Raw genomic sequence first — 54504 nt, 5'->3', positions numbered from 1 at the left:
GCAGCCCGCGCCCCCCGGTCGCCGACCCGCGCAGCGCGAACCGGACGACGACGGCGAGCACGGCGAGGGCGAGCACCGCGATCAGGACGACAATCACGATCGTGGACATGTGTGCCTTCCCGGTGAGTTGGTCCTTGCCCGCCGGGTTGCCTGGAATTCGGTGGCCAAACGGTGCGTGCGTCGGGTAGGCAGACGCCATGAGTTGGATCATGAACCGCGAACCGTACGACTCCCCCGACGCGGCGCTGCTCCGCCGCGAGTACTACGACGAGGTGGCGAGCCGCTGGTACGGCCGCCCCGCCACCGCCGAGGAGATCGAGCAGGGCCTGACGGACGACGGCGCCGACCGGCTGCGGCCTCCGCTGGGCGACTTCGTGGTCGGCCGCCGCGACGGGGTGGCCGGTGCGTGCGGCGGGGTCCTGCTCTGCGAGACCGCCCCGGTCATCGAGGGCTCGGCCCCGGCCACCGCCGAGCTGACCCGTGTCTACGTACGCCCCGCCCTGCGCGGCACCGGAGGCGGCGCGGCCCTGCTGACCGCCCTGGAGACGGCCGCGCGCCGGCTCGGCGCCCGCCGCGTGGCCCTGGACACCCGTCATGACCTGGTCGAGGCGCGTGCCCTGTACGCGCGCAACGGCTATCGCGAGATCGAGGCGTACGAGCAACGCCCGTACGGGGAACGGTGGTTCGCCAAGGAGCTGTGAGGGCCGCAGAGGTAGGAGAGGCCGGGAGAAGCCGGGCAGCGGGGAAGCCGCCCGCTCATCTCGCGTGGTCGCGGTGCGGCCCCGGTCCCCGTGGCAGCTCCCCGTCCGAGCCGGACAGCTCGGCCGTCAGCTCCTCCACCAGCCTGACCAGGTCGGTCGGGCGGTCCGGGCCCCACCAGTCGCCCAACAGCTCCGCCAGGGACTCCTCACGGGCCCGGCCGAGCAGCAGGGCGGTCTCACGCCCGCTCCCGGTGGCGACCAGCTCCCTCCCCTCGCGGCGGGCCAGACCCCGCTCCTCCAGCTGCCGCCCGCCCTCGGTGATCACGGTGAGCGGTACGGGGGTGTGCTCGGCCAGCGCGGCGGGTTCGGCGGAGCCGTGGCGCTGGATGCGCAGCAGCAGCCAGCTCGCGGCGGGCAGCAGATCCAGTCCCGCCCTGGCGGTGATCTTCTCGTAGACCGTGCGGCGGCCCTCACGGGTGCCGAGCACCGACAGCGCCCGCGCGCACTCGTCGTACGACGAGCGCTCGACGGGGTTGGACGCCACGGTCTGGCTGGCGTCGGGCGCGGTGACCGCTCCGCGCAGCTTGTCCTCGTGCAGGAACCAGGCGATGGCGAAGGCGAGCAGTGTCACCGGGACCGCGTAGAGGAAGACATCGGTGATCGACTGCGCGTACGCGTGCAGCACCGGGGGACGCAACCTCGGCGGCAGTTGGGCGATCGTGCGCGGGTCGGCGGCCAGTCGGGAGGGGCCCGTGCCCGCCGGGAGCTCGCGGCCCGCCAGCGCGTCGGTGAGTTTGCCGTTCAGCCGGTTGGTGAAGACCGTGCCGAAGATCGCCACACCGAACGAGGCGCCGATCGAGCGGAAGAAGGTCGCCCCGGAGGTGGCCACGCCCAGGTCGGCGTAGGCGACCGCGTTCTGGACGACCAGGACGAGCACCTGCATCACCAGACCGAGCCCCGCGCCGAAGACGAAGAAGTACAGGCTCATCTCCCAGGTGGAGCTGGTCTCCGTGAGCCGGTGCAGCAGGAGCAGGCCGACGGTGACGATGGCCGTGCCCGCCAGGGGGAAGACCTTCCAGCGGCCCGTACGGGACACGATCTGGCCGGAGACGGTCGAGGTCAGCAGCAGCCCGAGCACCATTGGCAGCATGTGCACGCCGGACATGGTGGGGGTGACGCCCTGGACGACCTGGAGGAACGTCGGCAGATAGGTCATCGCGCCGAACATCGCGAAGCCGATGACGAAGCTGATCACGGCGACGAGCGTGAAGGTGCGGATACGGAACAGCTTCAGCGGAAGAACCGGCTCCGCCGCCTTCCGCTCCACGGCGACGAACGCGCCGAGCAGCACCGCGCCCAGTACCGCGAGCCCGATGATCTGTGCCGAGCCCCAGGCCCAGGTGGTGCCGCCGAGCGAGGCGACGAGGACCAGGCAGGTGGCGACGGAGGCGATCAGGAAGGTGCCGAGGTAGTCGATGGTGTGACGGGTACCGTGCACGGGGATGTGCAGGACCGCCGCGATCACCAGGAGCGCGACGACGCCGACCGGCAGATTGACGTAGAACACCCAGCGCCAGCTGAGGTGTTCTGTGAAGAGGCCGCCGAGCAGCGGACCGAGGACACTGGTCGCGCCGAACACGGCACCGAACAGGCCCTGGTAGCGGCCTCGTTCACGGGGCGGGACGAGGTCGCCGACGATCGCCATCGACAGCACCATCAGCCCGCCGCCACCGAGGCCCTGGAGCGCCCGGAAGGCGATCAACTGCCCCATGTCCTGCGCCACTCCGCACAGCGCCGAGCCGACGAGGAAGATCACGATGGCGGCCTGGAACAGCTTCTTCCTGCCGTACTGGTCACCGAGTTTGCCCCATAGCGGGGTCGCGGCGGTGGAGGCGAGCATGTACGCGGTGACCACCCACGACAGGTGCTCCATCCCGCCGAGCTCGCTGACGATGGTGGGCAGGGCGGTGGAGACGATGGTCTGGTCGAGCGCGGCCAGCAGCATACCGAGGAGCAGCGCGCCGATGGCGACGAGCACGGTCCGCCGTTCGTGCCCGGCGCCGGGGCCGCCCCCCGGGGAGAGTGCGGTGGAGGCCGTTTCCTGAGCCATGGGCCGCCCCTCTCTGTCGCCGTCGGCGGGCCGCCTCTCTCCATCCTGATAGCAATGTCCGAATATGGCCTGCCGGGCAGCCCGGGGCCCCCTCTTCCACCCCGCCCGGGACCTGCATAATCGCAGGCAGCTCAAGGGGAGGGGACCCAACGATGACGGGACACGCATGTCCTGAATGCGATGCCTACGGCGAGCCCACGGGCAGCCCTAACTGCGCCTGCGCGGCACCGGTACCGCCGGAGGACTTCGACCCCCTGCGCATCAGGCCGTACGTAACCCTGAAAAACCTGAACCAGCCCCCGGCCGAACCCCCAGGGGCGCGGGGAACCGCGCACCCAGCCCACGACGACCGCCACCCGACGAACCACGCCCCGGCCGCACCCTTCAACACCGATCACCCCAACCCCTCAGGGGCGCGGGGAACTGCGCGCCGAGCCACAGACGACCCACACCCGACCACCGGCAACGGCACCCGCACCCGCACCCTCTGGCTCGCCCTCGCCGCCGCAGCGATAGCCACCACCGCCTTCGCCACGAACGCCCTCCTCGGCGGCGACGGCGACGGCGACGAAGCAGGCGCGGCCACCACCGTCAGCACCGCCCCGTACACAGAAGCCACCCCCACCACCACCTCCGCACCGAGCAGCACCCGCACCCCCCGCACCCCCGCGGGCACCACCTCCCCCCGCAAGCCCTCCCCCTCCCGCACCCCCGCCCGTACGACCAAGCAGCAGCCCACCCCCACCCAGTCCCGCCGCCCCGCGGCGCCCCCCGCGAAGACCCCGTCCCCGACCACCGGCACCGGCACCGTCGACACCACCAAAGCCCCGGTCCCTCCCCCCGCCACCGCCCCCGTACTGCGCCGTGGCGACAGCGGCCCCGAGGTCGCGGAGCTCCAGGACCGGCTGGCCCAGTTGACGATCTACAACGGACGGATCGACGGCCACTTCAACTCCAAGACGGAGAACGCGGTGCGGACGTACCAGTCGTACATGGGCCTCCAGAGCGACCCCCCGGGCGTCTACGGCCCGGAGACCCGCAGGGCCCTGGAGGCACAGACCTCCTAGGCGGCCACCAGGCACCCGCCCCGGGCGCCTCCGCACGCCACCACGCCACCCGGTTGGACCATTCGGCCCTTTGTTTTGTATCGTGATGGAACAAAGTGGTTCCGCCCGTATTCCCTGACCGGCGGGCGGAGCCACTTGTCTCCGCTCCCGCCTCCAGGAGTCCGCCGATGACGGCCACCCCCGCCACCCTGACCGCCCGCGCCCTCCTGCTCGACATGGACGGCACGATCGTCAACTCCGACGCCGTCGTCGAGCGCTGCTGGCGCCGCTGGGCCGTGGAGCACGGGCTGGACCCCGAGGAGGCGCTGAAGGTCGTCCACGGCCGCCAGGGCTACGCCACGATGGCGGTCCTCCTCCCCGACCGCCCGATGGAGCAGAACTACGCGGACAACCGCGTGATGCTCGCCGAGGAGACGGCCGACACCGACGGCGTCGTCCCGGTCCCGGGCGCCCCCGCCTTCATGGCCTCCCTCGCCGGACTCCCGCACGCCCTGGTGACCTCGGCGAACGAGCCGCTGGCCCAGGCCAGGATGGGTGCGGCCGGGCTGCCGGTGCCGGCCGTACGCGTCACGGCCGAGTGCGTCGGCGCGAGCAAGCCGGACCCGGAGGGCTTCCTCAAGGGCGCCGCCGAGCTGGGCTTCGACCCGGCGGACTGCATCGTCTTCGAGGACTCCGAGGCGGGCATCCAGGCGGGTCTGGCGGCGGGGATGCGGGTCGTGGGCGTGGGCCCCCGGGCGGCGGCCCACCACCCGACGGCACACGTCCCGGACCTGACGCATGTGACGGTGACGCGGACCCCGGCGGGCGAGCTCATCCTGACGATCACGCCGTAGCGGGGCCGGGGGGCGCAGGGGCGCCCCTCAGCCGGTGACGGCCTCGAACAGGCTGAACCCCGCCAGCGCGGCCATCAGGCCCGCCGCCACCTTGGTGATCAGCCGCAGCGGCACGTACCTCATCAGCGTCCGCCCGCCCACGATCCCGAGCCCCGCGACCGCCCACAGCGCCAGCACCGCGCCCAGCCCCACCGACAGCGGGCTGTCGTACCGCGCTGCCAGGTTCGCCGTCATGATCTGCGTCAGGTCCCCGAACTCGGCGACCAGGATCAGCATGAACCCCGCCCCCGACACCTTCCAGAACGACTGGTCCGCCGGGGCCTTCACCCCGTCCTCCTCCTCGTCCTTCTTGAAGAGCAGCATCGCCGCGCCCGCCAGGAAGAGGACGCCCACGATCGCCTGGAGCAGCCGGTGCGGCAGCAGGGTCAGTACGCTGCCCGCCGCGATGGCGAGCGCCACATGCAGCAGGAACGCCGCCGCGACGCCGGTGAACACGTACGACGCCTTGTAGCGGGTGCCGAGCATCAGCCCCGCGAGCGCGGTCTTGTCGGGGAGCTCGGCGAGGAAGACCACACCGAAGGTGATGGCCAGGACGGTGAAGCTGAACACGGAGATGTTCCTCAATCGGTCGGGCGCGGCGCGGCCGTACCGAGAGCGTTTCGCGAAAGGAATCCGGGGTCGCTTCGGCACGGCAGCGCCATGAAGCGGTCACGGACATGGACACTGCGGCCGAAGGTCTCGCTGGCGGGCCCTCGCGGGCCTGCCTCCGGGCGCCGGCTGGTCACTCCCTGGGGAGGTTCCAGCAGTATGTCGACGGTCCGGCGAAGAGCTACTCCCCTTCTGCTCCGTACAGAATACGTGACCCCGCCCCCGCCCGGCAGGGACCAAAGTCCCACCCGGACGCACCGCGCCCCCCGCGCCGCGCCGGGGCCGCCACGCGCCGCCCGCCGCACCCCGTCCACGGCATCACCCCTCCCGGTGCACCCTTCCCCGCGCCACCAGCTCCAGCACCACCGACACCGCCACCGCCTGCACCGCCATCAGCGCTACCAGCACGAACAGCTGGACCGCGCCCGCCCGCACCGGCGACGCCCCGCCGAGCAACATGCCGACGAACGCGCCCGGCAGCGTGACCAGCCCCACGGTCCGCGTCTGGTCGAGCCCGGGCAGCAGCGCGTCCGAGGCGGCGGTCCCGGCCACCTCCAGCCGGGCGTCCCGGTCGGGCAGCCCGAGCGCCATCCCCGCCTCCACCTCCCCGCGCCGGACGGTCAGCTCGTCCAGCGCGCGCCGCCCGCCCAGGACCGTGGCGGTGAGGGCGCCGCCGATGAGGATGCCGGTGACGGGGATCAGCGCGATGCCCTTGACCGGCACGAGCCCGGTGAGCAGCAGCGCGCCGACCACGGGCGCCACCCCGGCGGCGATCGGCAGCGCGGCCCACCGCCAGGTGGCGTTGGGTGTCAGCCGCCGCCCGGCCGTACGCGCCGCCACCGCGTACATCAGCAGCAGGAAGCAGAGCAGCGGCGGCACCGAGCCGACCACCCAGTGGATCGCGCTCGCCACCACCGCGAGCTGGACGGCCGCCCGCACCCCGGCGACCAGGATCTCCCTCGACCGGCCGAGCCCCGCCAGCCGTGCGACACCGGCCGCGACCAGGAGCAGTACGGCGAGGACGACCCCGAGCGCGGGATTCACGGGCAGCAGCACGCGCCCACCGTACGCCGGGGGCCGGGCCGGAAACGGCCTCCCCACCGGGTGGCGCAACACCGGCATACGGGGCGTCAGTTCCCTTGCGGGACAAGGGCGATCAAGGAGGACGGGAAGTGCCGCAGCCCTTGATGTGACGTGCTCATGTCGCCACTCTGTTACCTGGCGCCCACCTGGCCGAAACCCGGTGCCGCCACGATGACCGGGCCGCGCACCCCCGCGCCCGGCCAAGGTCCCCCCACATCAAGGGAGTTCGCATGTCAGGTGTCTACGCGCGTCACGCAGCCAGGATCTCCGCACTCACCGCCTCCGCCGCCCTTCTCGCCACCGCGGGCCTGCTCGCCGCCCCGGGCGCGCAGGCCGCACCCCCCGCCCCGGTCAGCGCCGCGACCGCGCGCGACTATCTCGCCGCCATGCCCGCCACCGCGGAGGGCTCCTCGGACGGCTACAGCCGCTCCAAGTTCCCGCACTGGATCACCCAGTCCGGCACCTGCAACACCCGCGAGGTCGTCCTCAAGCGCGACGGCAGCAACGTCACCACGGACTCCAGCTGCGCGGCGGTCGGCGGAAGTTGGTACTCCGAGTACGACGGCGCCACCTGGACGGCCGCCGCCGACCTCGACATCGACCACGTCGTCCCGCTCGCCGAGGCCTGGCGCTCGGGCGCCAGCTCCTGGACGACCTCGCGGCGCCAGGGCTTCGCCAACGACCTGACGCGGCCGCAGCTGATCGCCGTCACCGACAACGTCAACCAGGCCAAGGGCGACAAGGACCCGGCCGAGTGGCTGCCCTCGCGCACGGCGTACCGCTGCACGTACGCCCGGATGTGGGTGGACGTGAAGCACTACTACAACCTGACCGTGGACTCCGCCGAGAAGTCCGCGCTCCAGTCCGTGCTCAACGGCTGCTGAGAGCCCGCCGAGCCACCGGGGCCCCTCCGCCGCTCCGGGTCTTCTCCACCACTCTCCCCCGCCGCCCTCCCCGGCGCCCGCGACGGCGCCGGGGAGGGCGGCGGCATGTACGGGCCGCCCCGCACTCCCACCGGCCCACTCCCCCACCGGACACTCCTCCCCGGGTCCACTCCTCCCCGGGTCCACTCCTCACCGGCCACTTCTCGCCGACCGCGCCCCTCCCCGCGCCGTGCGCCCGCCCGCCCCCGCACCCCGGCGTGTTTGTCACCGCACATGTAGGTCCCCCGTAAAGATGAATTCCGGCCAACATCAACCGGAATTGAGTCATCTACTTAAACTTGAACTTGCAAGCACTACTCAGGTCTACCTAACCTGGGCTCCACGGCCCCGTCCCCCACACCGAAGGAGCCCGTCCCCCATGGCTTCCCCCGCTCTCAACGCCGCGCTGCCCATCGAGCGCGCCAAGCCCTACGTCCTGGGCCTCTTCCGCATCGTCACCGGCTTCCTCTTCGCCTGCCACGGCGCCGCCTCGCTCTTCGGCTGGTTCGGCGGCGCGGCCGGGGCCGGCGGCACCGTCGCGACCGGCGCCTGGCCCAACTGGTACGCGGCCGTCATCCAGCTCGTCGGCGGTGTGCTGATCATGGCCGGGCTCTTCACCCGCTCGGCCGCCTTCCTCTCCTCGGGCTCCATGGCGTACGCCTACTTCGACGTACACCAGTCCAACGCGCTGCTCCCGCTCCAGAACGGCGGCGAGGCGTCCGCGATGTACGCCTGGGCCTTCCTGCTGCTCGTCTTCACCGGCCCCGGCGCGCTCGCCCTCGACGGACTGCTCGGGGGCCGGGCCGCCGCCACCGCGCCGGGCACCAGGGCCGCCGCGGCCCCCGCGGGCACTGCCCGCTGACGCACCGCCACCCACGCGGCCGGCCCCCGGTCCGCCGGTGCCTTCGCACCCCCGAACGGAATCCCCGCCCGCCCCAGGCGTACGCTGTACGGCTGTACAGCGACCCGGCCGCGGACCAGTGGCAGCGGGACGCATTCCGTTCGGGGGTCGTGGTGCTGGAGAGTGTGGGGTTGCTGACCGGCAGCCCATGGATTTATGCCGTGGTGACTGTCTCCGTCCTCCTCGACGTGTTCCTCCCCGTCCTGCCCAGCGGGGTCCTGGTGATCACCGCCGCCACCTCGGCGGCAGCCGGCTCGACCACCGCGGCAGGCGCCCCGCACGCCATACGCGACGTCCCCGACCTGCTGCTCCTCGCCGCCTGCGCCGCCGCTGCCTCGGTGCTCGGCGACCTCGTCGCGTACCGCCTCGCCTGGCGCGGCGGGGCGCGGCTGGACCGCGCCATCGCCCGCTCCCGCCGGCTGACCCGCGCACAGGAACGTCTCGGCGCCGCGCTGAGCCGGGGCGGCGGCGCGCTGGTCGTCATCGCCCGGTTCGCCCCGGCGGGCCGGTCCGTCGTCTCGCTCGGCGCGGGCGCGGCACACCGCACCCCCCGGGAGTTCCTGCCGTGGTCCGCGCTCGCCGGGGTGGCCTGGGCCGGATACAGCGTCGGCCTCGGCTACTTCGGCGGGCGCTGGCTCGGCGCGACCTGGCTGGGCACGGGCATCTCCGTCCTCGCCCTGTTCGCCGCGGGCTCCCTCGCCGCCTACGTGATGCGCCGCCCGGCGCCCGCGGCCGCGCCTACGCCGGCGTCCTGACCGGCACTCCCCGGATCTCCAGGCCCTCCAGCAGCTCGGCCGTCGCCCGCGCTATCTCGTCCACCGCCCGGTCGAAGACCTCCTGGTTGTGCGCGGCCGGGGCCCGGAAGCCGGAGACCTTGCGCACATACTGGAGAGCCGCCGCGCGGATCTCGTCGTCGGTGGCCTCCTCGGGGAGGGCCGGCGGCCTGAGTGTCTTGATGCTTCTGCACATGCCTCAAGTGTGACGGGTACCACTGACAACGGCCTCGGTAGAGTCTGAGACATGGCGGAAGCTGACGAGGCGAGGGCAGAGCGGGCCGGGGCGCCGGGGACACCGGCGGTACCACCGGCACCCGCGGGGCCCTCGGAGCCCGTACGGATCGACATCTGGATCTGGTCGGTCCGGCTCACCAAGACGCGTTCCCAGGCCGCGACCGCCTGCCGGGCCGGTCACGTGCAGCTCAACGGCGAGCGCGTCAAGCCCGCGCACACCGTGAAGCCCGGTGACGAGGTGCGGCTGCGGCTGGACGGGCGGGAGCGGATCGTCGTGGTCGCCAAGACCATCCGCAAGCGGGTGGGCGCGGCCGTCGCGGCCGAGACCTACGTCGACAACAGCCCGCCGCCGCCCGCCCGCGCGGACATGCTGGCCGTGGGCGTCCGCGACCGGGGCATGGGCCGCCCGACCAAGCGGGACCGCCGGGAGATGGAGCGGCTGAAGGGGCTGTAGGAGCTATAGGGGCAATAAGGGGTCCCGGAGATCTGCGGGATCTGCGGGATCTGCGGGGCGTCGGCTCGTACATAACGCGCAGGCGAACTCCCGCCGCCCCGGAGTAGCTTGGAGGGCGCCGGGGGCCAGGGGAGCCCCCGATCCGTCCCAGAGGGAACACGCCATGATCCTGTTGCTTCTCGTCCTGGCGCTGGTCCTGTACGGCTTCGGCTTCAGTCCCGGCGGCGTGGTGGTCTGCGTCGCCGTGGTGGCCGTACTCTTCAGCGCCCGGCGCCGTGGCCGCTCCACGGCACCCACCGGCGGCTCGTCCGGAGCCGGCGGAGCCGGCCGGGGCACCGACACGGACTATCGGGCCTATCGCGCCCGCCGGGACCGGATGGCCCGGTGGGAGCGGCGGTACCGCAGAGAACGGCAGATCCGTCTGTTCTCCGTGCGCCGCCCGGACTGACCGAGCGCCACGAAGCACCGCCGCACAGCGCGGCGAACACCTGAGCACTTGGGCACCTGCGCACCTCAGCACATGAGCAGCCGAGCACGATCCACGCGCGCGAGGGCCCCGGACCGATGACGGTCCGGGGCCCTCGCGCGTACGGCACCGGTCAGTGGGCGGGCGCCGCCTTGCCGTCGACGCCCTGGGGACTCTGGACGCCCTGGACGCTTTCGGCGCCCGCGGCCGGTGTGCCCGTGCTCCTGGACTCGGCCGCCGGGGCGGGCCCGGGTGCCAGGAGACGTTCGGCGAGGTGGCCGAAGACCAGTCCGAAGCCGGTCCACAAGGTGGCCTGGATGGCGAGCGCGGCCAGACGGAACTTCCACAGCAGCATCGCCGGGAAGTCCTTCGGCACCTCGTTCACGGCCGGCAGGAACGCGTACGCCAGCCCCACGGCGACCAGGAAGGCGGCCGAGGCGGCGACGGTGGCGTTCCAGTTGCCCAGGCGTGGCGCGAGCCGCCTGCCGAGGAGCACGGCGGCGACGGCGAGCAGCACGCTGAGCGCGATCATCAGGAAGTACAGGGCGGTGCGTCTGCCGATGGTGTCGGGGTCGCCGACGGACGGCGGGTTCGCCGGGTACTTCAGGAACGGGACGACGTAGACGGTCAGGAGGGCGCCGAGCGAGACGAAGGCGGCCGTGGCGCGCGGCCCGAACCGGCCGATACGGCCCAGCGCGACGCAGAACGCGAGCGCGGCGATGCCGCCCACGGCCACACCGAACACGAGCACACCGGTGGCGAGGCCGCCGGTGGCCTGGAGGGTGCGGCTGAACACCTCTTCGCCGTGCTCGTGGGCGTGCGCCTCCTCGAAGTCGATCGCCGCGTCCACCCGGGGCTCACCCAGGAGGTACGCCACGACGAGCGCAAGGGCGCCCGCCGCGAGTCCGGCGATCATGCCCCGCACCAGCAGGGCCCTGACGGACAGGGAGTTCACTTGAGGGTTCCCCTGGTCTCAGTGGCAGGGGAAGCCGAGCAGGTGGCGTCCGTCGTGCAGCCACTCGTGGACGTTCTCGCCGGAGAAGACGCTCGTGGCGCCCTGCTCGGAGCCGACGAAGTAGAGCAGCACCAGCATCAGGATGCCGAAGAAGAGGGCCCAGGGAGCGATCGCCTTGAGCGAGATGGGGGTGATGACAGGCGTTGCTTCGGCGCTGGGCGCAGGGGCGGCGGAAAGAGCCACGGCAGAACCTCCTGGGGAACACGCGTCCCGGTCATTGGTGCCTTTGTCGACGGTGGTGGGTCTGACTTCCCCGTCCTCGCCCCTTTGTTGGGGGCTCGCCGGGTTCACAGTGGCGCGACCGTGCCGGAATCTCACCGGGCTTCCTTCACACCGTCTTTATGTCGACGAGACCGTACCGCGTGACGGACCGCGCCGCTACGGCGCGCGGGGGCACGGCCCCCGCGCCACGTGCCTGAACGGCCGTGCTCTGCTTGTCCCATGACCGTACGCGTGATGTTGATCTCACCCCCGGCCGACCGCTACGCGCGCGAGGCGCGGGTCGGCGACGACGCGGCCTGTCCGGACGAGGACGCCCTGCGCCGGGTCAAGGACGCGGCCGCCGCGCTGCCGGTGCCGGGCCGCAGGCTGAAACCACCCTCCTCCCGCTACGAGTTGGCGGACGGCCTGCCCACCGGCGACGAACCGGCCCTGGCCGACTGGGATCTCGGCCGCTGGCGGGGGCGGCGGCTGGACGAGCTGAGCGCCGAGGAGCCGACGGGGGTACGGGCCTGGCTCACCGATCCCGCGGCGGCGCCGCACGGCGGGGAGAGCCTGCTCGCGCTGGTCGCGCGGGTGGGCGCGTGGCTGGACACGCTGCCCGCGGCGGGCGGGCGGATCCTCGCGGTCGCCTCCCCCGCGGTGGTCCGCGCGGCCGTCACCCACGCCCTGGCCCTGCCCCCCGCCTCCTTCTGGCGGCTGGACGTGGCCCCCCTGACCCTGACCGAACTCTCGGGCCGCTCGGGCCGCTGGAACCTGCGGTGCGGGCGCCCGGCGGGCGGCTGAGAGCCGGTCCTCGGGGGCGCCGGGTACGCCGAAGGCCCCCGCCGTGGTCGGCGGGGGCCTTCGGTTCCGGGTGGGCATGGACGGTTTCGAACCGCCGACATCTGCTTTGTAAGAGCAGCGCTCTACCCCTGAGCTACACGCCCGTGGCACATCCGTGGATGAGGGAACAGCGTACATGGCCCCCCGGGCGGGGCCGCAAACCCGTTCGCGGCGGCGGGGCGGACGGGGGTGGTGGTGCGGGCGGCGCGGGGGTTCGCGAACTAATCGGCCGGTGTGTTCGTCCTTACCTGGTGGGAGAATGAACCGGCAGGCGGACACGGCACGGGAGAGGGATGTGACGGCGACACACGCGCGGCCGTACAGCAGAGCGGGTGCCATCGTCCCCGGTGCCAGTGCCAGTGCCGGTGCCGGTGCCGGAGCCGGAGCCCGACGGTCCCTCGCGGACGCGCTCGCGCTCGTCGCGCTGCCGCTGGCGCTCGGGGCCGCGCTGCTGCCCGGAGCCTTCGCCGGCGGCGGGACGCGGCGGTGGTTCGGCGGGCGCGGGGAGAGCGTGCGGGCCGACGCGCAGGCGGCGAAGGACGCGGCGGCCGCCGCCTTCTACGAGCTGGACACCGCCCAGCGCGATCTGCGGATCTCCATCGAGACGATCACGGCCGTGGACAGTTCGCCGCGCGCCCGCAAGGCCGTGGACGACTTCGCGGCGCTCGGCCGGCGGATCGACGAGGTCAGCAACGACTACATCACCGCCGTCGACGCGCACGACCTGGACCGCGACGACCTGGACGCCTCGGTGGCCGCCAGGGCCCGGGGCGAGCTGGTGAAGGCCAAGGACGATCTCGTACGGGTCAAGGGCGAGCTCGACCGGTTCGAGCAGAGCCTGGGGCCGCTGCTCTCCACCGCCGAGACCCAGCTGGCCCGTCTCGCGCCGGCCGTGGAGCGGGCGCGACAGGCGCTCCTCGCCGCGAGCACCGCTCTCGATTCGGTGCGGGCGTCCGGACTGCGAGCGGACGATCTCGCCGCCCGGCTCGCCGCGCTCGGCCCCGAGCTGACCCGGCTCAACCAGGGCGCGGGACAGCACGGCGTGCCCGAGACCCTGGAGCGGGCCGACCGGGTGCTGCGGGAGGCCGAGGGCGTGCGCGCCGAGGCCGAGCGGCTGCCCGAGCGGGCCGCCGAGATCGACCGCCGACTGGTCACGCTGCGCACCCGCGCGCAGGCGCTCACCACCCGCGCCGGGACCGTCGACCCGGTCCTGAGCGAGCTGCGGCGCCGGTTCACGGCTGCCTGCTGGCAGGACCTCCAGCAGGTCCCCGACCAGGCCCTGGTGAACGTACGGCAGGCCGAGGAGAAGCTGAAGGAGGCCGCCGCCGCGCGCGCCGAGCAGCGCTGGGCCGACGCCACCTCCCGGCTCAGCACGGTCAGGGCGCTCCTGAACGCCACCGACGAGGCGGTCTCGGCCGCCGGTGACCGGCTGCGGCGGCTGGACGCCGTGGCGAAGGACCCGCAGCAGGAGATCGAGCGGACGCGGTTCGCGATCCGGGACGCGCAGCGCCTGGCGATGTCCGGCCGCTCCACGCCGGATCCGCGGCACGCCGGCCCGCTGGACGGGGCCGTGGCGCGCCTGGAGCGGGCGATCGCCTCGCTGGAGGGCCGCCACCCCGACTACTGGCACTTCCTCACCGAGACCGAGGAGGTCCGCCGCGCGGCCGCGGGCGTGGTCGCCCTGATCCGCGAGGAGCGGGGGCACGGGGCCTGAGGGCCCGCCTTCGAGGGCCGTCACGGGGGCGTCACCGGAGGAGTTGTCGGCCCCGCGCCACGGGCGGATCCTTGGGAGGTACGGACGAGACGAGGAGGCCGCCCATGGCCACCCAGCCGCTTCACCACCTGCGCCACCCGCGGCGCGCCCCCCATGTGTCCCTCGACGAGCACCTGCCGGTCGACCACCGGCTGAGCCGGGTGTACCGGTTCGGCGCCGGGCTCATGGGGCTCTTCCTGCTCGTCTTCGGCATCCTGGGGCTCACCCACAACATCGGGTTCTTCGACACCGGCGGCAAGGAGGTCGCGGGGCTGAACACCAACGGCACGCTCAGCGTGATCTCCATCGTGGTGGGGGCGCTGCTGCTGTACGGCATGGTCAAGGGCGGCAACCTCGCCTCCTGGATGAACATGTCGCTCGGCGTGCTCTTCCTGGTCAGCGGGTTCGTGAACCTGGCCCTGCTCGACCGCGGCTCGGCGAACTTCCTCGCCTTCAAGATGCAGAACGTGATCTTCAGCTTCCTGGTGGGTCTGGCGCTGATGGTCTTCGGGATGTACGGCCGGGTGGGCAGCGCGCTGCCGCACGACAACCCGTACTGGAAGGCGCGGCGCGAGGCGGAGGCCCAGTCGGAGCCGGGAGCCGTGCGGGAGCGGCCCATCCGCTGAGGCGGCGGGGCCGTGTCCGCCGGGGCGGCGGGGCCGTGAAGGCTCCCCCCGGCCGCCCCCGGCCCGTTAGCCTGGGGCCATGCCTCGCTATGACTACCGCTGCCGCTCCTGCGGCGACACGTTCGAGCTCAGCCGTCCTATGGCGCAGTCCTCCGCGCCCGCGACCTGCCCGGCCGGGCACGAGGACACCGTGAAGCTGCTGACCACGGTGTCCGTGGGCGGCATGGCCAAGAACGCGCCGATGCCCGCGCCCTCCGGCGGCGGGGGCGGCTGCTGCGGCGGCGGGGGCTGCTGCTGAGGACGGGCGGGGCGCTGCCGGGGGCTACCGCTTGCGGGACAGGGTCAGGCCGTCCGCCACGGTCAGCATGACGCTGTCCATCCGCGTGTCCCGCCGCACGTGCTCGTTGAACCGCTGGACCCCGGCGGCGGGACCGGTCGCCGCCGGGTCCACGACCTCACCGTGGAAGAGCACGTTGTCCACGGCGATGAGGCCGTTCTGCCGCATCCTGGGCACCAGTTCCTCCCAGTACGCGATGTAGTTGCCCTTGTCCGCGTCCAGGTAGGCGAAGTCGATGTGCGGCTCGGCCGGCATCGCCCGCAGGGTCTCGGCCGCCGGGGCGATCCGCAGCTCCACCTTGTGCGCCACGCCCGCCTTCGTCCAGGCCTCGCGCGCCAGGTCGGTCCACTCGCGCGAGATGTCGCACGCGATCAGCCGTCCGTCCTCGGGCAGCGCCCGCGCCATGGCGAGGGCGGAGAACCCGGTGAAGGTCCCGACCTCCACCACGTGCCGCGCGCCCACCAGCCGGACGAGGAACTCCAGCAGCGGGGCCTGCTCCTCGGCCGACTGCATGCCCGCGTGGTCGGGCAGCCGGGCGTACGTCGTCTCCACGAGCTCGCGCTGACCCGCGTCCAGGGGCGGGTTGTGCGCCAGCATGTACGCGTAGAGCTCGTCGGTGATCCTGGTCGTGTTTCCCTTGCTCATGGGGGCGAGTATGGGCCCGTCAGGGCCGTACGGGGGCGACCCGGGCCGCCGTGGCGCGGGCGGTGAAGCGGCGCACGATCTCCTCGCCGGCCAGCACGCCCCGCTCGTCGAGGACATCGACGTGCGGCGCCCGCCAGTCGCAGTCCGCGAGTTCGCCGTGGCCCGGGCGCCAGCCCTCGTCGGCGGCGAGCAGCAGGTCCGCGTCGAGGAGCGAGTCCCCGGCGGCCAGGGTGAGAGCGGCGCCGGTGCGCCGGGCCACCTCGTGGACGGCCGCGCTCTTGGTGAGCGGCTTCGGCACCGCGTAGATCTTGCGGCCCTGGAGCGAGACCGTCCAGCCGCGCTCCCCGGCCCAGCCGCTCAGCTCCTGGACCCACTGGCCGGGCAGCAGCGCGCGCTCGACCACGAGGTAGGCGAACAGGTCCTCGGCGACCCGCTCCTTGCGCAGCCAGGAGGGATCGGCGGCGGCCGAGATGTGCGCGCGCACCTCGTCGAGCGTGGCGCACTCGTCGGCGATCCGCCTGTCCACCTGCCGCCGCCAGTCGGGGTCGGCGACCCCGTCGACGAGCAGTTGTCCGCCGTTGGCGCAGATCGCGTACTTCGCGGGCAGGCCGGGCAGCTGGATGCGCTGGTACTGCTTGCGGGTGCGGGTCGTGGTGGGCACGAAGACCGTGTCCGGGTCGGTCTTGAGGGCGGCGAGCAGGGTGGCGGCGTTCTCGGTCATGTACGAGAGCGGCTTGTGCTCGTGGATCTCCACGCAGAGCAGGCGCGGGGCCCGGGGGTCGGGCATGGTCAGGTCGAGGGCCGCCGCCGAGTAGATCAGCGTGCGGTCCAGGTCGCTGGCGATCAGGGTGCTCATCGGGAGGCCACCGCCTTGCCGTCGGCGCCGGTCGCCCCGCGCGTGTACTGGGGGTGGATCAGTCCGACGCAGCTGTACGGCAGGTCGTCGACCCACTCCACCGGCACCCCGCGCTGCTCGGCGAGCAGGCGTACGTGGTCGAGATCGGCGCCGGCGCCGCGGTGGGCCAGGATCTTCCAGGGGACGCGGCGCAGCAGGACGCGGGTGGTCTCGCCGACGCCGGGCTTGACGAGGTTGACGTCGTGGATGCCGTACTCCTCACTGATCCGTTCGACGGCGGCCCAGCCCTCCCAGGTGGGGCTGCGGTCGGCGCCCTGGAGGGCCTTGGCCTCGCGGTCGACGTCGGCGGCGACCTCGTCGAAGCGGGCGGCGACGGCGTCCAGGAAGTCCACGGAGACGTCGGAGCCGGCCAGTTCCCGGTAGAACTTCGCGCCGTGGAAGTCGCCGGGGCCGATCAGGTCGGCGCGCAGCACCGTGCGCGAGATCAGTCCCGAGACGGTCGAGTTGAGGCAGGCGGACGGGATCAGGAAGTCCTCGCGGGTGCCGTAGGTGCGCACGCACGAGCCGGGGTCGGCGAGGACGGCGATCTCCGGGTCGAAGCGGTCGACCCCCGAGGATTCGGCGAACTCGCGGATCGCCGCGGCCAGTTCGCGGGTGATGGCGCCCTTGCCGGTCCAGCCGTCGACGAAGACCACGTCGGCGGGGTCGTGGTGGGCGGCGAGCCAGCGCAGCGCGTTGGGGTCGATGCCGCGGCCGCGCACGATGGAGACGGCGTAGTGCGGCAGGTCGGCCCCGTGCCGGTACCGGGCCCAGCGGCGCATCAGGACGCCCACGGGGGTGCCCGCGCGGGCCAGCGAGACCAGGACCGGGCGGGGCGACCGCTCGGCGAGCACGGTCTCGGTCACGACGCCCACGGCGCGGGCGATGCGCTCGGCGGAGGTCTCCAGCGCGGCCCGGAAGAGCTGCTGGTACTGCGGCGAGGGCTGGTACTCGACCGGCAGCGACTCCGCGTAGTGGGCGCCGCCGCTCTGGATCGCCTCCTCGCGTTCCTCGGTCGGCGCCTCCAGCTCCACCCCGGACAGGTCCTTCAGCAGCCAGCCCACCTCGTCGGGCGCGTACGAGGAGAAGGCGGGCCCGCGGAGGGGCTCGGGCAGGGGCTGGGGCATGGGGGCACCTTCGGGTACGTACGAGGGGACGACGGCCAGCACGACGTGCGGGATGTGCGCGGCGAGCCGGGCCAGCAGGCCGTCGGGGGCGTGCAGGGCGGGGGTGTCGGCGACGGAGTCGACGACGGCCACGACGCTGTCGAAGCCGGCGCCCGCCACGTTGTACGCGTAGCGCTCGCCGGGGCCGTCGCCCGGGGTGTCGTGGGCGGGGAAGGTGAGACGGGTGCGGATGGCGTAGCCCGGGTCGTCGACGGCGAGGACGGGCGAGCGGGTGGTGGTGGAGAACCGGACGTCCACGCCCGCGTGCTCCAGGGCGAGGGCGAGGCGGAGGGGGGCGTACATCAGCTCCTCGAACCCGAGGACGAGGGTGCGGCCGGGGGTGTCGCCCAGGGCGCGCCTCAGCCGTGCGGCCATGGCGGGAAGCGCCTCTTCGAGCACCGCGCGGTGCTCGGGGGTGAACCCGTGCCGACCACCGTCGGGCAGGCCGGGGGGCCAGGCAAGGTCGACGGCGACGCCCTCCCCCCCGCTGTGGGCAGTCGTCCCGCGGGCCGGGACGGGCGGGCACAGCGGGACCCCGGCGCCGGGCGGCGTTCCCTCCGCCTCCGCCACGTCCGGCTCCTCGGCGGCAGCCTCGTGCTCCGCCACCAGCGCCATCCCACGCTCCAGCACCCCCTCCGGCAGGAGAACCGTTCCTGCCGCCAGGGTCACCAGGTCCACCTCCGCCCCGATCTCCGAGGCGAACGCGGACAGGCGGGTGCGGTCGGCCGGGGAGCGCATGTCGACCAGGGCGACTATCACGTACCGCGAGCGGGGGTAGCGCGCGTGCAGCGCCCTGATCGTGTTCAGGACCGTGTTGCCGGTCGAGAACTCGTCGTCGACCAGCACCAGCACCCCGTCCCCCGCCAGCAGCCCCGGGTCCTGGGGCAGCAGCAGGTGCGAGGTCGCGTGGGAGTGGGACTCCTCGAAGCCGCCCGCCCGCGCGACCCCCTCCACGGGGCGGCGCGTGGAGTGCAGGCAGGGCGCCACACCGATCCCGTCCGCCACCGCGTGCCCCAGGCCCGTCGCGGTCTCCGCGTAGCCCAGGACGACCGCGCCGGACGCCTGCGGGCCGAGCAGCTCCCGCACCTCCTCGCCCAGCGCGAACCCCGCCCCGTACACCCGCGAGGGCCACTGCGGCACATGCTTGCCCAGCACGCTGGAGACCAGCAGATGCGCCCGCTTGGGGTTGCGGCGCAGGGCGAGGCCCAGCAGCTCGGGCAACCGCTCGTCACCCTGGAGTTCGACTCCGAGCCGCTCGGCGACCCACGTTCCCGACCACACACCCACGTTGTCGACGCTCTCCGTCTCGATCATCCTGTCGGTCATCCGGCCAGGCCGGCGGTCAGCAGCTCCACGAAGCCGGTGTCCTCGTTGGCGACGCCGAAGACCTCGGCGCGCAGCAGGGTCCGCTCGGCCCAGGCGCGGTGCGGCTTCACCTCGTTCATTTTGTTCGTATAAGCGGAGCGCAGCACCCCACCCCCGCCCCGCTCCGGCCGCAGGATGTCCCGGGCGTCGCTGTACTCCTCGAGGCTGACCACGGAGAGCGCGTGCACCGGCACCACGTGCGAGGGGTGGATACAGGTCTTGCCGAGCAGCCCGTTGGCGCGGTCCAGCTCTATCTCGCGCAGCAGGCCGTCCATGTCGTGCTCGATCAGCGTGGCGCGCAGCTCCTCCGCGCGCCCCTCCAGAAAGGGGCTGCGGCGCAGCTGGGGCTTGAACATGCGCTCCTGGAGCCGGAAGTACTCCCACACCGGGCCGGTGATGGTGAAGCCCGTGCCGTCGGCCCGGCCCAGCACGTTGACCACGTCCGCGATCACCCCGGCCACGATCTGCACGTCGTACGCCGTCATGTCCGGCGAGCGGCGCAGTCCGTACGCCGAGCAGAAGTCGGTCACGCCGAGCCGCAGCGCCAGCACCCGCTCGCGGTACTTGTCGACCGTGCGGGAGATGCCGGTCAGCGTCTCGCAGCGGGTCTCCAGATGGAGCAGTTCGGGCGACTCCAGCACCGGCATGGCGAAGAGCCGCCGCCCGCTCGCGGCCTCGGCCGCGCTCAGCGCCTCCAGGAACGGCACCCCGCGCTCCTCGGTGAACTTCGGCAGAACGAATCCGGACAGCAGCCGCACCGAGGGGCCGAGCCGCCGCACCAGGTCGGGGATCTGGGCGGGCTCGCGGACCCGGACGAAGAGCAGCGGGACCGGTGCGTCGCGCGCGTCGAGGTCGGCGAACTGGCGCACCAGATTGGCCTCCGCGCCGGCGACCTCGGCGTCGTCGATCGAATCCTCCAGGCAGAGCACCATGGAGACCACGCCCCGGCGGGCCTGCTTGAGGACGTCGTCGGCGAGCGCGGGGCGGGTGGCCGGGCTGTACAGCGTGGCACCGAGGGCCGCGGACAGCACGCGCGCGGGAGAGTCCGCGGTGAACTCGACGGGCTCCCGGTGGAACAGGTCCTTACGAGCAGCAGGCGGAACGTGCCCGAAATGACGCATATGGATTCCCCTGTACTGCAACGATGGCCCGCACTGAGTGACGACGGGTGGCCGGTAATAGTACGTACGAACGCATGTCGGGAGTTCCCCGAGGGCGTGAAATCCAGGTAACCCGCCCGCGCCCTTCCGGTGCCGGGCGCGGACGCGGTACGTAAGGTACGTACCGCTCGACCGCGGGACAAGGCCGCCCTCGGGCCCCCGCGTTGTCCGTGCGGGCGGCGGGAAGGCAGGATGGCGACCATGACGCACGCGATGCTGAAGGGATCCAACGTCCCGCTGGACGCCACGGCGGTGCGCGCGGTGCTCCGCTGGACGCCGGGCGCCGGCGTCCCGGACGTGGACGCCTCGGCACTGCTGCTGGCCGCCGACGGCCGGGTGCGCTCCGACGAGGACTTCGTCTTCTACAACCAGCCGCGCCACCCCTCCGGCCTGGTGCGGCGGCTGCCCAAGAAGCGGGACGGGGACGGTCTGACCGACACCGTCGAGGCGGATCTGGCCGCGCTCGACCCGTCCGTCGACCGCGTCCTGGTCACCGCCTCCTCGGACGGCGCGACCTTCGGCCACGTACGCGACCTGCGGATCCTGCTGTACGACGCGGGGCAGGGCGGCGCCGAGCCGCTGGCGCTCTTCGATGTGAAGGCGGAGACCGGCGAGGAGACCGCGATCATCTGCGGCGAGCTCTACCGGCGCGGCGAGACGTGGAAGTTCCGCGCGGTCGGGCAGGGCTATCCGACCGGGCTGGTGGGGCTGGCCACCGAGCACGGGATCTCCGTGGACGAGGACGAGGCGGAGGGCGCGGGCAGCGGCTCCTCCGGCGGCGGCTCCTCCCGCAGCGGTTCCTCCGGTGGCGCCCGGACGCAGGCCCCGGGCGAGGCGCGGACGCACGGCCGGTCGGCCCCGGCCCCGGTGCCCTCCGCGTCCGTGTCGCAGCCGCTGCCGCCGGCCGTTGCGGTGGCGGCCCAGCCGCAGACCACCCAGCCGTACGTGCCGCCGCTGCCGGCCGCCTCGCCGCCCTCCTACGGCTATCCGCAGCCCGCGCCGCCCCAGCACCCGCCGGCGCACCAGCCCTCGTACGGCTATCCGCAGCCCGCCTCGGCGGGGCCCGGCTACGGCTATCCGCAGCCGGCGGCACACCCGGCGGACCCGGACTTCACACTGCCCCCGATGGGACCGCAGTTCCTCCGCCAGTGAGGGCAGGGGCCGGGCGGGCCGGTGCCCGCCGGGCCCGGTCACGCGCGCACTCTCAGGCCTTCGTCTTGTAGCCGCGCCCCCACTGGAGCCCCCATCCGTAGAGCCGGTCGAGCTCGGCCTGGAAGCCGTAGACGAACTTCACCTCGCGTCGCACGACCATGTCCCCCTTGAGGTTCTCGATGCTGACGACCGCGCAGGAGCGGGCCTGCGGGGCGTGCTCGTCCAGGTCGATCTCTATGCGCGGGCCGTTGCTCGGGTAGAGCGTGACCTTGGCGTGCGTACGGTCGAAGGCGGGCGTCTGGTCGTAGATGTAGACGAAGACGAGCAGCCGCTTGATGGACTCGCGGTGGTCGAGGTTGACGTAGATCGTCTCGCCGGACGGCGAGCCGAACCGGTCGTCGCCGCTGAGCTGGACGTACGGCGCCGCGTTGGTGGCGCCGAGGAAGCTGCCCAGCGGCTGCACCACGCCCTTGCTGCCGTCGGTGAGCTCGTAGAGGCAGCCGAGGTCGAGGTCGACGTTGACGACGCCCTGGGTGTGCGCCTGGACCAGTTCGGGCTTGAAGAGCTTGAACGGGTGCCGCAGCACGCTGGGGCGCGAGCGGCCGCCGAAGTCGGAGGTGCGCATCCGCCACGACAGGTTGACGCGCAGCGACCCGGAGTTGGCGCCCTGCTTGCCGAGCGAGATCACCGGGTGCCGTTTGGTCAGCTCGATGGCGTTGCTCGCGGCGCTGCCCGTGTCGAACTGCGCCGACGGCCTGCCGCGCAGGCTGTCCCAGAAGGCCATGTCTTCCCCACCCCTATACGAACCACGTCGACGGCCCCGCACCCCAAGAACGGCGGGGCGGCCGGGAGGCACGAACCTCCGGCCGCCCCGCTGAGAGCGTTCCGCAATCGCCGACGGGTCACACCACGGATTCAGACCCCGCTGGAGACTTCCGCCTTCTCGCTGTGATCCCCGCCGCCCTCCGCGGCGATCCGCCTGTTGCGGCGGACCGAGGACCAGAAGGACCAGGCGATCAGGACGACGCCGACGAGACCGGTGATGACCTCGTTGATCTCGTACTGGATGGTGACCAGGAGGATCACGGCGAGGGCGCCGATGGCGTAGTGCGCGCCGTGCTCCAGGTAGACGTAGTCGTCGAGGGTGCCCTGGCGGACCAGGTAGACCGTGAGGGACCGCACGTACATCGCGCCGATGCCCAGGCCCAGCGCCATCAGGACGATGTCGTTGGTGATGGCGAAGGCGCCGATGACGCCGTCGAAGGAGAACGAGGCGTCCAGGACCTCCAGGTAGAGGAACATGAAGAACGCGGCCTTGCCGGCGAGCAGCACCGCCGAGGCGCCGCCCCTGCCGCTCTTCCTGGCCTCTTCCTCGGCCTCCTGTTCGGCTTCCTCCTCTTCCTCCAGCTTGTCCTCGAAGTAGCCGGAGAGGCCGCCGACGATCATGTAGGTGATCAGGCCGGCGATGCCGGAGATGAGGACCGTCTCACCCTTGTCCGCGTGCGCGCCGCCGTGCAGGTGGGCGTGGGTCGCGAAGGTCATCGAGGAGACGAGCAGGACGGTGAGCGCGATGGCGACCGAGAGCATGTCGACCTTGCCGAGCTTGGCCAGCGGCCGCTCGATCCAGCGCAGCCACTGGATGTCCCGGTCCTCGAAGATGAAGTCCAGGAAGATCATGAGCAGGAACATGCCACCGAAGGCGGCGATCGACGCGTGCGCGTCGGTGACCAGCTCCTTGTAGTGCTCCTTCTCGTTCAGCGCGAGGTTGACGGCCTCGATGGGGCCGATCTTGGCGCTGATGGCGACGATGACGACGGGGAAGACCAGCCGCATGCCGAAGACGGCGATGAGCACGCCGACCGTGAGGAAGATCTTCTGCCAGAAGGCGCTCATCTTCTTCAGGATTCCGGCGTTGACCACCGCGTTGTCGAACGACAGCGAGATCTCCAGGATGGACAGGATCGCCACGATCCCGAAGGCGGTCCAGCCGTCGTAGAGCACTGCCAGGGCAAGACCGACCGCAGTGATCACGAATGACCAGCCGAAGGTTTTCAGAATCACTGACTTCCCCATCTAGCTAGGCGGGGTCCCCCCAGACGGAGTCTGGGGGAGGGTCTCCCCCCGCGCCGCACCCGACTTGGGCGCGGCTTTACGAAACGTTGACCCCGAAGTCTAGAGCGATCCCCCGCAGTCCGGACGCGTACCCCTGACCGACCGCGCGGAACTTCCATTCACCGCTGTAGCGGTAGAGCTCACCGAAGATCATCGCGGTCTCGGTGGAGGCGTCCTCGCTCAGGTCGTACCGCGCGAGCTCCTGGCCGTCCGCCTGGTTGACCACGCGAATGAAGGCGTTGCTGACCTGGCCGAACGTCTGGCCGCGGTTGTCCGCCTCATGGATGGAGACAGGGAAAACGATCTTGTCGCAGTGGGCCGGCACCTGGGACAGGTCAACGATGATCGACTCGTCGTCGCCCTCACCCTCACCGGTGAGGTTGTCACCGGTGTGTTCGACCGAGCCGTCGGGGCTGGTGAGGTTGTTGTAGAAGACGAACCACTCGTCGCCGAGGACGCGGCCCGACTGGCACAGCAGGGCGCTGGCGTCGAGGTCGAAGTCGGCTCCGGTGGTGGACCGCGCGTCCCAGCCGAGACCGACCAGCACCCGGGTGAGGTTCGGTGCGGCCTTGGAGAGGGAGACATTGCCCCCCTTGGCGAGCGTGACGCCCATGATCGTGAGTCCTCCCCTGAATGGCGAACGAGAGTTGAGCGCGTCCGGCGCCGCACACGTGTGCGGCGCCGGACGAGGGAGAGCGACGGCTCAGACGTTGACGCCGAAGTCCTGCGCGATACCGCGCAGGCCCGACGCGTATCCCTGGCCGATGGCGCGGAACTTCCACTCCGCGCCGTTGCGGTACAGCTCACCGAAGACCATCGCGGTCTCCGTCGAGGCGTCCTCGCTCAGGTCGTACCGCGCGAGCTCGGTGTTGTCGGCCTGGTTCACCACGCGGATGTACGCGTTGCGGACCTGGCCGAACGACTGCTGGCGGCTCTCCGCCTCGTAGATCGAGACCGGGAAGACGATCTTGTGAACATCGGCCGGGACACCGGCCAGGTTCACCTTGATGACCTCGTCGTCGCCCTCGCCCTCACCGGTGAGGTTGTCACCGGTGTGCTCGACGGAGCCGTCGGGGCTCTTGAGGTTGTTGAAGAAGACGAAGTTCGAGTCGTTGGCGACCTTGCCCTGGTCGTTGGTCAGCAGTGCGCTGGCGTCCAGGTCGAAGTCACCCCCGGTGGTGGTACGAGCGTCCCAGCCCAGACCGACGATGACCGCGGTCAGGTTGGGGGCGGCCTTGGTCAGCGAGACGTTGCCGCCCTTGCTGAGGCTGACTCCCACGAGTCCTCCCAATGGTGTGAGGGGCCGGCTTAGGTCAGCGTCCCCGTCGTGCGTTGGCATCGGATCAACGTGTGGATCCTAGTGACCGGTTCCCGCCTCAACAGGCGATTCGAACCGATGGCTCACAGGGTGTCGAGCGCCTTGACGTAGTCGTTCAGGTCCCGGGCGTCCGGCAGGCCGTTCTCGACGGTCCAGCGGACCACGCCCTCCTTGTCGATGACGAAGGTGCCGCGCACCGCGCAGCCCTTCTCCTCGTCGAAGACGCCGTACACGCGCGAGACCTCGCCGTGCGGCCAGAAGTCCGAAAGGAGCGGGTACTCCAGGCTCTCCTGGTCGGCGAAGACGCGCAGGGTGTGGATCGAGTCGTTGGAGACGGCGAGCAGCTGGGTGTCGCGGTCGGTGAACTGCGGCAGGTTGTCCCGCAGCGCGCACAGCTCGCCCGTGCAGACGCCGGTGAAGGCGAACGGGTAGAAGAGGAGCACCACATTCTTCTCGCCGCGGAAGTCCGAGAGCTTCACGGTCCGCCCGTGGTTGTCCTTGAGCTCGAAGTCCGGGGCCTTCGTGCCGACCTCGATCGCCATGGAAACGCCATCCCTTCTGTGGGCCCGGGCAGCAGGCCGCCGCGGACCGTCCTGGTGGGCCCCACCCTACGCAAGGGCCCCCGCCGGCGTGCGCCGGCGGGGGCCCGAAGAGAGCGGAGGATCAGCGCTTGGGCGCGACGAGACGGCTGCCCGTCCAGTCCTTTCCGACACTGATGCTCTTGGTCTGCGAGAGACCGGCGGTCTGCGCGGCGTCGCTCATGTCGCTGGGCTCGATGTATCCGTCCCGGCCGGTCTTGGGAGCCAGCAGCCAGATGACGCCGCCGTCCTCCAGGAGGCCGATGGCATCGACCAGGGCGTCCGTGAGGTCACCGTCCTCGTCGCGGAACCACAGCAGCACGGCGTCGGCGACGTCGTCGTAGTCCTCATCCACGAGATCCTGGCCAATGATGGACTCGATGCCTTCGCGGAGATCCTGGTCGACGTCTTCGTCGTAGCCGATCTCCTGGACCACCTGTCCGGGCTCGAACCCCAGCCTTGCAGCCGGGTTGGTCCGCTCCTCCGCGTGGTCCGCGGTCGCGCTCACGGCTTGCCTCCTGATCTTGATTAGGTAAGTAATGCGGCCCCACGCACGCGCGAGGCTTGGGCGTAGTCCACACGGGCGGGACGAATCGCGCAAGTACCAGGCCCCCGAACCCGCCCTTTGGGGTGCAGCCGGCCCCGGGTCAGGGGCGAACCCGGGCCCGGTGGTGATTCATCCCACACCCTTGCAGATAGTTTGCACGCTTCTGCTCCGTGCGTACGCCAATCGGGGTGACGCGCCCTTTGGGGAACACACACACGCCCTGGGCGTAAGGTTGCGATTTGGGCTGCCGCACATCCCGTTACCCCTCGGTAGAGATGACGTTTCCGTCCTCGCGGTCCACGATGGGATGCGGCGCACCAACCCCGCACGCCCCCCGACAGCGAAGGAACAGCGTGGCTTCCGGATCCGATCGCAACCCGATCATCATTGGCGGCCTTCCCAGCCAGGTCCCGGACTTCGATCCGGAGGAGACCGAGGAGTGGCTCGCGTCCCTGGACGCGGCGGTAGACGAGCGGGGCCGTGAGCGCGCCCGCTATCTGATGCTCCGCCTCATCGAGCGCGCCCGCGAGAAGCGCGTGGCCGTGCCGGAGATGCGCAGCACGGACTACGTCAACACGATCGCCACCAAGGACGAGCCCTTCTTCCCCGGCAACGAGGAGATCGAGCGCAAGGTCCTCAACGCCACCCGGTGGAACGCCGCGGTGATGGTCTCGCGCGCGCAGCGCCCGGGCATCGGGGTCGGCGGCCACATCGCCACCTTCGCCTCCTCCGCCTCCCTCTACGACGTGGGCTTCAACCACTTCTTCCGGGGCAAGGACGACGGCAAGGGCGGCGACCAGATCTTCTTCCAGGGGCACGCCTCCCCCGGTATCTACGCCCGCGCCTACCTCCTTGACCGCCTCTCGGAGCAGCAGCTCGACGCGTTCCGCCAGGAGAAGTCCAAGGCGCCGTACGGACTGTCCTCCTATCCGCACCCGCGGCTGATGCCGGACTTCTGGGAGTTCCCGACCGTCTCGATGGGCCTCGGCCCGCTCGGCGCGATCTACCAGGCCCGAATGAACCGCTACATGGAGGCGCGCGGCATCGCCGACACCTCCGACTCGCACGTGTGGGCCTACCTCGGCGACGGCGAGATGGACGAGCCGGAGTCGCTCGGCCAGCTCTCGATCGCCGCCCGTGAGGGCCTGGACAACCTGACCTTCGTGGTCAACTGCAACCTCCAGCGGCTCGACGGCCCGGTGCGCGGCAACGGCAAGGTCATCCAGGAACTGGAGTCGCAGTTCCGCGGCGCCGGCTGGAACGTGATCAAGCTGGTGTGGGACCGCTCCTGGGACCCGCTGCTCGCCCAGGACCGCGACGGCATCCTGGTCAACAAGCTGAACACCACGCCGGACGGCCAGTTCCAGACGTACGCCACGGAGACCGGCGCCTACATCCGCGAGCACTTCTTCGGCGACGACCACCGGCTGCGCGCCATGGTCGAGAACATGACCGACCAGCAGATCCAGCACCTGGGCCGCGGCGGTCACGACCACAAGAAGGTGTACGCGGCGTACGCGGCGGCCAAGGCGCACAAGGGCCAGCCGACCGTGATCCTCGCCCAGACGGTCAAGGGCTGGACGCTCGGCCCGAACTTCGAGGGCCGCAACGCGACCCACCAGATGAAGAAGCTGACCGTCGAGGACCTCAAGCGCTTCCGCGACCGGCTGCACATCCCGATCACGGACGCCCAGCTGGAGGCCGGCGCCCCGCCGTACTACCACCCGGGCCGCAACTCCGAAGAGATCCAGTACATGCACGACCGCCGCAAGGGCCTCGGCGGCTATGTGCCGACCCGCGTGGTGCGCGCCAAGCCGCTGGCCCTGCCGGAGGACAAGACGTACGCGGCCGCGAAGAAGGGTTCGGGAACGCAGTCGATCGCCACCACCATGGCGTTCGTCCGCATCCTGAAGGACCTCATGCGGGACAAGGAGATCGGCAAGCGGTTCGTGCTGATCGCGCCGGACGAATACCGCACGTTCGGCATGGACGCCTTCTTCCCGAGCGCGAAGATCTACAACCCGCTCGGCCAGCAGTACGAGGCGGTCGACCGCGATCTGCTGCTCGCGTACAAGGAATCCCCGACCGGCCAGATGCTGCACGACGGCATCTCCGAGGCGGGCTGCACGGCCTCGCTGATCGCCGCGGGCTCGGCCTACGCGACGCACGGCGAGCCGCTGATCCCGGTCTACGTCTTCTACTCGATGTTCGGTTTCCAGCGCACCGGCGACCAGTTCTGGCAGATGGCCGACCAGCTCTCGCGCGGTTTCGTCCTGGGCGCGACCGCCGGCCGCACCACGCTGACCGGCGAGGGTCTCCAGCACGCCGACGGCCACTCGCACCTGCTCGCCTCGACCAACCCGGGCTGTGTCGCCTACGACCCGGCGTTCGGGTACGAGATCGCGCACATCGTCCAGGACGGTCTGCGCCGGATGTACGGCGAGACCGCCGACGGCAAGCCCGGCGAGGACGTCTTCTACTACCTCACCGTCTACAACGAGCCGATCCAGCACCCGGCCGAGCCGGCGGACGTCGACGTGGAGGGCATCCTCAAGGGCATCCACCGCTACGCCCCGGGCACCTCGGGCACCATTCCGGCGCAGATCATGGCGTCCGGTGTGGCCGTCCCGTGGGCCGTCGAGGCGCAGCGGATCCTCGCCGAGGAGTGGGATGTCCGGGCCGACGTCTGGTCCGCGACCTCCTGGAACGAGCTGCGGCGCGACGCCGTGGAGGCGGAGGAGCACAACCTGCTCCACCCGGAGGAGGAGCAGCGCGTCCCGTATGTCACGCGCAAGCTCGCCGACGCCCAGGGGCCGTTCGTCGCGGTCTCGGACTGGATGCGGGCCGTGCCGGACCAGATCTCGCGCTGGGTGCCCGGCCGGTACACCTCGCTGGGCGCCGACGGGTTCGGCTTCGCCGACACCCGCGGCGCGGCGCGGCGCCACTTCCACATCGACGCCCAGTCGATCGTCCTGGCGGTGCTCACCGAGCTCGCCCGGGACGGCAAGGTGGACCGCTCGGTGCTGAAGCAGGCCGTCGACCGCTACCAGCTGCTCGACGTCACGGCCGCCGATCCGGGCGCGGCGGGCGGCGACGCGTAACACCCGCGCGCCGGGCGCGGTCCGGGCGCGCGGCGGGACGTGATCGTTCCGCCGCGGGCCGGGCCTGGCCCCTCGCGCCGCTCCCCGCGCCCCTGAGGGGCGCGGGGACGCTTTTACCATGCGCATATGAAGCAGCTTCCCGCACAAGCCCGATGGGAGCGGTGGACCCAGTGGCCACTGCTCGCGCTGGCCGTCGCCTTCGCCCTCGCGTACACCGTGCCCGTGGTCCATCCCGGGGCGGGGGACGGGGTGCACCGGGTGTGTGCCGGGGTGGAATGGGTGGTGTGGGGCGCTTTCGCCTGCGACTACCTGGTGCGGTTCGCCCTGTCGGGCCGACGGCTGCTGTTCGTCCGCACACACTGGCTGGATCTGCTCGCGGTGGTCCTGCCGCTGATCCAGCCCCTGCGGCTGCTCCGGGTCGTCTCCACGCTCGCCCTGGTGGGACGGCGGGCGCGGATGGCCCCGCAGATACAGCTGACCGTCTATGTGGGCGGGGCGGTGGTCGGGCTGCTGATGTTCGGCTCGCTGGCCGTCCTTGAGGTGGAGCGGGGCGCCCCGCACGGGAACATCAAGACGCTGGGCGACGCGGTGTGGTGGTCGTTCACCACGATGACCACCGTCGGCTACGGCGACCACGCGCCCACCACCGGGCTCGGGCGGCTCATCGCCGTGGGGCTGATGCTCTCCGGCATCGCCCTGCTCGGTGTGGTGACGGCGAACATCGCGGCCTGGTTCATCTCCCGCTTCGAGCGCGATGACGCGGAGGAGCGGCGCCAGACCGCGCTCCTGGAGACGCTCACCCAGGAGGTGCGGTCGCTGCGCGGACAGGTCTCCGCCCTGACCGGCGCGGCGACCGGCGCGGCGGAGTGCGCCTGCGGACAGCGCACCCGGGGCGCGCCTCTGAACTGAGGCCCCCTGGCGGACGCGGGCACTCATGGGGCTCAGCTCTCCCAGACCTTGAAGGCCCGCACCCGGTAGGGGCTCTGCGGCACCCAGGAGCCGCCCCCTGGATAGGTGGCGAACTCGGCCGTCTCCGCGCACTCCTGCGACTGGTACACCGTCACGGGGCGGCCCGTCCGGTTGGCGAGGGACACCGCGTCCGTGCCGGGCGGTAATGCCGTGCAGGTCTCGATCTCGATGGTCCGCAGGTCGTACACCTGACGGCCGCCCCGGAAGTCCGGCTGCTTCCACAGGCACAGCTCGCCGGGCGCGCAGGTGCCCAGGCGCGGCGGGACCGCGTGCGCCGGAGCGGGCAGCAGGAACGCCGTGGTGGCGAGGACGGCCGCAGTCGCGGCAGCCGTGGTCGTACGTGTCATCGGTCAACCCCCGTGTCGTCGGCCCCGGTTGTCGCGGCCTCCTTGATCACAGAACGCACTCCGGCGGCCCCGGGTTTCCGCACGGCCCGGATTCACCCGGACTGGTGAAGGACGCTCCGGGGGTGACTGCGGGGGTGACGACAACGGAGACGAACCGCGTCGGCGTGCCGCGCCGACCGCCTCCCCAGGGGCGGGGCACCCGGGTGTGACGAGAGTCGCGGACGGGTCCGGGGAGGCGGCGCGGAAGCATGGGCGAGAGCGCGTCGCGGCGGCCGCCCGGAGCCCCTGCCCGGCCATCCGGTCCCGGCACCCGTGAGGCGATGGGCGCTCCTGACCAGGCGGAAAGGCCGTTCGGCCGAGGAGCGGGCGCAGCACCGGCGTACATGATCGCCGCCGACGCGCGCCGCACGGAGCGTGCGCCCGCGCGCGCGGTCGGTGACACCGGCTCACCCCCCGCGACCTGTTCAAACGTGATCTGAGTCACTGTCACCCCAGTGCGCCTCCCGCGCCTCCTACTCTGTACCGCAGTGACTTCCTTCGACTCCTCCCCCACCCTCAACGTCTGGCGCGCGCTGCTGGCGCTCGGCGTCGTGTTCATGATGCTCGCGACCTCGGGCTGGACCGCGGTCCGCGGCCACCAGGGGTCGGCCGAGCCACGTGCCGTCGCCCTCGCCGCCTGGGCGCGGGGCACCCTCGACGGCCAGAAGCTCCCGGCCCCGGACGCCTCACCGCGCCGGCTCGCCCGCTTCTTCGCCTCCCTGAGCGCCCCCGAGCGCACCGGTCTGGCGCGGCGCTACCCGCTGGTCGTCGGCAATCTCAACGGCGCGCCGGTCCCGCTGCGCTACGAGGCGAACCGCCTGGCCGTGGCCGAGGCGCGCGACACCGAGCGGGCCCGGATGGACGACGCCCGTCTCACCGTCGACGGGCGCCGCGGCGCGGCCCGCCGGATGCACCGGTACGAGTCGCTGATCGCGGGCGACCGCCAGATCCTCGCCTTCGACCCGTGGGACAGCGGCCGGGTCGCCGAGGTCTTCGGCGACCTCGAACACGCCGAGCGCGTCTCGGTGGTCATCCCGGGCGTCGACACCAACGTCATGACGTTCGAGAGGACCTCGCGCCAGTACTCCGCCCCGGTGGGCATGGCGCAGTCGCTGTACGCGGCGGAGCGCGCGGCGGGTCCGCGCACCCGTACCGCGGTGATCGCCTGGGCCGACTACACCACCCCGGCCGGGCTCGGCATCGACTCCGCGATCGGCAGGCTGGCCGAGGAGGGGGCGGTCCGGCTCGACCACCTGGTCCGCGCCCTGCCGGGCAACGCGCCGGTCTCCCTGTTCTGCCACAGCTACGGCTCGGTGCTGTGCGGCGTCGCCGCGCACCGGCTGCCGCCCCGCGTGGTCGACATCGCGGTCGCGGGCAGCCCCGGTATGCGCACCCAGAGCGCCTCCCGCCTGGGCACCTCCGCCCGGGTCTGGGCGACGCGGGACCGCGACGACTGGATCGAGGACGTGCCGCACCTGGACGTCGGGGGCCTGGGCCACGGCGCGGACCCGGTCTCCTCCGGGTTCGGCGCGCGGGTGCTCTCGGCGGCCGGCGCCGTGGGCCACGCGGGCTACTTCGTGCCCGGCACCCAGAGCCTCGCCAACTTCGCCGCCATCGGTGTCGGTTCGTACGAGTCGGTCAGCTGTCTCAAAGGCAATGCGGCCTGCCAGCGCGGTATTTCCGGTGCGGACGCGGCCTGACGCGCGTAGAAATCGGTGCCGCCGCATACATACGTGTGACATTGCGGCCGGCGCCGAGGGGGGACGCGCGGGCGCGCGCCGCCTACGATGAGGCGCATGGGTGATGTGCTGGCCGGAATTCATGCCACCTGGGAGTTCGAGTCCGACTCCGTACTCATCCGCTTCGAACGGGGGATCCGCACGCCGAAGCTCTTCACGGCGCTGCGCGAACGGCGCATCCCCCACGAAGCGTTGGAGTCGGTCACGCTGACCCCGGGCAAGCGCGGCACGGTGGTGCTGCACGCGGTGCCGAGACCCGGCGCCGATCCGCTGATGGAGGCCGCGGCGGGACAGCTGAAGGAGGGGTGCGACCCGTACCGTCTGGTGCTGCCGGCGGAGCGCGAGACGCTCGCCGAGTACTACGCGGACGAGCTGCGCGCGCTGCTCGGCCCGGACGCGGCGCAGCCGTCGGAGCGGTACGTGGTGACCGCGCCGGAGCTGCCGCAGAGCTTCAAGGCGTACGACGGGAAGGCGACCTTCGACGGCCGCCAGGTGTCGTTCCGCTGGTTCTGGACGGGTGCCTCCTCGGCGAAGTGGAAGGCGGGTGACCAGACCTTCCCGGCGGCCTCGCTCTGCGGGGTGGAGTGGCGCTCGCCGGAGGTCTTCGACGGCTATCTGCGCCTGCTGCGGCGCGACGCCGACGCCGCCGCGCCCCAGGCCGACCAGGACCCGGCCGCGGTCGTCTTCGGTCTCGGGTACGGGCCGGTCCACGAGTCGCTGCCGTTCGCGGCGGCGGTCCTCCAGGCGATCCGGGAGGCGGCCGGGGCCCCGGTCCCGGTGGCCGCCGTGCCCGCCGGGCGGCGCGATCCCGCCGACATCGCCGAAAGCATCCGGCACCTGGGTGAACTCCACCGGGCCGGTCTGGTGACGGACGACGAATTCAGCGCGAAGAAGGCGGAGTTGCTGGCGGAGCTGTGAGGGCGGGAGCGCTTCTCGCAGCGGTCCGCCGGCTCCCGGGCGGCGGTCCGCCGCCGCTCGGGCCGTCTCTCCCCCCCCGGCTCAGGCCGTTTCCGACACCCGGCGGGCGTCCGCGTAGTAGTTGATCTTGTGGTCGAGTACGGCGAGGGTGTCCTGGAGCTCCGCCATGCGCGTCAGGACGTCGCGCCGGGTCTGCTCCAGGAGCTCCTGCCGTGCGTCGAGCGTGTGCGCGCCCTCCCGGACCAGCTCGGCGTAGCGGACCATGTCCGCGACCGGCATCCCGGTCAGCCGCAGCTTGCCGACGAAAACCAGCCAGTCGAGATCCTTGTTGGTGAACCGCCGCTGCCCGGTGTGCGAGCGGTCCACGTGCGGCATCAGACCGATCCGCTCGTACCAGCGCAGGGTGTGCGCGGTGAGCCCGCTCAGCGCCGCGACCTCGCTGATCGTGTAGCGGTCCTGGCCCTGGGGGCGCGGGTGCGTCGGGCGGGCCTTGCACAGGTCCACGACCGCCGTCTTCGCAGGGATGCTCTCGATCACCGTCATGAGCTCCAACCTAGAAGGTTGGAGTGCACTCGAAGCAAGGGGATTGTGCCGCGGGCGCCCCCGCGGGGACCGTCTAGGCTCGTACGCATGAAGAGCCTGGCGCTGATCGAGAACTGGCCCGTGCCGCACGCGGCCGCCGCCGTCGTCCGGGCGGACGGCACCGTCGCCGGGACGCACGGCCCCACCGGGCAGCGCTTCCCGCTCGCCTCCGTCACCAAGCCGCTCGCCGCGTACGCCGCGCTGGTCGCGTACGAGGAGGGTGCCGTCGAGCTGGACGAGCCCGCCGGGCCCGAGGGCTCGACCGTACGGCATCTGTTGGCGCACACCTCGGGGCTCGCCTTCGACGAGCACCGGGTGATGGGGGCACCCGGGGAGCGGCGGCTGTACTCCAACGCCGGGTTCGAGGTGCTGGGCGACCACATCGCCAAGGCGACGGACATCCCCTTCGCGGACTATCTGCGCCAGGCCGTGCTCGAACCGCTGGGGATGACGTCGACCTCGCTCGACGGCTCGCCCGCCAAGGACGGCGTCTCCACCGTCGAGGACCTGGTGCGGTTCGCGGCGGAGGTGCAGGCGCCGCGGCTGCTGCACCCGATGACGGTCGCCGAGGCGATGACCGTGCAGTTCCCGGGGACGAAGGGGGTGCTGCCGGGGTACGGGCACCAGAACCCCAACGACTGGGGCCTGGGGTTCGAGATCCGGTCCGCGAAGTCCCCCCACTGGACCGGGCTTTCGTCCTCGCCCCGGACCTTCGGGCACTTCGGGCAGGCCGGGACGTTCGTGTGGATCGATCCGGACGTCTCGGCCGCGTGCGTGGCCCTGACGGACCGGGCGTTCGGGCCGTGGGCAACCGAGGTGTGGCCCGCGTTCACCGACGCGGTGCGGGCGGAACTCGCCTAGCCGGTCGGCCGCGGGCCGGTGGTGGCTCGCTCGCGCAGTTCCCCGCGCCCCTCAGGTAGTCGGCCGCAGCCGGAGAACCCAGCTCAGCCACAGGTCTTCAGGGGCGCGGGGAACTGCGCGACCAGCCACCCACGGTCCGCGGACGAAGCAGGCACGCCCCGCCCGCGCCCACCCACGGCCCACGGGACGAAACCGCGCTACACCTCGGACAGCTCCCAGAACAGCAGCTCCGCCGGCGTGCGGGCGATCGCGTCGAGGGCCGGCTCGTCCGTGGCCCGGGCCGCGTCACCGGGGCCCAGCCGCTCGGCCCCCAGGGCGACCTCGCCCCGCACCACGTGGACGTAGACCCCCGCCGCGCCCGGCACCGCCGTGCGCTCGCCGGACGCCAGGCGGCGTACGTGCAGCAGCGCCCCGGACGCCAGGACCGCGTACGGCGTGGAGTCGGCCATGCCCCGGACGATTCGGTACGCGGGAGTGCCGCCGGGCTCCTTGGGGGCCAGCCACATCTGGACGAAGACCAGCGGGGCCGTGCCGTCGTTGCGTTCCTCGTGACGCACCCCGCCGGCCGAACTGAGGTGCTGGACGTCCCCCGGCCGTACGACCGTGGCGTGTCCGGTGGAGTCGCGGTGGGTGAGCTCCCCCTCCACGACCCAGGTGACGATCTCGGTGTGGCTGTGCGGGTGTTCGTCGAAACCGGCGCCCGGGGCGAGCCGTTCCTCGTTGCAGGCCAGGACCGGGCCGAAGCGCAGGTTGTCCGGGTCGTAGAAACGGCCGAAGGAGAACGCGTGCAGGGACTCGATGCCGGCCGCCGCGTCGCCGCCCCGGTAGCGCTCGTCGGCGCGCCTCACGGAAATCACGGCTCCACGGTAGCCCCGCCGGGCGGCCCCGGAACGCCCCCCGAACCCCCGGCAGGACACACACCCGTCCTGATAAGGCAGTCTTGTCCCCGTGCCCGAACCCGAATCGCAGCAGCCGCCGCCGACCGCCGCCCATCCGCACACCGCGACCCTCAAGCGCCTTGAGCAGTCCTCCGGCCGGCTCGCCGCGAACGCCATCGCCCGCATGGACGAGACGCTGCCGTGGTACCGGGCGATGCCGCCGGAGAACCGGTCCTGGATCGGTCTGGTGGCCCAGGCCGGCATCGCGGCCTTCACCGAGTGGTTCCGGCACCCGGAGACCCCGCAGGCGATCTCCACGGACGTCTTCGGGACCGCTCCGCGCGAGCTGACCCGGGCGATCACCCTGCGCCAGACCGTCGAGATGGTGCGCACCACCATCGAGGTCATGGAGACGGCGATCGAGGAGGTTGCGGCGCCCGGCGACGAGTCGATCCTGCGCGAGGCGCTGCTCGTCTACGCGCGCGAGATCGCCTTCGCCACCGCCCAGGTGTACGCCCAGGCCGCCGAGGCACGCGGTGCCTGGGACGCCCGCCTGGAGTCGCTGGTGGTCAACGCGGTGCTCTCCGGTGAGGCCGACGAGGGGGCCGTGTCCCGGGCCGCCGCCCTCGGCTGGAACTCCCCCGAGCACGTGTGCGTGGTGCTCGGCACCGCCCCCGACGGCGACAGCGAACTGACCGTGGAGGCCATCCGGCGGGCCGCCCGGCACGCCAAGCTCCAGGTCCTCACCGGGGTGCTCGGGGACCGCCTGGTCGTCATCGCGGGCGGCAGCGACAACCCGCTCCAAGTCGCCAAGGCCCTGATCGGCCCGTACGCGGCCGGTCCCGTGGTGGCCGGACCGGTCGTCCCCGACCTGCTGGCGGCCACCCGCTCCGCCCAGGCCGCCGCCGCCGGGCTCAAGGCGTGCACGGCCTGGCAGGACGCTCCCCGGCCCGTTCTGGCGGACGATCTCCTTCCGGAGCGCGCGATCGCCTCCGATCCGGCTGCGCGGGAGCAGTTGGTGGAGGAGATCTACAGACCGCTGGAGGAGGCGGGCTCCGCGCTCCTGGAGACCCTGAGCGTCTATCTGGAGCAGGCGAGCAGTCTGGAAGGCGCGGCCCGGATGCTCTTCGTCCACCCCAACACCGTGCGCTACCGGCTACGACGTGTGACGGACGTCACCGGCTGGTCGCCCTCCGATGTGCGTTCGGCCTTCACGCTCCGGATCGCCCTGATCCTGGGGCGTCTGGCCGACGGAGATCCTCAGTCCTAGACTTTTGTCGGACACCCACAATTCCCCCGACGGTTCTTCGTCCCTGTCCCCACGGGCGAGCAGGGCCGTCCACAAGAGAGAGTGTGAGAGTGCTCGTACTCGTCGCTCCCGGCCAAGGCGCTCAGACGCCCGGCTTCCTGACTCCCTGGCTCGACCTCCCCGGTGCCGCCGACCGGCTCGCCGCGTGGTCCGACGCCATCGGGCTCGACCTCGTCCACTACGGCACGCAGGCGGACGCGGACGCCATCCGCGACACCGCCGTCGCCCAGCCCCTGCTGGTCGCCGCCGGTCTGCTGTCCGCCGCGGCACTGGGTGACATCACCCCCGGCGCGGTGGCGGGCCACAGCGTCGGCGAGATCACGGCCACCGCGTACGCGGGCGTGCTCTCCGAGGAGGCCGCGCTCGGTTTCGTACGCACCCGTGGCCTGGGCATGGCCCGCGCCGCGGCCGTCACCGAGACCGGTATGTCCGCGCTGCTCGGCGGCGAGCCCGAGGTCGTCTTCCCGCACCTGGAGAAGCTCGGCCTCACCCCGGCGAACGTGAACGGCGCCGGCCAGGTCGTGGCCGCGGGCACCCTGGAGCAGCTGGCCGCCCTGGAGGCGGACAAGCCCGAGGGCGTGCGCCGGGTCGTGGCGCTGAAGGTCGCGGGCGCGTTCCACACGCACCACATGGCTCCGGCGGTCGAGGAGCTGCGCGAGGCCGCGGCCTCTCTCGACATCTCCGACCCCAAGGTCACGTACGTCTCGAACGCCGACGGCGCCACGGTGGCCACCGGCGCCGAGGTCGTCGCCCGCCTGGTGAACCAGGTTTCGAACCCCGTCCGCTGGGACCTCTGCATGGAGAGGTTCCGGGAACTGGGCGCCACCGCGCTGATCGAGGTGTGCCCCGGCGGCACCCTGACCGGCCTGGCCAAGCGCGCGCTGCCCGGCGTGAAGACCGTCGCCCTGAAGTCCCCGGACGACCTCGACGCGGCCCGCGCGCTCATCGCCGAGACCGGGACACCTGCCGCTGACGCGGCGGGTGCCGAATAAGGAGCCCCAGCAGCATGGCGAAGATCAAGCCCAGCAAGGGCGCGCCGTTCGCCCGGATCATGGGCGTCGGCGGCTACCGGCCGACCCGGGTGGTCCCCAACGAGGTCATCCTGGAGAAGATCGACTCGTCCGACGAGTGGATCCGCTCCCGCTCCGGCATCTCCACCCGGCACTGGGCCTCCGACGAGGAGACCGTGACGGCGATGTCGGTGGAGGCCGCGGGCAAGGCCATCGCGGACGCCGGTCTCACCCCCGAGCAGATCGGCGGGGTGATCGTCTCCACGGTCTCGCACTTCAAGCAGACCCCGGCCGTCGCCACCGAGATCGCGGACAAGATCGGCGCGGTCAAGCCGGCCGCGTTCGACATCTCCGCGGGCTGCGCGGGCTTCGGCTACGGCCTGACGCTCGCCAAGGGCATGATCGTCGAGGGTTCCGCGGAGTACGTGCTGGTCATCGGCGTGGAGCGGCTCAGCGACCTGACCGACCTGGAGGACCGCGCGACGGCCTTCCTCTTCGGTGACGGCGCGGGCGCGGTCGTCGTGGGCCCCGCGGACGAGCCGGGCATCGCCCGTACCGTCTGGGGCTCCGAGGGCGACAAGTCCGAGACCATCAAGCAGACCGTGCCGTGGACCGAGTACGACTCCGCGGGCAAGTTCCCTGCGATCACGCAGGAGGGCCAGGCGGTGTTCCGCTGGGCCGTGTTCGAGATGGCGAAGGTCGCCCAGCAGGCTCTGGACGCGGCCGGAATCAGCGCGGACGACCTGGACGTCTTCATTCCGCACCAGGCCAACATGCGGATCATCGACTCGATGGTGAAGACTCTCAAACTGCCGGACCACGTCACGGTCGCCCGTGACGTGGAGACCACCGGCAACACCTCGGCCGCCTCGATCCCGCTCGCTATGGAGCGGCTCCTGGCGACCGGACAGGCGAAGAGCGGTGACACCGCGCTCGTCATCGGCTTCGGGGCGGGTCTCGTCTACGCCGCGACGGTCGTTACCCTCCCCTAGGCACACCGGATCTTCCGGATGCCCGCAAACCCGTAAAAACACCGAAGGAGCGCCACATGGCCGCCACCCAGGAAGAGATCGTCGAGGGTCTCGCCGAGATCGTCAACGAGATCGCCGGTATCCCCGTCGAGGACGTCCAGCTGGACAAGTCCTTCACCGACGACCTGGACGTCGACTCGCTGTCCATGGTCGAGGTCGTCGTCGCCGCCGAAGAGCGCTTCGACGTCAAGATCCCGGACGACGACGTCAAGAACCTCAAGACCGTCGGCGACGCCGCGGACTACATCCTGAAGCACCAGGCCTGAGTCTCCCGACTCAGTCCCGGACTCAGTTCCGCGTGACTGCCGCCACCCGGCGGTGGCGCCGCTGATCCCCCCTTACACCGTGGAGAAATTTCCTGTGAGCTCGACCAATCGCACCGTGGTCGTCACCGGTATCGGCGCAACCACACCGCTGGGTGGCGACTCCGCCTCGACCTGGGAAGGTCTGCTGGCGGGCCGTTCCGGCGTCCGGCCCCTGGAGGGCGAGCGCTTCGCCGACCTCCCGGTCCGCATCGCCGCCACCGCCGCCGTCGACCCGGGCGAGGTACTGCCCCGCCCGCTCGCCCGCAAGCTGGACCGCTCGGCGCAGTTCGCCCTGATCGCGGCGAAGGAGGCCTGGGCCGACGCGGGCTACACCGCCCCCGCCGGCGACGACCAGCCCATCGCCCCCGAGCGCCTCGGCACGGTCATCGCCTCCGGCATCGGCGGTGTGACCACGCTGCTCGACCAGTACGACGTGCTCAAGGAGAAGGGCGTACGCCGCGTCTCCCCGCACACTGTCCCGATGCTGATGCCGAACTCCCCCTCGGCCAACGTCGGCCTGGAGGTGAACGCCCGCGCGGGCGTCCACACCCCCGTCTCCGCCTGCGCGTCGGGCGCCGAGGCGATCGGCTACGCCGTGGAGATGATCCGCACCGGCCGTGCCGACGTCGTCGTGGCCGGCGGCACCGAGGCGGCCATCCACCCGCTGCCGGTGGCGGCGTTCGCCAACATGATGGCGATGTCCAAGAACAACGAGAACCCCGAGCAGGCCTCGCGCCCGTACGACAAGGCCCGTGACGGCTTCGTCCTCGGCGAGGGCGCCGGTGTCGTCGTCCTGGAGTCGGCCGAGCACGCCGCCCAGCGCGGTGCCCGGGTCTACTGCGAGGTACTCGGCCAGGGCCTGTCGGCCGACAGCCACCACATCGCGCAGCCCGAGCCGACCGGCCGGGGTGTCGCGGCGGCCCTGCAGAACCTGCTGGACTCCACCGACCTCAAGCCGTCCGAGGTCGTCCACCTCAACGCGCACGCGACGTCCACCCCGCAGGGCGACGTCGCCGAGATCAAGGCGCTGCGCAAGGTCCTCGGCGACGACATGGACCACATCGCGGTCTCCGCGACGAAGTCCATGACCGGGCACCTCCTCGGCGGCGCCGGCGGCATCGAGACCGTCGCCACCGTCCTGGCGCTGCACCACCGCGTCGCGCCCCCGACCATCAACGTCGACGAGCTCGACGAGGAGGTCGAGGCCGACATCGTGCGGGGCGAGCCGCGCGAGCTGCCGTCCGGGTCGATCGCCGCGATCAACAACTCGTTCGGCTTCGGCGGCCACAACGTCGTCCTGGCGTTCCGCTCCGTCTGAGGCGTACCTACGCGACGAGGAGGGCCCCCACCGAGCGGTGGGGGCCCTTTCCGTCGCGCGCCGGGGGTCAGACGACCTGGTGCAGCCAGCGGACCGGGGCGCCCTCGCCCGCGTACCGGAACGGCTCCAGCTCGTCGTCCCAGGGCTTGCCGAGGAGGCGGGCGATCTCGGCCTCCAGGTCGGTCTCCTCGCGCACCGAGCGGGCCAGCGCCGCCCGCAGCCGGTCCTCGGGGATCAGGATGTCGCCGTGGATGCCGGTGACGGCGTGGAAGATTCCCAGGTCGGGCGTGGCGCTGTAGCGCTCGCCCTCGGCCGTGGCGCACGGCTCCGCCGTGACCTCGAACCGCAGCATCTGCCATCCGCGCAGGGCGGACGCGAGTTTGGACGCCGTGCCGGGCTCGCCCTGCCAGGAGAACTCGGCTCTCCAGGTGCCGGGCGAGGCGGGCTGGCGGATCCAGTCGAGCTGGACGCGCACACCGAGCACCCCCGCCACGGCCCACTCGACGTGCGGGCACAGCGCGCGGGGGGCGGAGTGGACGTACAGAACTCCACGTGTCGTCACCGGGACCTCCAGTGCGGTTCGAGGTTCGCCTTCCCCAGCGGCCTCGCGCCCCTACCGGTCCCGGTCAGGACAGCACCTGACATTCTGCCCCGGGGTTCAACAGTAAACAGCATCGGGAGTTAATCTCCTGAATGGGGACAGTATGTGACGTGATGTAATTTACCGGAGCCGTCTGGCGTGGTTCCTCTGGCTGGACGGGCCAAAGCTACCGCGCGGAGCAGACAGAAAGGTGTCGTACGGTCGGTCCTGGGCCCGGGAAACACGAAGCTTTCACTCGCCAGGACGCCAGGGGCACCCGAGGGAGGGGACCATGGGGATGGACCAGGGGACGCCGCCGACACGCCGGGGCCGCACCGCGCGGGGCCGCACCGCGGCCGCCGCCGCCCTCACCGCGACGGCGCTCGCCGTGGCGGGGTGCACGAGCGAGGGGGCCCCCGTCGAGCACCGCCCCGGGACCCGCAAGCCCTCACCGGCGCCCACCTCCCACTGGAACCCGCGCCCGGCGTCGATCGCCGCCGTGGGCGACTCCATCACCCGGGGCTTCGACGCCTGCATGGTCCTCGCCGACTGCCCCGAGGCGTCCTGGGCGACCGGCAGCGACGCGGGGGTGCGCTCGCTGGCGAGCCGGCTCCTCGGCCCCGCCTCCGCCGCCGCCCGCAGCTGGAACTATGCCAGGACCGGCGCCCGCATGGCCGACCTTCCGGCCCAGCTGACCCGGGCCGCGGCCCACCGCCCCGAACTGGTCACGGTGATGGTCGGCGGCAACGACGCCTGCCGCGACTCGGTCGACGGCATGACCTCGGTGGCCGACTTCCGGTCGGGCTTCGAGCGGTCGCTGCGCCAGTTGCGCGCCGGGCTGCCCAAGACGCAGGTGTACGTGTCGAGCGTGCCGGACCTCAAGCGCCTGTGGTCGCAGGGCCGGGGCAACGCGCTCGGCAAGCAGATCTGGAAGCTGGGCATCTGTCAGTCCATGCTGGGCGACGCGGACGACCTCGGCCCGGCGGCGGTCGAGCGGCGCGACGCGGTGTACGCGCGGGTGGTGGCGTACAACAAGGCGCTGAAGGACGTGTGCGCGAAGGACCGTTACTGCCGCTACGACGGGGGCGCGGTCTTCGACTACCGCTTCACCGGTGAGCAGCTGAGCCACTGGGACTGGTTCCACCCCAGCAAGGACGGGCAGGGGCGGCTGGCGGAGATCGCGTACCGCAATGTGACGTCGGCGCGCCCGCCGGCCTGACGGCCTGATCCCTTCCGTCACTCCTACACCGCTCCGAGTCCCTCTGTTCACACGGGAGTTCCTTCTCGATACTGGCCGCCCAGGCCTTGAGGGAAGGATGCCCAGTGGTTCGTGGACGGCGTGTACGGGGTGTACGGGGCGTACGGGTGGCGCGGCTCGCCCTGCTGGCCGCTTCGCTGACGGTCGGCGCGGCGCTCGCGCCGGTCCCGGCGCAGGCGCAGGCGCGGCCCGCGACGGGGGCGCCGCCGACCGTGGAGGAACAGCGCCTGGACCGGGCGGTGCCACGGGAGATACTGCGGCGCTCCGGGTTCGACGACGTGGCCGCGCGGTTCGCCCGGGAGCTCGACGGCGTACGGTCCTACCGCGAGGCCGAGCGGCTGGTCGCCCGGGAGGGCGCCGGGCTGTGGCGGCGGGCCGTGGACCGGGTGCAGGGGCGCGGTCCGGCGGGCGGCGACCTGAGCCGGGGCGACGACCGGCCGCTGTACTGGGCGCGGCTGGGGATGACGCGTGAGCTGCGGAGCTGGGAGCCCGGGTTCGGGCTGTCCGCGGCGCGGCGGGCGGCGCTGCTGGACCGTCTGGAGCGGGGGTCGCGGGGCCAGGACTCGATCGCCTACGGCTCGGCCGCCGGCTACAAGAAGATCCTGGTCACCGGCTTCGACCCGTTCACGCTCGACCGGGACATCCGCATCGGCAACCCGTCGGGCGCGACGGCCCTGGCGCTGGACGGCACCTGGATCAGCACGGCCGCCGGGCCCGCCCGGATCGAGACGGCCATGTTCCCCGTGCGCTGGGACGACTTCGCGGCGGGCACGGTCGAGCGGACGCTGCGGCCGGTGCTGCCCCGGGTGGACCTGTTCACCACGGTGAGCCAGGGGCGGGTGGGGCGGATCGACGTCGAGCGCTTCAACGGGGCGTGGCGGGGCGGGTTCCCGGACAACGAGGACGTCTCGCGCACGGAGACCGTGCCGGTCGCCGACCCGGCGAGCCGGCCGCAGTGGACGACGACGACGCTGCCGTACGCGGCGATCGTGGCGGCCCGCACCGGCCCGTTCCCGGTGTACGACCACACGTCGGTGACGGAAATCCCGGCGGGTGGTACGGACCCGGTGGTACGGGAGGAGGGACCGTCTGCGGGGTCCGTGGCGCGGGCCGGGGGCGGGGGCGACTACCTCTCCAACGAGATCGCGTACCGGGCGACGCTCCTGCGGGACCGGCTGGGGCTGGCCATTCCCGGGGGGCATGTGCATACGCCTGTGCTGCAGTTCGGGGCGGGGAACACGGATCCGTCGGCCGGGGTGGTGACGGATGCGGAGTTCGAGCGGAACCGGGGGGAGATCGTGGGGCAGGTGCGGGCGATTGTGGCGGTGGCGCTTTCCCCCACCCCGCCCGTTCCCTAGACCCTCCGGGGGTGGGGTGGGCTGAGGTGTTTTGCCGGGGGCTGCACCCCCGGGCCCCTGCTTGCTGCTTGTGCGGGGCCTGCGGCCCCCGGGCCCGCTCCCGCTCCGCGGGTGACCTGCGGAGCGGCGGGGGCCGCTCGCGCAGTTCCCCGCGCCCCTTATGGGCCGGGGGTTCGTCTGCGGGTCGACCTGGGTTGCTCGCGCGGTTCCCCGCGCCCCTCAAGAGCCCGGTGGTCCCCTGACGGTCGACCTGGGTTGCTCGCGCCGTTCCCCGCGCCCCTTATGGGCGCGGCTTGTGGTCCCTGCCCTCTCGGCGGGGGTCACCCCGACCCCCAGGGGCGCGGGGAACTGCGCGAGCAACCACACCCCACCCGCAGACGAACGCCGGACGGAAAAGGGGCGCGGGGAACTGCGCGGCCAACCCGCCACCGGCCCACCACCGGCCCGCGGGCACAAAGCAGGGCGCGGGGCCGCAGACCCGTAACGGGGGGGCCTGCTCAGGGGCGCAGGGACGACAGGTCTGAGGTTGCCAGGTCGGGGCGGGCCACCAGCACCCCCCGCACCGCCTCCAGCACCGGCAGAGCCCCCACCCCCGTCGCCAGCCCCACATCCTTCGCCGCCAGCGCCACCGGGAAGTGCGCCTCCGTCGCGAACAGCCGGCCCGTCAGGCCCGCCAGCGGGCTCGCCTCCAGGGCCGAGCGCGTCAGGTCCTCCGGCAGGCCCAGCGCCCCCGCAAGCCGCAGGGACTCCGCCACCAGCGCCACCCCGCCGATCACCCCACTGATCAGCACCAGCTTGAGCGCCGCACCGGTGCCCACCTCCCCGCACCGCCGCACCGACCCCAGCTCCGCCAGCAGCCCGTCCACGGGAGCGGTCTCGCCGCCCGCGAGGATCAGCAGTCCACCGTCCACGGCCCGGTCCACGCTCCCCATCACCGGCGCGTCGATGAACGCGACCCCCTCGGGGAGGCGGGAGGCCAGCTCTCGGACCGTGTCGGGGCCGACCGTCGAGGTGTCGATCCACGTCGTCCCCGCCCCCAGCGCCGGGATCATCGCGTCCGCCACCGCCAGCGCCGCCGCCGGGTCCGCGAGCATCGTGATGACCACATCGGCGCCGCGGACCGCCTCGGCGGGACTCGCGGCGGCCACGGCCCCCTCGGCCACCAGGGCCTCGGCCTTGGCGGGCGTACGGTTCCAGACCGTCAGCCCGTACCCCGCCGCCAGCAGCCGTCGCGCCATCGGCGTTCCCATGCTGCCGAGCCCCAGGAACGCGATCTTCGTTTCGTTCGTCATGGCACGACCGTACGGATCCTCCCAGCCATGCCACAAGCGAATGTCTAGCATGGCAGGCATGACCAACCCGCATGGCAACTCGCACAGCGACTCCCACGGCAGCGCGCACGGCACCACCCACAGCCTCTACGACGTCTTCCTGCGCGTCGCCTCCGAAGGCTCCTTCACCGCCGCCGCCCAGGCGCTCGGCTACACCCAGTCCGCCGTCTCCCGGCAGGTCCAGGCACTGGAGGACGAGCTGGGGAGCGTGCTCTTCGACCGGCTGGCTCGCGGGGTGCGGCTCACCGAGGCCGGGCGGGTGCTGGTGCCGCACGCCGAGGCCGTACGGGACCGGCTCGCCGCCGCTCGCGCCGAGCTCTCCGCGCTGCGCACCCTCGACGGCGGACTGCTGCGTGTGGGGGCGTTCTCGACCGCCGACGCCGCGCTGCTCCCCCGCGCCCTCGCCGCGTTCCGGCGCCGCCACCCCGGGGTGACACTCGCCCGTACCGAGGGGCCCTCCGTCAAGCACCTCGGGCTGCTCGCCGCGGGCGAGCTGGACATCGCGGTGGTCAGCTCCACCGCCGGGCGCGCCCTCGACGGCTGTGCGCTGCGGCATCTGCTGGACGAGCCGATGTTCGTGGCACTGCCGAGGGACCACCGCCTGGCGGGCCGCGAGCGGCTGCGGCTGGCCGAGCTCGCCGACGAGGAGTGGGTCGCGGGCAGCACCCGCCCCGAGGACACGCTGATGCGGCCGGTCCTGGAGGCCGGGTTCCGGCCGCGCACCACGCTGGTCGTACGGGACTGGATCGCCAAGCAGGGCTTCGTCGCGGCCGGGCTGGGGGTGACCCTGCTGCCCGCCCTCGCCGCCGAGTCGGTCCGGGCGGACATCGTGCTCGTACCCGTGCACCCGGACGACGTCCCGTGCCGGGCGGTCTACGCGGCGACCCCGCACGGCCGCGCGGACTCCCCGGCCGTCGCCGCCTTCCTCGCCGAACTGCGGGAGGCCGCGGCGCGGATCAGCCCGTCGGGCCGCCCGTAGCGGGCTCGGGGCGCGGGTGCCGGTCGGGGTCCTGGGCCGTCTCGCCCAGCAGGTCCCGGACCATCAGCGTCGCCCCCGCCACCGCGCCCGGCATCAGGAACACGGCCACGAACGGCACCAGGAACGCCAGCGTCAGCGGGACACCGAAGCCCAGCACCATCAGACGGCGCCCGCGCAGCAGGACGAGGCGGTCCGCCAGCTCCACGCCCCGGCGCTGGAGCGCCACCGCCGTCAGCTCCACGGTGAGGAAGAACCCGGAGACGCAGAAGCCGATGGCGGGCACGACCGTCTGGCCGACCACCGGCAGGAAACCGAGGGCGAACAGGACGATGCCGTACAGGGCCACGCGGGTCAGGACGCGGACGGAGTCGCGGGCGGAGATCCACAGGTCGCGCCAGAGCGGCAGTCCGGACTCCGGCGCCTCGCCGCCGCTCTCGGCGCGGTCGACGTCCTCGGACAGCTTCTCGTAGAAGGGCTGGCCGACCAGGAGCGTCACCGCGGTGAAGGTGATGACCGCGAGGAAGAGGCCCATCGCGAAGACGAGCCCCGTCAGGAAGCCGCGGAACAGACTCAGCCACGGCGAGGACCAGTCGTCGGCGAACGGGGTCGCCCAGCCGGCGAAGTCGTCCGCCCCGTAGGCGAGCCCGGTCAGCGCCGCCGCGTACAGGACCAGGGTGACCAGACCGGGCAGCAGCCCGATCCCGAGGGCCCGGCCGTGGCCGGTGACCCATCGCTGCCCTTTGACCAGATAACCGAAGCCCGCCCCGAGATCACGCATGGCCGAACTCTATCGGCCGGTATCCGCTCCTCTCGTACGGGCGTTCCCGCCCCCGGGTACGGCGAAGGGCCGCACCCCGCCGAGTGCGGCCCCTCCGGGAGAGCGGGAACGTCAGGCGACCGCGAGGTCCACCGTGATGTTGCCGCGCGTGGCCTTGGAGTACGGGCACACCTGGTGCGCCTTCTCCAGGAGGTCGCGAGCGGTGGCCGCGTCCACGTTCGGAATGGCGGCGGAGATCTTGACGATGATGCCGAAGCCCGCGTCGTTCTTGCCGATGCCGACCTCGGCCGTGACCGTGGAGTCGGATATGTCGGCGTTCTCCTGGCGCGCGACCACGCCGAGGGCGCCCTGGAAGCAGGCGCTGTAACCGGCCGCGAACAGCTGCTCGGGGTTGGTGCCCGCGCCGCTGCCGCCCATCGCCTTCGGCGGGTTCACGACCACGTCGAGCGCGCCGTCGTCGGTGGCGACCCGGCCGTCGCGCCCGTTCTCGGCGGTGGCGACGGCGGTGTAGAGGACGTCGGACTGCTGGATGGACATGCTGGGTGCTCCTCCTGGTCGTTCCCGACCGCTCGCGCCCACGACAGCCGGGATGTGGAAAGACCTTATCGGATGACGGAAGTCATCCGATAAGGTCTTCAGGAGTCGCATCTCAAGGGGTGGCCGAGGTCACTCGCCCAGCGAGACGACCATCTTTCCGGTGTTCTCCCCGCGGAGCATGCCGAGGAAGGCGTCCACGCCGTTCTCGATGCCGCCGACGACGGTCTCGCCGTACTTCAGCTCGCCGGAGGCGATCCATCCGGCGACCTCCTGGACGAACTTCGGCTGGAGCGCCGCGTGGTCGCCGACGAGGACGCCCTGGAGCCGCAGCCGCTTGCCGATGATCATGGCCATGTTGCGCGGGCCCGGCGTCGGCTCGGTGTCGTTGTAGCCCGCGATCATGCCGCAGATGGTGGCGCGGCCGTGCACCTTCAGCGAGGAGATCGCGGCTTCCAGGTGCTCGCCGCCGACGTTGTCGAAGTAGACGTCGATGCCGTCCGGGGCGGCCTCGCGCAGCTGCTCGCGGACCGGGCCGTTCTTGTAGTTGAAGGCGGCGTCGAAGCCGAGCTCCTCCACCAGCCACTTCACCTTCTCGTCGGAGCCGGCCGAGCCGATCACCCGCGAGGCGCCCTTGAGGCGGGCGAGCTGACCCACCTGGCTGCCGACCGCGCCGGCCGCGCCGGAGACGAAGACCGCGTCGCCCTCCTTGAAGGAGGCGACCTCGAACAGGCCCGCGTACGCGGTCAGACCCGGCATGCCGAGCACGCCGAGGTACGTCGAGAGCGGGGCCAGCGAGGCGTCCACCTTGGTGGCGTGCCTGGCGTCCACGTCCGCGTACTCGCGCCAGCCCAGTCCGTGCAGCACATGGTCGCCCACGGCGAAGCGCTCGTCGTTGGAGGCCACGACCTCGCCGACCGCGCCGCCGTCCATCGGCTTGTCGAGCTGGAACGGCGGGATGTACGACTTCACGTCGTTCATCCGGCCCCGCATGTACGGGTCGACGGACATGAAGAGGTTGCGGACCAGGATCCGGCCCTCGGCGGGCGCGGCGACCGGGACCTCACGGAGCGCGAAGTCGGTCGGGACCGGCCAGCCGTGCGGGCGGGAGACGAGGTGCCATTCACGGCCGGTGGCGGGGAGTGCGGACGGTGCGGACATGGGGTGCGTCCTCCTGGGGCGTCAACTTCGGGTACCGATCGGTCCGGTACCGGTGATTCCGGTACCAGGACCTCGGGTACCAATTACTTCAGGTGCTGAAACAACCATGCTCCTGAATATTTGAGATTGTCAAGCAACTCGGTACGCTGGTTCCATGGCCACGCGCATGGATGCCCTCACCCTCGAAGTCGTCGAACTCATCGGCTCGGTCGTGGGGCGCTACCACGAGGAGTACGAGCGTGCCGCCGCCGAGCACGCGCTCACGGGCGCGCAGGCGCGGGTGCTCGGGCTGCTCTCACTGGAGCCGGTGCCGATGCGGCACATCGCGCGGAAGCTGAAGTGCGAGCCGTCGAACGTCACGGGGATCATCGACCGCCTGGAGGCGCGCGGCCTCGTCGAGCGCCGCCCCGACCCGGCCGACCGCCGGGTCAAACTGGCCGCCCCGACGGAGGCGGGCCTGCGCACGGCGACGGCCCTGCGCGACTCCCTGGACTTCGCCCGCGAGCCGCTGGCGCAGCTGTCGAAGGACGAGCGGACGGTGCTGCGGGATCTGCTGCGGCGGATGCTGGGAGTGGAGTAGGGGGCGGGCCGGGCCACTGCGGCCGCCGCCCGTCTTCAGGGCACCGGCGCCCCTCCCGGGGGTGGGCTACAGGCACCACCAGAGGAACCGGTCGCAGGTCTTGGTGGGGGTGGGCGCGGGCGGGGGTGACTGCTGCGGGGGCGCCGGGTCCGACTCCGATGAGGAGGGCTGCGGTGACGTGGACGGCGATGGCGCTCCCTCCGTGCCGGTGGGCGTGGGGGCCGGAGGGCTGGGCACTGCGGTGATCCCGGTGGCCGGGTGCGAGCCCCCGGGCGCCGGGGAGCCGTCGGCGGTCCCGGGTCCGCCCGCGGTACCGGCCGGGCCCGGCCGCGTCCCGCCGGGGCTCGGGTGGTGTCCCTTGCCGTGACCGTTCGCGGCCGGCACCGCGCTGGGCCGCTTCGGGCCGCCCGCCTCGCTTTCGTCCGGCGCGGGCACGGAGGTCTCCTGGGAGAGCTGCTCCTCTTCGTGTACGGACGTGGCCGCGCCCCGGTCGTCCGGCGGCGGCTCCATGGCGACCCGGGCCAGCCCAAGCGCGCCCGCCGCGAGGACCACACCGGCCGAGCCGAACAGCACGAGGCGTCCACGGCGCTTACGGGCGCGGCGTCGCGGGCGGGCCGCCGAGCGGGGCGGCTCGCGGCGCCCGCGGCGGTGACCCGCGGGGGCCGGGGCCGCACCGGACGCGGCGGCCTCGTACACCCCGAGGTCGATGATTTCGGGCTGCCGCAGTTCCTCCGCGGGGGTGCCGCATCCGGCGCAGGCCAGTGCGCCGTTGAGGTGCCGTCGGCAGGCGTGGCAGTAATCCATGGCCAACGGAGGCTATGCGGGCGGCGGGCGACAATGGGGGCCGGGAATGTGTGGATCTTGTGTGGAACCCCTGCCTCCGGGGCGGGCCGGGGGCACGAAGTCGGGCGTTCGGTGCGTTGTCAGTGGGGCCGGGCAGGATGGGGACATGACGGACGCGCAGCCCCCCGGTTTCGGCCCGCTCGACTTCCAGCTCGTCCTGCTGCGGCGGATGGCCGACCACCAGCCGGGGCTGGTCGAGGAGGCCCGCCACGAGCTGGGGGTGTCCGCGGCCCGGATGCGGGAGGCCAACCGGCGCTGGCAGGCGATGACCCGCTCACCGCGCTCGCGCGGGGCGGCCGCGCGGTACCGGTCGGTGCTGGGCGAGCCGGAGACGGTGACCCGGCGCAGGGTCGGCGACCTGGAGTGCGAGGCACGGCTGTGGCCGGTGCCGCTGTGGCCGACGCTGCGGTTCGAGGTGCTGGCGGGGCCGGGCGGGGCGGTGTGGAACGAGTGGCTGGTCCGGGCCCCGGGCGAGCCGGGGCCGGTCCTGGAGACGGCGGCGGATCTGCGCCCCTGGGCGTGCACGGTGGACGAGGCGGCACGGGCGTTCCCCCCGGCCCGGCCGAGGGAGGGGGGTGCGCCGACGCGGTGGGAGCTGGAGATGGTGGTGGGGGGTGGGGTGGTGGTGGGGGAGTTCTGCTGGGGGTTGTTGCAGGGGGTGCGGGGGGTGTAGGCCGGTTTGTGCCCGGGGGTCGCCTGCGGCCCGCAGACGAACCTCGGGCAAAAGGGCCGCAGCCCCTCGCACACCCCCACCCCCACACCCCCAGAGGCGCGCCGGGGTGCGGGGGCGGGTCGCCCGGTCGGCCCCGTTCCAGGACCCCCTGGCACTCAGTCAGCCGACGCCCGACCGGCTCAGCCCCGCGCGCGCCCCACCCCGCGGGGCCGGACGATTCGATCAAGCACCCCACTCGGGAGGATCGCCGTGACCGTCAGTCTGGAGCAGTTGCGCCGTTGCCATGTAGCCGTCGACCTCGGGGCCGCGAGGACGCGCGTATTCGTCAAGGGACTGGGACTCGTCGTCGACGAACCCAGCGTCGCGGCCGTCAACACCCAAACCGGCGCACTGATCGCCGTCGGCACGTTCGCCGAGAAGATGACGGGCCGTACGCCCGACTACATCCGCGTCGCCCGCCCCGTCTCCGGCGGCACGGTCGTCGACATCGAGATGGCCCAGCGCATGCTGCGCCATCTGATCGGCGAGAAGCTCCGCCGCCAGCTGCGGCGCAAGCCCCGGCTGCGCGCCGCCGCCAGCACCCCGCACGAGGCCGACCCGCTCGCCCAGCGCGCGACCGTCGAGACGCTGGTCGGGCTCGGCGCCCACCGGGTCGAGCTGGTCGACACCCTGATCGCGGCGGCCGTCGGCTGCGGGCTCCCGGTGGAGCAGCCGACCGCCACCATGATCATGGTGTGCGGCGCGGCCACCACCCAGATCGCGGTGCTCTCGCTCGGCGCGATCGTCACCGCCCAGCGCATCCCCGTCGGCGGCGACGCCATCGACCACGCCGTCATCCAGCACCTGCGCCACCAGCACGAGCTGATGCTGCCGAGCCAGTCCGTACGCCCGCTCCAGATCGCCCTCAGCGGCAACGGCCTCACCCCGCACGGCCCCGCCTCCACCGAGATCCACGGCCGCGACGTCGCCACCGGCCTCGCCCGTTCGGTCCAGGTCGACACCGCGGCCGTACGCAACGCGATCCACACCCCGCTGACCGCGGTCCTCGACGGCATCGGCAAGGTCCTGCGCGACTGCCCCCCGGACCTGGTCGCGGACCTCGCCGACCGGGGGATCATGATGGTCGGCGGCAGCGCCCTCCTGCCGGGCCTGGACCAGATGCTGCGCAAGGCGACGGGCATGCCGGTGGCCATCGCCGAACGCCCGGACGTCTGCGCCATCCTCGGCCTGGGCGCGATGCTGGACGGCCAGATCGAGCCGATGGTCCTCGACCCGCTGGCGGAGTGAGGCGGGTGCCGGACGGGACCGGGGCCGGGAGCAGGGCCGGAGCCGGGAGCACGGCCGGGGGCGACGCCGTATCCGGCACCGGGACCGACGCCGAAACCGACACCGGGGCCGGCGCCCCCCTGCCCGTCCTCCTCGACGCCGTCCTCGGCGTCGGCTCCGAGCGCGAACTGCACACCACCCTCCAGCACATCGTCGACACCGCCGCCGAGCTGACCGGCGCCCGGTACGGCGCGCTCGGGGTGCTCGACCCCGAGCGCGGACGGCTCACCGATCTGTTCACGGCCGGGCTCAGCGACGCCGAGCGGGAGCGGATCGAGGCGGCCCCCGACGGGTGCGCCGGGGTGCTGGGCGCGCTCGTCGAGGGCACGCGGCCGCTGCGGGCGGCCGGTCCCGCCGCCGGCCCGCGCTCCTCGGGCGCGCGGCCCGGCCGTCCGCCGACGCGCTCGTTCCTGGGCGTCCCCGTCCGCGTACACACCGAGGTGTTCGGCAACCTGTGTCTGACCGAGAAGCGCGGGGGCGCGTTCGGCGACGAGGATCTGGCGCTGCTGCGGGTGCTCGCCTCGCAGGCGGGGATCGCGATCGGCAACGCGCGGCTCTACGAGACGGCCCGGCGCCGCGAGCGCTGGATCGAGGGCGCCGCCGCCGTCACCACCTCACTGCTGACCGGCGACACCGCGGCGGACGCGCTGATGACGGTCGCCGAGCGGGCCCGGCTGCTCGCGGACGCGGTCGCCGGGGTGGTGCTCCAGCCCACCCCGGAGGGCGGGATGGAGATCGTCGCCGCCTCCGCGCCGGACGACCCGGGCGACATCGTGGGCACCACCATCGCGCCGGGCTCCCCCGTCCTGGTCCAGCTCCTCGGCGGCGAGCCGGTGTTCATCGAGGACTCCGCGACCGACCCGAGGATGACCACCCACGTACGGACCCGGTTCGGGCCGAGCATGATGCTGCCGTTGCAGAGCGGCGGCAGGCTCATCGGTACGCTCGCGCTCCCCCGGCGCCGCGGCGCCGAGCCGTACACCGCGGTGGACCGGCTGCTGGCCGCGCAGTTCGCCTCGCAGGCCGCGCTCGCGCTGGTCCTCGCGGACGCGCAGCACAACCGGGAGCGGCTCGCGGTGTACGAGGACCGCGACCGTATCGCCCGCGATCTGCACGACCTCGTCGTCCAGCGGCTGTTCGCCACCGAGATGATGCTGGAGTCGACGCGCCGGCGCGCCGCGAAGGTCTCCGGCGACGACACGGACGAGCTGCTCACCCGGGCCGTGGACGAGCTGGACTCCACGATCCAGGAGGTCCGCACCGCCATCTTCGCCCTCCAGCAGCCGCCCGCCGACGCGCCGACGACCGTACGGGGACGGGTGCTGCGCGAGACGGACGGGGCGGGTGCCCTGCTCGGGTTCCGCCCGTCGGTACGGTTCGAGGGCGCGGTGGACACGGTCGTCGGCGAACCGGCCGCCGGGCAGCTGATCGCCGCCCTGCGCACGGCGCTCGCCGCCGCGCACCGCCGCCCGGGCGTCTCCTCCGTACAGGTCCTGGTCGACGCCGCAGCGGTCCTGCCGGACGGGCGCCCGGGCGTCCGCCTGGAGGTCACGGACGACGGAACGGGCGGCGGCGGGGCGTGCGGGACGACCGTGACCTGGCAGTCACCGGTGTGACTGTCCCTCAGGGGCCGGCTCGCGGGGGCTGACTCTCAGGGGCCGGCGCCTAGGCGCCGGCGCTCACGGGCCGGACGCCGCCCGCAGCGCGATCCGGGTGTGGGAGTGGGCCACGCCCGCCTCCCGTTTCAGCCGCCGCAGCAGCCCGTCGAGCGCCGCCGGGTCGGCCGCCCTGGCCCGTACGAGGTAATCGTGCTCGCCCGTGACGTGCACGACTTCCGTGATGCCCGGCAGCTTCAGGGCGACCTTCTCGAACTCCTCGTTCGTGGTGTCCAGGCGCAGGGTGACGTCGATGAAGACGACGAGGCCCGCCCCCGCGTCGGCCGTCGGGTCGATCAGGGTCGTGAAGCCCCGGATCACGCCCTCGCGGCACATCCGCCGCACCCGCTCGGCGGCGGCGTTGGCGCTGAGCCCGACCTTCGTCCCCAGGTCGCGGTACGAAATCCGCGCATCCTCCCGCAGTACACCGAGGATGTCTCTGTCCAGGCGGTCCATACCGCGATTGTCGCAGCCCGCGCCGATATCCGGCCGCGTACCGGGCGGGTGCGGCCGGACAGTACCCCCATGAGCGAGATGTGGACGACGGCGGTGGCGGGCGCGGCGGCGGGCCTGGGCGTGGCGATGCCCGTGGGCGCGGTCGGGGTGCTGCTCGTCCAGCAGGGCATGCGCGACCGGCGCGGCGCGGTGGCGGCGGCCTCGGCGGTGGCGGTGGTCGACTTCGCGTACGCGGCGGTGGCCACCGCGCTCGGCCCCTGGGTGGCGTCGACGCTGTCGGGGGTGGAGGCGTGGGTACGGCTGGTGGCGGCGGGCGTGCTGATGGTGATCGCGGGGCGGGGGCTGTGGGGGTCCCGGGGCCCGGCCCCCCTCACGCCACCGGCCACCGGGACGGACGCCGGCCCGTCCGCCGCCTCCGTGGAGCGCGTCACCGCGCCCGGCGGCCACTCCCCCGCCCCCACGGAACCCGCCACCGCGACCGCGCCCGGACCGCCGGACACCGCCCCCGTCCGGGTCTTCGTCCGCTTCGCCGCCCTCACCCTCGTCAACCCCACCACGGCCCTCTACTTCACCGCGCTCACCACGGCCCAGGGCGGCACGCTGCGCGGCGGCGGTTCCGGCGCCGTGTTCGCCGCGGCCGTGTTCGCCGCCTCCTTCGTGTGGCAGCAGTTGCTCG

The 54504-nt window shown here is 72.6% G+C and carries 58 protein-coding genes and 1 tRNA gene (2 of these 59 running past the window's edge); 31 read left to right on the top strand and 28 right to left on the bottom strand.

All coding sequences use genetic code 11. The features are described from left to right. On the bottom strand, positions 1 to 109 hold the 5' end (the start) of the coding sequence (locus tag ACZ4MU_RS30140) for a hypothetical protein (RefSeq protein ID WP_467882535.1). Its footprint begins 491 nt before the window's first position; 109 of the gene's 600 nt are visible here — the first part of the coding sequence; the start codon lies at positions 107 to 109; its stop codon lies off the left edge, out of view. An 88-nt stretch (positions 110 to 197) separates the two neighbouring features. On the opposite strand from ACZ4MU_RS30140, the gene ACZ4MU_RS30135 reads away from it, so the two are divergent. Further along, complete coding sequence (locus ACZ4MU_RS30135; RefSeq protein WP_467882532.1) at positions 198 to 701, top strand: GNAT family N-acetyltransferase; 504 nt, start codon at positions 198 to 200, stop codon at positions 699 to 701. A 55-nt stretch (positions 702 to 756) separates the two neighbouring features. Here the strand turns inward: ACZ4MU_RS30135 and ACZ4MU_RS30130 are convergent, their stop codons facing one another. Next, positions 757 to 2811, bottom strand: a complete 2055-nt coding sequence (locus tag ACZ4MU_RS30130; RefSeq protein ID WP_467882530.1) for an MDR family MFS transporter — start codon at positions 2809 to 2811, stop codon at positions 757 to 759. A gap of 152 nt (positions 2812 to 2963) precedes the next feature. On the opposite strand from ACZ4MU_RS30130, the gene ACZ4MU_RS30125 reads away from it, so the two are divergent. Further along, positions 2964 to 3878, top strand: a complete 915-nt coding sequence (locus ACZ4MU_RS30125) for a peptidoglycan-binding domain-containing protein (RefSeq protein ID WP_467882528.1) — start codon at positions 2964 to 2966, stop codon at positions 3876 to 3878. A gap of 167 nt (positions 3879 to 4045) precedes the next feature. Further along, positions 4046 to 4711 carry an HAD-IA family hydrolase gene (locus tag ACZ4MU_RS30120; protein ID WP_467882525.1) on the top strand — a complete coding sequence of 222 codons (666 nt, stop codon included), beginning with the start codon at positions 4046 to 4048 and terminating at the stop codon, positions 4709 to 4711. A 27-nt stretch (positions 4712 to 4738) separates the two neighbouring features. On the opposite strand, the gene ACZ4MU_RS30115 is transcribed toward ACZ4MU_RS30120, so the two are convergent. Together ACZ4MU_RS30115 and ACZ4MU_RS30110 are read right to left on the bottom strand one after the other, a co-directional pair. Beyond that, positions 4739 to 5320, bottom strand: a complete 582-nt coding sequence (locus tag ACZ4MU_RS30115) for a TMEM165/GDT1 family protein (RefSeq protein ID WP_467882523.1) — start codon at positions 5318 to 5320, stop codon at positions 4739 to 4741. Between the two features lie 357 nt (positions 5321 to 5677). Further along, the gene (locus ACZ4MU_RS30110; protein WP_467882521.1) at positions 5678 to 6415 is read right to left on the bottom strand and encodes an ABC transporter permease; all 738 of its coding nucleotides are present in this window, start codon (positions 6413 to 6415) and stop codon (positions 5678 to 5680) included. A 257-nt stretch (positions 6416 to 6672) separates the two neighbouring features. On the opposite strand from ACZ4MU_RS30110, the gene ACZ4MU_RS30105 reads away from it, so the two are divergent. The 3 genes from ACZ4MU_RS30105 (at position 6673) to ACZ4MU_RS30095 (ending at position 9021) form a co-directional block, all read left to right on the top strand. After that, entirely contained in the window at positions 6673 to 7326 is a 654-nt protein-coding gene (locus ACZ4MU_RS30105) for an HNH endonuclease family protein (protein ID WP_467882519.1), read from the top strand. 418 nt (positions 7327 to 7744) lie between these two features. After that, positions 7745 to 8227, top strand: coding sequence for a DoxX family protein (locus ACZ4MU_RS30100; RefSeq protein WP_467882516.1), 483 nt, complete (start codon positions 7745 to 7747; stop codon positions 8225 to 8227). A gap of 152 nt (positions 8228 to 8379) precedes the next feature. After that, positions 8380 to 9021, top strand: a complete 642-nt coding sequence (locus ACZ4MU_RS30095) for a DedA family protein (RefSeq protein ID WP_467882585.1) — start codon at positions 8380 to 8382, stop codon at positions 9019 to 9021. On the opposite strand, the gene ACZ4MU_RS30090 is transcribed toward ACZ4MU_RS30095, so the two are convergent. Next, on the bottom strand, positions 9005 to 9235 hold the full coding sequence (locus ACZ4MU_RS30090; protein WP_358837732.1) for a DUF2277 domain-containing protein: 231 nt from the start codon (positions 9233 to 9235) through the stop codon (positions 9005 to 9007). The genes ACZ4MU_RS30095 and ACZ4MU_RS30090 overlap by 17 nt on opposite strands. Before the next feature lie 51 nt (positions 9236 to 9286). Between ACZ4MU_RS30090 and ACZ4MU_RS30085 the strand changes: the two genes are divergently transcribed. Both ACZ4MU_RS30085 and ACZ4MU_RS30080 read left to right on the top strand, forming a co-directional pair. Next, complete coding sequence (locus ACZ4MU_RS30085; protein ID WP_467882514.1) at positions 9287 to 9730, top strand: RNA-binding S4 domain-containing protein; 444 nt, start codon at positions 9287 to 9289, stop codon at positions 9728 to 9730. 163 nt (positions 9731 to 9893) lie between these two features. Then, positions 9894 to 10178 carry a hypothetical protein gene (locus ACZ4MU_RS30080; protein ID WP_467882512.1) on the top strand — a complete coding sequence of 95 codons (285 nt, stop codon included), beginning with the start codon at positions 9894 to 9896 and terminating at the stop codon, positions 10176 to 10178. A gap of 151 nt (positions 10179 to 10329) precedes the next feature. On the opposite strand, the gene ACZ4MU_RS30075 is transcribed toward ACZ4MU_RS30080, so the two are convergent. Further along, on the bottom strand, positions 10330 to 11151 hold the full coding sequence (locus ACZ4MU_RS30075) for a CbtA family protein (RefSeq protein WP_467882511.1): 822 nt from the start codon (positions 11149 to 11151) through the stop codon (positions 10330 to 10332). Between the two features lie 18 nt (positions 11152 to 11169). Continuing rightward, complete coding sequence (locus tag ACZ4MU_RS30070) at positions 11170 to 11394, bottom strand: CbtB domain-containing protein (RefSeq protein ID WP_467882509.1); 225 nt, start codon at positions 11392 to 11394, stop codon at positions 11170 to 11172. 258 nt (positions 11395 to 11652) lie between these two features. Here ACZ4MU_RS30070 and ACZ4MU_RS30065 point away from each other — a divergent pair, with 258 nt between their 5' ends. Continuing rightward, complete coding sequence (locus ACZ4MU_RS30065) at positions 11653 to 12216, top strand: histidine phosphatase family protein (RefSeq protein WP_467882506.1); 564 nt, start codon at positions 11653 to 11655, stop codon at positions 12214 to 12216. A gap of 71 nt (positions 12217 to 12287) precedes the next feature. Here the strand turns inward: ACZ4MU_RS30065 and ACZ4MU_RS30060 are convergent. After that, positions 12288 to 12359 (bottom strand) — tRNA-Val (locus ACZ4MU_RS30060). 191 nt (positions 12360 to 12550) lie between these two features. Here ACZ4MU_RS30060 and ACZ4MU_RS30055 point away from each other — a divergent pair. From ACZ4MU_RS30055 to ACZ4MU_RS30045, 3 genes are all read left to right on the top strand, one after another. Next, entirely contained in the window at positions 12551 to 13969 is a 1419-nt protein-coding gene (locus ACZ4MU_RS30055) for a hypothetical protein (RefSeq protein ID WP_467882504.1), read from the top strand. 104 nt (positions 13970 to 14073) lie between these two features. Continuing rightward, positions 14074 to 14634 carry a DUF4383 domain-containing protein gene (locus ACZ4MU_RS30050; protein WP_467882501.1) on the top strand — a complete coding sequence of 187 codons (561 nt, stop codon included), beginning with the start codon at positions 14074 to 14076 and terminating at the stop codon, positions 14632 to 14634. A 79-nt stretch (positions 14635 to 14713) separates the two neighbouring features. Beyond that, positions 14714 to 14932, top strand: a complete 219-nt coding sequence (locus ACZ4MU_RS30045; RefSeq protein ID WP_467882499.1) for an FmdB family zinc ribbon protein — start codon at positions 14714 to 14716, stop codon at positions 14930 to 14932. Positions 14933 to 14956: 24 nt separating this feature from the next. On the opposite strand, the gene ACZ4MU_RS30040 is transcribed toward ACZ4MU_RS30045, so the two are convergent. Genes ACZ4MU_RS30040 through ACZ4MU_RS30025 form a run of 4 tightly spaced genes read right to left on the bottom strand, consistent with a single transcriptional unit; the run spans position 14957 to position 20163 of the window. Then, positions 14957 to 15616, bottom strand: coding sequence for an O-methyltransferase (locus tag ACZ4MU_RS30040; protein WP_467882497.1), 660 nt, complete (start codon positions 15614 to 15616; stop codon positions 14957 to 14959). A 19-nt stretch (positions 15617 to 15635) separates the two neighbouring features. Then, positions 15636 to 16472 carry an HAD family hydrolase gene (locus ACZ4MU_RS30035; RefSeq protein WP_467882494.1) on the bottom strand — a complete coding sequence of 279 codons (837 nt, stop codon included), beginning with the start codon at positions 16470 to 16472 and terminating at the stop codon, positions 15636 to 15638. Beyond that, entirely contained in the window at positions 16469 to 19003 is a 2535-nt protein-coding gene (locus ACZ4MU_RS30030; protein ID WP_467882493.1) for a phosphoribosyltransferase, read from the bottom strand. Before ACZ4MU_RS30030 ends, ACZ4MU_RS30035 begins: the two co-directional genes overlap by 4 nt. Further along, on the bottom strand, positions 19000 to 20163 hold the full coding sequence (locus ACZ4MU_RS30025; protein WP_467882490.1) for an HpcH/HpaI aldolase/citrate lyase family protein: 1164 nt from the start codon (positions 20161 to 20163) through the stop codon (positions 19000 to 19002). The genes ACZ4MU_RS30030 and ACZ4MU_RS30025 overlap by 4 nt, the downstream gene beginning before the upstream one ends. A gap of 240 nt (positions 20164 to 20403) precedes the next feature. Here ACZ4MU_RS30025 and ACZ4MU_RS30020 point away from each other — a divergent pair, with 240 nt between their 5' ends. Continuing rightward, the gene (locus ACZ4MU_RS30020) at positions 20404 to 21354 is read left to right on the top strand and encodes a TerD family protein (protein WP_467882487.1); all 951 of its coding nucleotides are present in this window, start codon (positions 20404 to 20406) and stop codon (positions 21352 to 21354) included. A 52-nt stretch (positions 21355 to 21406) separates the two neighbouring features. Here ACZ4MU_RS30020 and ACZ4MU_RS30015 read toward each other — a convergent pair whose 3' ends face one another. The 6 genes from ACZ4MU_RS30015 to ACZ4MU_RS29990 all read right to left on the bottom strand — a co-directional run bounded on the left by ACZ4MU_RS30015 (position 21407) and on the right by ACZ4MU_RS29990 (position 25870). Beyond that, complete coding sequence (locus ACZ4MU_RS30015; protein ID WP_467882484.1) at positions 21407 to 22138, bottom strand: TerD family protein; 732 nt, start codon at positions 22136 to 22138, stop codon at positions 21407 to 21409. 131 nt (positions 22139 to 22269) lie between these two features. Further along, positions 22270 to 23415 carry a DUF475 domain-containing protein gene (locus ACZ4MU_RS30010; RefSeq protein ID WP_467882483.1) on the bottom strand — a complete coding sequence of 382 codons (1146 nt, stop codon included), beginning with the start codon at positions 23413 to 23415 and terminating at the stop codon, positions 22270 to 22272. 88 nt (positions 23416 to 23503) lie between these two features. Further along, on the bottom strand, positions 23504 to 24079 hold the full coding sequence (locus ACZ4MU_RS30005) for a TerD family protein (protein WP_358835648.1): 576 nt from the start codon (positions 24077 to 24079) through the stop codon (positions 23504 to 23506). Between the two features lie 90 nt (positions 24080 to 24169). Beyond that, a complete protein-coding gene (locus ACZ4MU_RS30000; RefSeq protein ID WP_101392355.1) occupies positions 24170 to 24745 on the bottom strand; it encodes a TerD family protein in 576 nt (191 codons plus the stop codon). 122 nt (positions 24746 to 24867) lie between these two features. After that, entirely contained in the window at positions 24868 to 25326 is a 459-nt protein-coding gene (locus ACZ4MU_RS29995) for a peroxiredoxin (protein WP_467882480.1), read from the bottom strand. Between the two features lie 121 nt (positions 25327 to 25447). Beyond that, positions 25448 to 25870, bottom strand: a complete 423-nt coding sequence (locus ACZ4MU_RS29990) for a DUF3052 domain-containing protein (protein WP_406552879.1) — start codon at positions 25868 to 25870, stop codon at positions 25448 to 25450. A 392-nt stretch (positions 25871 to 26262) separates the two neighbouring features. Between ACZ4MU_RS29990 and aceE the strand changes: the two genes are divergently transcribed. Together aceE and ACZ4MU_RS29980 are read left to right on the top strand one after the other, a co-directional pair. Then, positions 26263 to 29010 carry a pyruvate dehydrogenase (acetyl-transferring), homodimeric type gene (aceE, locus tag ACZ4MU_RS29985; protein ID WP_467882479.1) on the top strand — a complete coding sequence of 916 codons (2748 nt, stop codon included), beginning with the start codon at positions 26263 to 26265 and terminating at the stop codon, positions 29008 to 29010. Positions 29011 to 29136: 126 nt separating this feature from the next. Next, a complete protein-coding gene (locus tag ACZ4MU_RS29980) occupies positions 29137 to 29919 on the top strand; it encodes a potassium channel family protein (protein ID WP_467882476.1) in 783 nt (260 codons plus the stop codon). Positions 29920 to 29951: 32 nt separating this feature from the next. Here ACZ4MU_RS29980 and ACZ4MU_RS29975 read toward each other — a convergent pair whose 3' ends face one another. After that, on the bottom strand, positions 29952 to 30326 hold the full coding sequence (locus ACZ4MU_RS29975) for a peptidase inhibitor family I36 protein (RefSeq protein WP_467882473.1): 375 nt from the start codon (positions 30324 to 30326) through the stop codon (positions 29952 to 29954). A 527-nt stretch (positions 30327 to 30853) separates the two neighbouring features. Here ACZ4MU_RS29975 and ACZ4MU_RS29970 point away from each other — a divergent pair. Next, a complete protein-coding gene (locus ACZ4MU_RS29970) occupies positions 30854 to 32065 on the top strand; it encodes an alpha/beta hydrolase (protein ID WP_467882471.1) in 1212 nt (403 codons plus the stop codon). A 96-nt stretch (positions 32066 to 32161) separates the two neighbouring features. Then, positions 32162 to 33022 carry a DUF4429 domain-containing protein gene (locus ACZ4MU_RS29965; protein WP_467882468.1) on the top strand — a complete coding sequence of 287 codons (861 nt, stop codon included), beginning with the start codon at positions 32162 to 32164 and terminating at the stop codon, positions 33020 to 33022. A gap of 81 nt (positions 33023 to 33103) precedes the next feature. Here ACZ4MU_RS29965 and ACZ4MU_RS29960 read toward each other — a convergent pair whose 3' ends face one another. Further along, complete coding sequence (locus ACZ4MU_RS29960; RefSeq protein ID WP_467882466.1) at positions 33104 to 33565, bottom strand: MerR family transcriptional regulator; 462 nt, start codon at positions 33563 to 33565, stop codon at positions 33104 to 33106. An 87-nt stretch (positions 33566 to 33652) separates the two neighbouring features. Between ACZ4MU_RS29960 and ACZ4MU_RS29955 the strand changes: the two genes are divergently transcribed. Continuing rightward, complete coding sequence (locus ACZ4MU_RS29955; RefSeq protein WP_467882464.1) at positions 33653 to 34465, top strand: serine hydrolase domain-containing protein; 813 nt, start codon at positions 33653 to 33655, stop codon at positions 34463 to 34465. Positions 34466 to 34662: 197 nt separating this feature from the next. Here ACZ4MU_RS29955 and ACZ4MU_RS29950 read toward each other — a convergent pair whose 3' ends face one another. Further along, the gene (locus ACZ4MU_RS29950) at positions 34663 to 35322 is read right to left on the bottom strand and encodes a pirin family protein (RefSeq protein WP_467882461.1); all 660 of its coding nucleotides are present in this window, start codon (positions 35320 to 35322) and stop codon (positions 34663 to 34665) included. 91 nt (positions 35323 to 35413) lie between these two features. Between ACZ4MU_RS29950 and ACZ4MU_RS29945 the strand changes: the two genes are divergently transcribed. From ACZ4MU_RS29945 to fabF, 5 genes are all read left to right on the top strand, one after another. Next, positions 35414 to 36613 carry a PucR family transcriptional regulator gene (locus tag ACZ4MU_RS29945; RefSeq protein WP_467882459.1) on the top strand — a complete coding sequence of 400 codons (1200 nt, stop codon included), beginning with the start codon at positions 35414 to 35416 and terminating at the stop codon, positions 36611 to 36613. 89 nt (positions 36614 to 36702) lie between these two features. After that, positions 36703 to 37644 carry an ACP S-malonyltransferase gene (locus ACZ4MU_RS29940; RefSeq protein ID WP_467882458.1) on the top strand — a complete coding sequence of 314 codons (942 nt, stop codon included), beginning with the start codon at positions 36703 to 36705 and terminating at the stop codon, positions 37642 to 37644. A gap of 14 nt (positions 37645 to 37658) precedes the next feature. Next, the gene (locus tag ACZ4MU_RS29935; RefSeq protein ID WP_467882456.1) at positions 37659 to 38654 is read left to right on the top strand and encodes a beta-ketoacyl-ACP synthase 3; all 996 of its coding nucleotides are present in this window, start codon (positions 37659 to 37661) and stop codon (positions 38652 to 38654) included. 56 nt (positions 38655 to 38710) lie between these two features. After that, entirely contained in the window at positions 38711 to 38959 is a 249-nt protein-coding gene (locus ACZ4MU_RS29930; protein WP_389887195.1) for an acyl carrier protein, read from the top strand. A 94-nt stretch (positions 38960 to 39053) separates the two neighbouring features. Continuing rightward, positions 39054 to 40316, top strand: coding sequence for a beta-ketoacyl-ACP synthase II (gene fabF / locus ACZ4MU_RS29925; RefSeq protein WP_467882454.1), 1263 nt, complete (start codon positions 39054 to 39056; stop codon positions 40314 to 40316). A gap of 67 nt (positions 40317 to 40383) precedes the next feature. Here the strand turns inward: fabF and ACZ4MU_RS29920 are convergent, their stop codons facing one another. Continuing rightward, positions 40384 to 40878: a DUF3145 domain-containing protein gene (locus ACZ4MU_RS29920; RefSeq protein WP_467882452.1), complete on the bottom strand. Its 495-nt coding sequence runs from the start codon at positions 40876 to 40878 to the stop codon at positions 40384 to 40386. A gap of 316 nt (positions 40879 to 41194) precedes the next feature. On the opposite strand from ACZ4MU_RS29920, the gene ACZ4MU_RS29915 reads away from it, so the two are divergent. Together ACZ4MU_RS29915 and ACZ4MU_RS29910 are read left to right on the top strand one after the other, a co-directional pair. After that, positions 41195 to 42115, top strand: coding sequence for an SGNH/GDSL hydrolase family protein (locus ACZ4MU_RS29915; protein ID WP_467882582.1), 921 nt, complete (start codon positions 41195 to 41197; stop codon positions 42113 to 42115). A gap of 146 nt (positions 42116 to 42261) precedes the next feature. After that, on the top strand, positions 42262 to 43512 hold the full coding sequence (locus tag ACZ4MU_RS29910) for a pyroglutamyl-peptidase I (protein WP_467882580.1): 1251 nt from the start codon (positions 42262 to 42264) through the stop codon (positions 43510 to 43512). 497 nt (positions 43513 to 44009) lie between these two features. Here the strand turns inward: ACZ4MU_RS29910 and ACZ4MU_RS29905 are convergent, their stop codons facing one another. After that, positions 44010 to 44804 carry an NAD(P)-dependent oxidoreductase gene (locus ACZ4MU_RS29905; RefSeq protein WP_467882450.1) on the bottom strand — a complete coding sequence of 265 codons (795 nt, stop codon included), beginning with the start codon at positions 44802 to 44804 and terminating at the stop codon, positions 44010 to 44012. A gap of 58 nt (positions 44805 to 44862) precedes the next feature. On the opposite strand from ACZ4MU_RS29905, the gene ACZ4MU_RS29900 reads away from it, so the two are divergent. Further along, the gene (locus tag ACZ4MU_RS29900) at positions 44863 to 45822 is read left to right on the top strand and encodes a LysR family transcriptional regulator (protein ID WP_467882448.1); all 960 of its coding nucleotides are present in this window, start codon (positions 44863 to 44865) and stop codon (positions 45820 to 45822) included. Here ACZ4MU_RS29900 and ACZ4MU_RS29895 read toward each other — a convergent pair. From ACZ4MU_RS29895 to ACZ4MU_RS29885, 3 genes are all read right to left on the bottom strand, one after another. Further along, on the bottom strand, positions 45800 to 46600 hold the full coding sequence (locus tag ACZ4MU_RS29895; protein ID WP_467882446.1) for an EI24 domain-containing protein: 801 nt from the start codon (positions 46598 to 46600) through the stop codon (positions 45800 to 45802). The genes ACZ4MU_RS29900 and ACZ4MU_RS29895 overlap by 23 nt on opposite strands. 111 nt (positions 46601 to 46711) lie before the next feature. Further along, positions 46712 to 47137, bottom strand: coding sequence for an organic hydroperoxide resistance protein (locus ACZ4MU_RS29890; protein ID WP_467882444.1), 426 nt, complete (start codon positions 47135 to 47137; stop codon positions 46712 to 46714). 129 nt (positions 47138 to 47266) lie between these two features. Beyond that, the gene (locus ACZ4MU_RS29885; protein WP_467882442.1) at positions 47267 to 48295 is read right to left on the bottom strand and encodes an NADP-dependent oxidoreductase; all 1029 of its coding nucleotides are present in this window, start codon (positions 48293 to 48295) and stop codon (positions 47267 to 47269) included. Positions 48296 to 48449: 154 nt separating this feature from the next. Here ACZ4MU_RS29885 and ACZ4MU_RS29880 point away from each other — a divergent pair, with 154 nt between their 5' ends. Further along, a complete protein-coding gene (locus ACZ4MU_RS29880; RefSeq protein ID WP_406556273.1) occupies positions 48450 to 48875 on the top strand; it encodes a MarR family winged helix-turn-helix transcriptional regulator in 426 nt (141 codons plus the stop codon). 66 nt (positions 48876 to 48941) lie between these two features. Here ACZ4MU_RS29880 and ACZ4MU_RS29875 read toward each other — a convergent pair whose 3' ends face one another. Then, on the bottom strand, positions 48942 to 49679 hold the full coding sequence (locus tag ACZ4MU_RS29875) for an SCO2400 family protein (RefSeq protein WP_467882440.1): 738 nt from the start codon (positions 49677 to 49679) through the stop codon (positions 48942 to 48944). Between the two features lie 145 nt (positions 49680 to 49824). Between ACZ4MU_RS29875 and ACZ4MU_RS29870 the strand changes: the two genes are divergently transcribed. The 3 genes from ACZ4MU_RS29870 (at position 49825) to ACZ4MU_RS29860 (ending at position 53333) form a co-directional block, all read left to right on the top strand. After that, positions 49825 to 50391, top strand: a complete 567-nt coding sequence (locus ACZ4MU_RS29870) for a hypothetical protein (protein WP_467882438.1) — start codon at positions 49825 to 49827, stop codon at positions 50389 to 50391. Positions 50392 to 50640: 249 nt separating this feature from the next. Continuing rightward, a complete protein-coding gene (locus ACZ4MU_RS29865) occupies positions 50641 to 51678 on the top strand; it encodes a rod shape-determining protein (protein ID WP_467882436.1) in 1038 nt (345 codons plus the stop codon). A gap of 119 nt (positions 51679 to 51797) precedes the next feature. Then, the gene (locus tag ACZ4MU_RS29860) at positions 51798 to 53333 is read left to right on the top strand and encodes a sensor histidine kinase (protein WP_467882577.1); all 1536 of its coding nucleotides are present in this window, start codon (positions 51798 to 51800) and stop codon (positions 53331 to 53333) included. 63 nt (positions 53334 to 53396) lie between these two features. On the opposite strand, the gene ACZ4MU_RS29855 is transcribed toward ACZ4MU_RS29860, so the two are convergent. Then, on the bottom strand, positions 53397 to 53828 hold the full coding sequence (locus ACZ4MU_RS29855; RefSeq protein ID WP_467882434.1) for an Lrp/AsnC family transcriptional regulator: 432 nt from the start codon (positions 53826 to 53828) through the stop codon (positions 53397 to 53399). Positions 53829 to 53897: 69 nt separating this feature from the next. Here ACZ4MU_RS29855 and ACZ4MU_RS29850 point away from each other — a divergent pair, with 69 nt between their 5' ends. Then, positions 53898 to 54504, top strand: the 5' portion of a protein-coding gene (locus ACZ4MU_RS29850) for a hypothetical protein (protein ID WP_467882432.1). 119 nt of this gene lie beyond the right edge of the window; 607 of the gene's 726 nt are visible here — the first part of the coding sequence; it begins with the start codon at positions 53898 to 53900; its stop codon lies beyond the right edge, outside the window.

This window comes from Streptomyces sp. NPDC026377 (assembly GCF_055567715.1).
This window is presented reverse-complemented; position numbering and strand designations above follow the sequence as displayed.

Excerpts from the sequence above, each read along its gene's own strand:
- ACZ4MU_RS30135 (WP_467882532.1), top strand. The coding sequence starts at position 198 with ATGAGTTGGATCATGAACCGCGAACCGTACGACTCCCCCGACGCGGCG.
- ACZ4MU_RS30130 (WP_467882530.1), bottom strand. The coding sequence starts at position 2,811 with ATGGCTCAGGAAACGGCCTCCACCGCACTCTCCCCGGGGGGCGGCCCC.
- ACZ4MU_RS30125 (WP_467882528.1), top strand. The coding sequence starts at position 2,964 with ATGACGGGACACGCATGTCCTGAATGCGATGCCTACGGCGAGCCCACG.
- ACZ4MU_RS30120 (WP_467882525.1), top strand. The coding sequence starts at position 4,046 with ATGACGGCCACCCCCGCCACCCTGACCGCCCGCGCCCTCCTGCTCGAC.
- ACZ4MU_RS30105 (WP_467882519.1), top strand. The coding sequence starts at position 6,673 with ATGTCAGGTGTCTACGCGCGTCACGCAGCCAGGATCTCCGCACTCACC.
- ACZ4MU_RS30100 (WP_467882516.1), top strand. The coding sequence starts at position 7,745 with ATGGCTTCCCCCGCTCTCAACGCCGCGCTGCCCATCGAGCGCGCCAAG.
- ACZ4MU_RS30090 (WP_358837732.1), bottom strand. The coding sequence starts at position 9,235 with ATGTGCAGAAGCATCAAGACACTCAGGCCGCCGGCCCTCCCCGAGGAG.
- ACZ4MU_RS30085 (WP_467882514.1), top strand. The coding sequence starts at position 9,287 with ATGGCGGAAGCTGACGAGGCGAGGGCAGAGCGGGCCGGGGCGCCGGGG.
- ACZ4MU_RS30080 (WP_467882512.1), top strand. The coding sequence starts at position 9,894 with ATGATCCTGTTGCTTCTCGTCCTGGCGCTGGTCCTGTACGGCTTCGGC.
- ACZ4MU_RS30065 (WP_467882506.1), top strand. The coding sequence starts at position 11,653 with ATGACCGTACGCGTGATGTTGATCTCACCCCCGGCCGACCGCTACGCG.
- ACZ4MU_RS30050 (WP_467882501.1), top strand. The coding sequence starts at position 14,074 with ATGGCCACCCAGCCGCTTCACCACCTGCGCCACCCGCGGCGCGCCCCC.
- ACZ4MU_RS30045 (WP_467882499.1), top strand. The coding sequence starts at position 14,714 with ATGCCTCGCTATGACTACCGCTGCCGCTCCTGCGGCGACACGTTCGAG.
- ACZ4MU_RS30040 (WP_467882497.1), bottom strand. The coding sequence starts at position 15,616 with ATGAGCAAGGGAAACACGACCAGGATCACCGACGAGCTCTACGCGTAC.
- ACZ4MU_RS30035 (WP_467882494.1), bottom strand. The coding sequence starts at position 16,472 with ATGAGCACCCTGATCGCCAGCGACCTGGACCGCACGCTGATCTACTCG.
- ACZ4MU_RS30030 (WP_467882493.1), bottom strand. The coding sequence starts at position 19,003 with ATGACCGACAGGATGATCGAGACGGAGAGCGTCGACAACGTGGGTGTG.
- ACZ4MU_RS30025 (WP_467882490.1), bottom strand. The coding sequence starts at position 20,163 with ATGCGTCATTTCGGGCACGTTCCGCCTGCTGCTCGTAAGGACCTGTTC.
- ACZ4MU_RS30020 (WP_467882487.1), top strand. The coding sequence starts at position 20,404 with ATGACGCACGCGATGCTGAAGGGATCCAACGTCCCGCTGGACGCCACG.
- ACZ4MU_RS30015 (WP_467882484.1), bottom strand. The coding sequence starts at position 22,138 with ATGGCCTTCTGGGACAGCCTGCGCGGCAGGCCGTCGGCGCAGTTCGAC.
- ACZ4MU_RS30005 (WP_358835648.1), bottom strand. The coding sequence starts at position 24,079 with ATGGGCGTCACGCTCGCCAAGGGGGGCAATGTCTCCCTCTCCAAGGCC.
- ACZ4MU_RS29995 (WP_467882480.1), bottom strand. The coding sequence starts at position 25,326 with ATGGCGATCGAGGTCGGCACGAAGGCCCCGGACTTCGAGCTCAAGGAC.
- ACZ4MU_RS29980 (WP_467882476.1), top strand. The coding sequence starts at position 29,137 with ATGAAGCAGCTTCCCGCACAAGCCCGATGGGAGCGGTGGACCCAGTGG.
- ACZ4MU_RS29975 (WP_467882473.1), bottom strand. The coding sequence starts at position 30,326 with ATGACACGTACGACCACGGCTGCCGCGACTGCGGCCGTCCTCGCCACC.
- ACZ4MU_RS29965 (WP_467882468.1), top strand. The coding sequence starts at position 32,162 with ATGGGTGATGTGCTGGCCGGAATTCATGCCACCTGGGAGTTCGAGTCC.
- ACZ4MU_RS29960 (WP_467882466.1), bottom strand. The coding sequence starts at position 33,565 with ATGACGGTGATCGAGAGCATCCCTGCGAAGACGGCGGTCGTGGACCTG.
- ACZ4MU_RS29955 (WP_467882464.1), top strand. The coding sequence starts at position 33,653 with ATGAAGAGCCTGGCGCTGATCGAGAACTGGCCCGTGCCGCACGCGGCC.
- ACZ4MU_RS29935 (WP_467882456.1), top strand. The coding sequence starts at position 37,659 with ATGGCGAAGATCAAGCCCAGCAAGGGCGCGCCGTTCGCCCGGATCATG.
- ACZ4MU_RS29930 (WP_389887195.1), top strand. The coding sequence starts at position 38,711 with ATGGCCGCCACCCAGGAAGAGATCGTCGAGGGTCTCGCCGAGATCGTC.
- ACZ4MU_RS29915 (WP_467882582.1), top strand. The coding sequence starts at position 41,195 with ATGGACCAGGGGACGCCGCCGACACGCCGGGGCCGCACCGCGCGGGGC.
- ACZ4MU_RS29905 (WP_467882450.1), bottom strand. The coding sequence starts at position 44,804 with ATGACGAACGAAACGAAGATCGCGTTCCTGGGGCTCGGCAGCATGGGA.
- ACZ4MU_RS29900 (WP_467882448.1), top strand. The coding sequence starts at position 44,863 with ATGACCAACCCGCATGGCAACTCGCACAGCGACTCCCACGGCAGCGCG.
- ACZ4MU_RS29895 (WP_467882446.1), bottom strand. The coding sequence starts at position 46,600 with ATGCGTGATCTCGGGGCGGGCTTCGGTTATCTGGTCAAAGGGCAGCGA.
- ACZ4MU_RS29890 (WP_467882444.1), bottom strand. The coding sequence starts at position 47,137 with ATGTCCATCCAGCAGTCCGACGTCCTCTACACCGCCGTCGCCACCGCC.
- ACZ4MU_RS29885 (WP_467882442.1), bottom strand. The coding sequence starts at position 48,295 with ATGTCCGCACCGTCCGCACTCCCCGCCACCGGCCGTGAATGGCACCTC.
- ACZ4MU_RS29880 (WP_406556273.1), top strand. The coding sequence starts at position 48,450 with ATGGCCACGCGCATGGATGCCCTCACCCTCGAAGTCGTCGAACTCATC.
- ACZ4MU_RS29875 (WP_467882440.1), bottom strand. The coding sequence starts at position 49,679 with ATGGATTACTGCCACGCCTGCCGACGGCACCTCAACGGCGCACTGGCC.
- ACZ4MU_RS29870 (WP_467882438.1), top strand. The coding sequence starts at position 49,825 with ATGACGGACGCGCAGCCCCCCGGTTTCGGCCCGCTCGACTTCCAGCTC.
- ACZ4MU_RS29855 (WP_467882434.1), bottom strand. The coding sequence starts at position 53,828 with ATGGACCGCCTGGACAGAGACATCCTCGGTGTACTGCGGGAGGATGCG.